Here is a 42,522-nt window from a genome sequence, read left to right on the forward strand (position 1 = left end):
CTCGGGGCCGGTGATGTAGGGCAGGGCGGGCGTCGGCGGCGTTCGCGCCACCTCGCGCAGGCGGGCCGCGAAATCGTCATGCGCGCACATCATCTGCCAGCTCAGGACATCGAGCGCCGCGAGGTCCGCCTGTCCCGCCGCCACGGCCCGGGCCGAGCCGCGATGGCTACCGCAGCGCACCGGCTGTCCCAACAGGACACCCCGCGCGCGCGCATAGGTCTGCGGCGCGGCCCAACCGCTTTGCGAAAGCGGCTCGTTGTAGGCGAACCTGGCCTCGGCGAAGTCCTGCAGGCCGCGCGGATCGTCGCGCCGGCAGACAAGGACACTGCAATAATGACCGGGCGGGCAGCCGGCGATCCCGTGGTCGGGCGTCGCGACAAGCTGCATGCGGCCATGAAGGCAGGCGCGGTACGGATAGCCGCAGGTCTGCGACAGCAGAAGATCGGGGCTGCGCCAGTGCGCCCACGGGTCGGTGCCGCGGGCCAGGCTGGCCGGCCCGTGCCCCAGCACGGCCCGTATCCCCTGCCACAACCTGTCGTTTGCCGCGGCCGTCTCGGGACGGTCGTACATCGGCAGGCTGGCGATCATGCGTCGCCCGCGACCCTCTGGCGTGCCCGCGCGCTGTCGCGGTCGTTCACCCCAAGGAAACTGGCGGCCATGCGGATCAGCGAATCCTCGTCGTGGTCCCGCTCGCCATCGGCGAGCGCCACCTGCCACAGCGCCTCGATGACGCCCACGCGCTCGTCATACGGGACGGTTTCCTTGATCGCGTTGGTGAACCGCACCGTGTCGGGCGCCTCGGCCTCCACGCGCTCGGCCTCCGCCCGCAGCTCGGCCGCGCGGTCGTGCGACACGGCGAACCGCGCCATCGCGATCTTCTCGATATGGATGATTTCACCGGCGGCATAGTAGCCGTCGGACTTGGCCAGCCGCACCAGCAGCGACATGAGCGCCAATTGCGCGTCGAGCGCATCAAGCGCGTCGGGCTCGGGCTGGACCAGTTTCTTGAGCAGATCAGAGAGCATGCGAGGAGATATAAACGTGTTCCCGCGCGGGGCCAATCATTAATCGCCGTTTTCCGCCATCGCGCGCGCCGCGTCGCTGTCGGCATGGCTCAGGCCCATTGCCTCGCGCGCCATGTCGATCACGCCCAGCTCCTCGGCATGGGCCTCGGCATCGGCAAGCAGCACTTCCCAAAGCGCCTCCAGGGCACTCACCCGCGATTCGAAACTGACGGTTTCGCGGATGATGTGGCCGAACCGGTCGGTCTCGGGGGCTTGGCGCTCCAGCTTCTCGCAGGTCGCGCGCATCTTCGCGGCCTCGACCGGGCCGACCCCGTTGAGCCGCGCAAGCAACCTGTCGATCCGGCTGATCTCGCTGAAACGGTAGTCGCGATCCGATTTCGCCACCCGCACCATCAGCGCGCCAAGCGCGAGGGCATCGTCAGGCTCGGGCAGGGGCGCGGGCGCCGGTGTTCGGAATGCGTCGAGTATCCGGGTCAGCATGGCACGACCCTAACGGCGGACGTTCGCGCACGCCACGGGTATTTGCCCCGGTCGCCGCGGTCCACGCAAACGTGATCCATGTCGTCACAGGGCCACAATCGTTCCCAATATTCAGCGCTTTTCGCGTGCAGGTTGCGGACCTGTCCCACGCAGACAAACCGGAGCGAAAAGTGACCAGACCCAATTTCGGAACATGCCCGTCCAACGAGCAGGAGGTATCGTTACAGATGCGCCTGCGCGCGCAGGCCCGCCGTTACGACTGGCGCGATGACCCCGAAGCCGATCTCGGCGATATCGTGGCCCGGAAATGCCTCGACCTCGAAACGGCGCTGGCCGTTTTCTTCAACGGTCGGCCCGAACGGTTCAACTACCTGCGCAAGCACGAGGTGCCCGCCGGGGCGCAAGGGGCCGCCCGCGTCCTCGACAACATCTGCCTGCGGGCCAATTCCGGCTTCTACCTCGCGACCGGCGGGGATGCGGAGATCCGGCGATGCCCGCGGCTTGCCGCATGGCTCAATCAACAGGAAAAGGACCGCCGCGACGGGCGCAGCGGGCGCTACATTCTCGATGCGCGCATGATCGCCTTTCTGGCCGCGCAGCCCGCCGGTGCTGACGCGCCGGCCCATGACAGCGTGCCCGATGGCGCCCCGTCTTGGCCGCGCAAGGGAATGCGGGCGGGGATGCGCGCCGGGGACGGCCGGCATTCCGCCGCCGCCCTGCGGGACCGGATGCTGGCGCTGCTGCCCAGCCGCGGCTGACCCCCGCACCGCGCTATCGCGTCAGGATCAGCTTGCCGCCCGAAATCTCGACGCTGCGGAACCGTTGCAGGTAGGTCATGCCCAGAAGCGACCGGTCCAGTTCGCCCGAGTTGACCACCGCGCGCACGTCCTCGTGGGCGATCGGGCCGATCGCGATCCGGTCCAGCCGTACCGGCGCGGTGCGGACCAAGCCGTTGGCGGTGTTGGCGCGGCCCACGTAGCTCAGGGCCGACGTGTCAATACCGGCCCGCTCGGCGTCGCGCTTGTTCAGCACGATCTGGCTGGCCCCCGTATCTACAACGAAGTTTACCGGCGTGCCGTTGACGTCGGCCGACATGTAATAATGCCCGTCCGGCGCACGCGGCAGGACGATGCGCCCCTCCTGTACGCTCAGCGCCTGCCCGGGCGTCACCGTCCGCCGGATGTCGCCCCACAGGCCGACTGCCGCGATGACTCCGACAAATATCAGGGCCCAGACGACCGCCTGTTGCGTGACCTTCCCCCACGACTCCCGGTTCTGCGCGAAGAACCACAGGGCAATCGCGCCGCCAAGCAGCACGAGGTAAAGAAGGCGCGCGGTATCATCTCCGGTCATGGGGCCGATATAGGCGCGGCGGGACGGCTTGGAAAGATCATGACGCCAGCCCGAACCCGCGCAACCCGTCCAGCACGAATTGTACCGCCAGCGCCGCCAGCAACATGCCCAGAAGGCGTGTCACCACCAGAATGCCGGTCCGGCCAAGCGCGCGCTCCAGCAGGCCGGCGGTCAGGAACAGCAGGAAAACCAGAAGCACGACGCTCAGCATCACCGCGATGACCCATGCCAGCCCCTCCAGCCCGGGTTTCTGCCCGGCCAGCAGGATGACCGTGGTGATGGCGCCGGGGCCGCCGATCAGCGGGATGGCCAAGGGGAATATCGACGGATCGTCGCTTTCGTCCTCCTCTTCCTCCTCCACGCGGGTCTCGCGCCGCTTGGTGCGCCGTTCGAACAGCATGTCCAGCGCGGTGATGAACAACAGGATCCCCCCGGCGATGCGAAAGGCCGGCATGGATATGCCGACGAATTCCAATACCGCCTCGCCGAAGGCGGCAAAGACGATCAGGATCAGCGCGGCCGTCACGCAGGCGCGCAGCGCGATTACCCGGCGCCGGGCGGTGCCCATGCCCTGTGTCATCGTCACGAAAAGCGGTGTCATGCCGACGGGGTCGATGATCACGAACAGCGTGACGAAGGCGGTGATCAGGAAAGACGGCTCCATGCGGGCTCCTCGGAGGGCATCACGTGACAGCCCTAGGCGGTCCGCCCGCGCCGCGCAAGCCGCGCGTGAGGCCACCGACGCGACCCCGACGCGATACGCCCGCTTCGCCGCATGCCGCGTCAGGCGGCGCGGCGGAAGGCGGCGCGGCGGACATCATCCCCCGGCCTCTTCAAGCCGTTCGAGCGCGGCCATCCACAGCGTTTCGGCGCGTTCCAGGCCGTCCTCGATCTCGGCGTATTTCTTTTGCCACTCGGCCAGGTCGCCGGGCGCGTCATACAGCGCGGGATCAGCCAGTTTTCCCGCAACGCGATCCCGCATTTCATTCAGTTTTTCAACGCGTTGTTCGCATTTCCTCACGTCCTGCCGCAAGGCCAGAACCGTGTCGCGCGCCGGGCGTTTCGGCTTGGGCTTGGGGGCCGCCGCGGCATCGGGCGCGGCCGTCTTGCGCGCCGGCCTGTCGGCCAGCAGCTTTGCGCGATAGCTCTCCAGATCGCCTTCGTAGGGCGCGACCCGGCCCGCCGTCACCAGCCACAGCCGATCCGCCACCAGCTCCAGCAGGTGCATGTCGTGGCTGACCAGGATTACCGCGCCGGAATAAGCTGTTAGCGCCTCCACCAGTGCCTCGCGGCTCTCGATGTCGAGGTGGTTGGTCGGCTCGTCGAGGATCAGCATGTGCGGCGCGTCCAGCGTGGCCAGCATCAGGCTCAGCCGCGCCTTCTGACCGCCCGACAGGCCGCCGACCGTGGTGTCGGCCTGCTCCGCCCCGATGCCGAAGCCCCCCAGCCGGGCCCGCAGCTTCGCCGGCGCCTCGTCGGGGCGCAGCCGGCGGATGTGGTCCAGCGGTGTCTCGTCCACGCGCAACTCCTCGACCTGGTGCTGCGCGAAATACCCCACGCGCAGCTTCGAGGCGGCGTGAACCCGCCCTTCCATCGCGCCAAGTTTGCCCGCCAATAGCTTGGACAGGGTGGATTTTCCCTCACCATTTCGCCCCAGAAGGGCGATCCGGTCGTCCTGGTCGATCCGCAGGTCCAGCCGGCTCAGAACTGGCATCCCGTCATATCCCACGGCCGCCCCTTCGAGCCGCAGGATGGGCGGCGACAGGGCCTCGGGTTCGGGGAAGCTGAACTTGCGCAACGCGGCTTCCTGCGGGCGGGTCACGGGCTGCATCCGCGCCAGCGCCTTCAGCCGCGCCTGTGCTTGCTTGGCCTTGTCCGCCTTGTAACGGAAGCGGTCCACGTAGGATTGCAGATGCGCCCGCCGCGCTTCCTGTTTCTGCGCTTCCGATTCCGCGGCGGCGACACGCGCCGCGCGGGTTTCGGCGAAGCTGTCATAGCCGCCCTGGTACAAGTGCAGCTTCCTGTCCTCCAGATGAAGGATCGCGCCGACGGCGCGGTTCAGCAAGCCGCGGTCGTGGCTGATGATCAGGACGGTGTGCGGATACCGCGCTAGGTAGCTTTCCAGCCAGAGCGCGCCTTCGAGGTCGAGGTAGTTCGTGGGTTCGTCCAGCAACAGCAGGTCCGGCTGGGCAAAGAGCACGCCCGCCAGCGCCACGCGCATCCGCCAGCCCCCCGAAAAGGCCGAGCAGGGCTGCGCCTGTTCGCTGTCCGAAAAGCCCAGCCCCTTGAGGATACTGGCCGCCCGCGCCTCGGCGCCCCACGCGTCGATATCGGCGAGCCGGGTCTGGATCTCGGCAATCCGGTCGCCATCGGTGGCGGTCGCGGATTCCTCAAGCAATTCAGCGCGTTCCCTATCGGACTTCAATACGGTATCGAGCAGCGACACCTCGTTTCCCGGCACTTCCTGCGCCACGCCGCCGATGCGTGCGCGGGGCGGCAGGATGATCTGACCGGATTCCAGCGCCAGCTCCCCCCGGATCAACCGGAACAGCGTGGTCTTGCCCGTCCCGTTGCGCCCGACGACGCCGACCTTGTGCCCGGTGGGAATGGTGGCCGAGGCATGGTCCAGCAACGGGCGGCCGGCCACGGAATAGGATATGTTGTCAAGGCGTAGCATGGGGCGGGTTTGGCGCAATGCCGCGCCCGGGTCAATCGCGGCTTTTCAAAGCCCGACCCCCGTGCTATCGGAGCCGCGACACAAGGGGCGCGGGCCGGGGCCCGCGTGATTATTCAAGAGGATCAGACCGACATGGCAACCGAACGCACGCTGAGCATCATCAAGCCCGATGCGACGAACCGCAACCTGACCGGCAAGATCAATGCCAAGTTCGAGGAGGCGGGGCTGCGCATCATCGCGCAGAAGCGCATCAAGCTGACCAAGGAACAGGCCGGCGTCTTCTACGAGGTGCACAAGGAACGCCCGTTCTATGACGAACTGTGCGAATTCATGGCAAGCGCCCCGGTCGTTGTGCAGGTGCTCGAAGGCGAGGGCGCCATCGCGAAGAACCGCGAAGTGATGGGCGCGACGAACCCGGCCGACGCGGCGCCCGGCACCATCCGGGCCGAATATGCCGACTCGGTGGGCGAAAACTCGGTCCACGGCTCGGACGCGCCCGAAACGGCCGCGGTCGAGATCGCGTATTTCTTCTCGGGTCTCGAACTGGTCGGCTGACCGCCAGCCGCGTCTCGATGCAGGGTCGGGGCCGTGTCGGGCCGGGCGCGGCCGTTTGCGGTCCGGCCGGGCTCAGATGGCTGCGAAATCGCTGAAGACGCGGCTTGAAACCGTCTTGGGGCCGCTCGGCTTCGGATCGGGTTTGGGTTTGCCCTTCGACGTGTCGGGCGGGTGCTGGGGCTTCGATGGCATCGGTCTGCTCCTCTTGCCAAGGCAGCGCTGCCGGTCAGCGCCCGACAAGCGCCTGTTAACAATTCTTACAGCACCGCATCGAAATGCGGCGAAAATGTGGCGAAAGCCGGCAGCAATCCGACTTTGTCGTGCTGATTTCAACAGTGTAGCTGATTGACCACGGTTACCCCTTGACCCTGGAAACAATCCATCTGGTGCAAGGCATCCGATAGTTGGCTCAGGGCGATTCGGCGGGTGATGAGCCGCGCGGGATCAAGGCGCCCCGCGGCGATCATGTCGAACAGCGCGCCGAACCGGTGCGCCCCGATGCCGCGCGTGCCGTGCAGCGTGATCTGGCGTGCATAGACGAGGTCGAGCAGCGGCAGGGGCGGTGCCGCATGGGCGCCCACGGGCATCCCGATCTGCACGTGCCGGCCCATCTTGCGGAGGCCGCGCAGGGAGTTTTCGAACGTCGTCGTCACGCCCAGACCCTCGACCGACACGTGCGCGCCGCCCGCGGTGATGTCGCGCACGGCCGCGCCCGCATCCGCCACGTCGGCCGCATTCAGCACGGCATCGGCGCCCAGTTGCCGGGCCATGGCCAGCGCCTCGGGGGTGATGTCCACGGCCAGCACCCGCGCGCCGACGGCCGCGCCGATCATGACCGCCGAGAGGCCCACGCCGCCGCAGCCATGCACGGCCAGCCACTCCCCGGGGCGCAGGGCGGCCCTGTCCACCACGCCGCGAAAGGCGGTCGTCAGCCGGCAGCCCATGCTGGCGGCGGTCTCGAAACCGACCGTGTCGGGCAGGGGCACGAGGTTGAAATCGGCGCGCGGCACCGCGACGCGCTCGGCAAAGGCGCCCCAGCCGGTGAAGCCGATCACCTGCTGGCGGTCGCAGATCGTGGGTTCCCCGCCGCGGCAATCGGGGCAATGCCCGCAGCCCAGTATGAACGGCGCCGTCACCCGGTCCGCGGCGCGGAAGCCGTGGCATTCGGGCCCTGTCTCGGCCACCACGCCCGCGAATTCGTGGCCCATCACGTGCGGCAGCGCCACGTCCGGATCGGCGCCCTTCCACGCGTGATGATCCGACCGGCAGACACCGCAGGCGCGGATCTCGATCACCGCGCCGTCGCGCGGGCAGGCCGGGTCGGGCACCGTTTCGACGGGCAGGTTCCCGCCGAACTCGGTCATCAGGGCTGCTTTCATGGTCGGCGTCTCCTTTCGCGCCGTTCTAGCCCGGTCCACGGCGCGCGGATTGCGGGTTCACGACATGTGCGGCCCCTTTGCGACTGCCGTCACCTTGCAATTCCCGGGCCGTTTGCCCAAGGTAGCGGCCCGTTCTCCAGTAACCGGGGTTACCGTCATGACCGATGTGAAACTGAGTCAGGATCCGCACAAGGTTCGCGAAATCCGCGAGAAGAACCTTGAAACGGCGATCGGTCGCGAGGTGCGGGAATTCCGCAAATCGCGCGGCATGACCGTGGCCGACCTTGCCGAGATGACGGGCCTGTCGGTGGGGATGCTCTCGAAGATCGAGAACGGCGTCACCTCCGCGTCCCTGACCACGCTGCAGGCGCTCTCGGCGGCGCTGAGCGTGCCGGTGACCGCGTTCTTCCGCCGCTTCGAGGAACGGCGCGAGGCCGTGCACGTCAAGGCCGGCGAGGCGCTCGAGATCGAGCGCGCCGGCACACGGGCGGGCCATCAGTACAACCTGCTGGGTCATCTTGGCGCCAACAACAGCGGCGTTGTCGTCGAACCCTACCTGATCACCCTCAGCGAGGAATCGGATATCTTTCCGACCTTCCAGCACGAGGGGATCGAGCTGCTCTACATCCTCGAGGGCGAGGTGGGCTATCGCCACGGGGATCAACGCTTCACCCTGCGGCCCGGGGACAGCCTGTTTTTCGATGCCGACGCCCCGCACGGCCCGGATGAACTGATCCGGCTACCGGTTCGGTATCTTTCCGTCATTTCCTATCCGCAGGGCGGCGGATAAACCCCGCCGCCCGCGTCATCGGCCCGTCAGCGCGCGAACGGCACGACCGACGGCGCCATGTCCTCGGCGGGCGCGGCAAGCCGCAGGTATGGCTTGACCCGCGTCGAGGCGGTACCGAAATGCGCCACCACGTCGGATTCCGGGATGTGGTCGGGGATGATCGCGACGTCGCCGTCATACCAGTCCGACGGGGTGCCGGCCCCGGTCCTTGCGCGCAGTTGCAGCGCCTGCGTGACGCGAAGGATCTCCTCGCTGTTGCGACCGATGTAGATGGGATATTCTGTCACGACCTGTACGTGCAGTCCGGGGTCGATGATGAAGCTCTTGCGAATGGGCCAGTCCGTCGCTTCCTTTTCATGGACCATCCCGAAAAGCCGCGACAATTGCAGGCCCGGATCATGCGCCGACGGAAAAGATACCGTTACATCGAAAAAATCCTCGATGTCGGCATGCCAGTCCATCAGTTCCGGAACGCTCGATCCGGTCAGGCCGAGCAGCTTGATGTCGTTGGCGGCCCATTCATCGCGCTGTGCGGCCATCGACGCGATCTCGGTGGTGCAGACGGGCGTGAAGGCGGCCGGGTGGCTGAAAAGATGCACCCAGCTCCCCGCGGCCCATTCCCAGAATCGCACCTCGCCCTCGGTCGTGTTCACGGTGAAGTCGGGAAAGATGTCTCCGATCTGGGGCAGCCACTTGACCTTGCGCCGATAGGCTGTTGGCAGCTTTACAAGCTCGTTACTGGAACCACGCGGAGTGAAGAACTGGACAGACATTCCATACCTCCTTGGATTTGTCTCTTTCCCGACAATAATGTCGGTACACCAAAGCGGTAGAAAGCAAACTTGGCGCAAATGCGGCGAGATTGTAAGAAGATGTATCATTATGGTAAAGGTTGTATGCGGGGCAGGATCTTCGGGTCGCCCGCTGCTCCGTGGATCATGGTGCGGTGCAATGCGCGACCCGGCCCGAGCGCATTTCACGACCGTCGCTGCGGTGACGGGCATGAACACATGTTGTACCGGCCATGCAAAACGCAGTTGTTGCATGTATCTTTTCTCGTCATAACTCGGACTGTGCGATGCTATCGCCGACTAACGGTGCGAGCGTTGTCGGCTCAAAAAGGAGTGACCGATGCACAAGACGACGGCACTCATACTCGAGGATGATCCAGACACCCATGGCCAGATCGCCGGCAAGCTGGCTGACGAAGGCGTGACGACGGTGTCCTGCGTGGAACCTCATCGCGTGCTTACAGATGTTTCGGATCACGCCGTTGATATCTGTTTCATCGGGTCCGAATTAGCAGCGCGCGATTCGCTTGATGTCGTCAGGGATCTGCGGCAGAACACGGCGGCCGGCGTGCTGGTGCTGGGGCACAGCAATGACGAGGTCGATATCGTTCTTGCCCTCGAAATGGGCGCCGACGATTACGTGGCTAAACCGCTCCGCTTGCGGGAAACCTGCGCGCGGGCCCGGGCGGTCTTGCGGCGGACGCTCGCCCTGCGGGCCGACCACGGCGTGCTGCGGCCTTTGCCCGACTCCTACCTGCGCCGCGTCGGGAACCTCGAAATCTGCGGCGTGATGCGCAGTGTTTCGCGCGACGGGGAAGAGGTCGAACTCACGGCGATGGAATTCGATGTTTTGTCGGCGCTTGCCGCGCGGACGAACGCGGTTCTGTCGCGCGAAAAGATACTTGAAACCGTGCGCGGCAAGGACTGGGCGGCGAGCGACCGGGCGATCGACGGCGTGATCAGCCGACTGCGCCGCAAGCTCTTCGCCGACGGGGCGGGGCCGCTCGCGATCAAGACGGTCCACGGACGTGGCTACATGCTTGTCGATCTGTCGGATGACGGCCCCGCGGGCGGTGATGGCGGCGGCATTCACTGACCCTTTTTCGGATACCCGATATTTCCTCACAGGAAATATAAATTCTTCCTGTTGAAATTCGACGCGCATGACGCTAGATTTTCCGTGACAGGATCATGGAGGCGTCGATGTGCGGAATCGTCGGGTTGTTTCTCAAGGACAAATCGCTCGAGCCCAAGCTCGGGCAAATGCTGACCGAAATGCTGGTCACGATGACGGATCGCGGCCCGGACAGTGCCGGGATCGCGGTGTATGGCGATGGCCATGACGGCCGGGCGCGGCTCACCCTGCAGGCGGCGGACCCGTCCGCCTTCGCGGGGTTGGAGGCCGAGCTGGGCGCGGCGCTGGGCTCGGACGTGTCGGTCACCGTGAAGGATACGCACGCGGTCATCGATCTGCCGGCCGACGGCGTGGAAAAAGCGCGCGCGGCGATCGCCGAGCGTCATCCGGACATGCGCGTCATGAGCGCCGGGGAAACCATCGAGATCTACAAGGAGGTGGGCCTGCCCGAGGACGTGGCGCAACGGTTCGACATTCCCGGGCTGGCGGGGACGCATGGCATCGGCCACACGCGCATGGCTACCGAAAGCGCGGTGACAACGCTGGGCGCGCACCCGTTCTCAACCGGGGCGGACCAGTGCCTCGTGCATAACGGGTCGCTGTCAAACCACAACTCGCTGCGCCGCAAGCTGGCGCGCGAAGGGGTGAATGTCGAAACCCAGAACGACACCGAGGTTGCCGCCGCCTATCTCACGTGGCGGATGAACCAGGGGCATTCGCTGGGCGAGGCGCTGGAAAGCGGTCTCGACGATCTCGACGGGTTCTACACCTTCGTCGTGGGCACCAAGGACGGTTTCGGCGTCGTGCGCGACCCGATCGCCTGCAAGCCCGCGGTGATGGCCGAGACCGACCAGTACGTCGCGTTCGGCAGCGAATACCGCGCGCTGGTCAACCTGCCGGGCATCGACACCGCCCGCGTCTGGGAGCCCGAACCCGCAACCGTCTATTTCTGGAAGCACTGACATGCAGACATTCGATCTCGGCGCCGAGGGGCTGCGCGCCCTCAACGCAACCCTGCAGTCGCAGGACCCGCAGACCAACGAAACCGCGTGGGAAGTCGTCAATCCGCGCGGCAGCCACGCCATCGCGGTCGGGCTCGAGTCCCCGCTCGACGTCACGGTGCGCGGCTCCACCGGGTATTACTGCGCGGGCATGAACAAGCAAGCCACGATCCGCGTGGACGGCAGCGCCGGCCCCGGCGTGGCCGAGAACATGGTCAGCGGCACCGTCATCGTCGACGGCGATGCCAGCCAGTATGCCGGCGCCACCGGGCATGGCGGCCTGCTGGTGATCCGGGGCAATGCCTCGTCGCGCTGCGGCATTTCCATGAAGGGCATCGACATCGTGGTGCAGGGGGATGTCGGGCACATGTCCGCCTTCATGGCGCAGTCGGGCAACCTCGTGGTGTGCGGCGACGCCGGCGACGCGTTGGGCGATTCCATCTACGAGGCGCGGCTCTTCGTGCGCGGCTCGGTCAAGAGCCTCGGGGCCGATTGCGTCGAGAAGGAAATGCGCCCCGAGCATCTGGAAATCCTGCGCGACCTGCTGGACCGCTCCGGCGTCGACGCGAAACCCGAGGAGTTCCGCCGCTACGGCTCGGCCCGCAAGCTCTACAATTTCGACATCGACAACGCGTACTGAGGAGACCCGCCATGGCCAAGGACGACACACACGCGCCGCGTACCATGCCGGTGCACTCGGCCACCTTCACCCCCGAAATCAATGCCGAGATCCGCCGCGCCGCGGCCACCGGCATCTACGACATCCGCGGCGGCGGCGCCAAGCGGCGGGTGCCGCATTTCGACGACCTGCTGTTTCTCGGGGCGTCCATGTCGCGCTACCCGCTCGAAGGATACCGCGAACGCTGCGACACCGACGTGATCCTCGGCACGCGCCACGCCAAGAAACCCCTCCATCTTGACATCCCCATCACCATCGCCGGCATGAGCTTCGGCGCCCTGTCGGCGCAGGCCAAGGAGGCGCTCGGCCGGGGGGCCTCGGCCGCCGGCACGTCGACCACCACCGGCGATGGCGGCATGACGACCGAGGAACGCGGCGAATCCAAGACGCTGGTCTACCAGTACCTGCCGTCGCGCTACGGGATGAACCCCGACGACCTGCGCAAGGCCGACGCGATCGAGGTGGTCGTGGGGCAGGGCGCCAAGCCCGGCGGCGGCGGCATGCTGCTGGGGCAGAAGATCTCCGACCGGGTGGCCGAGATGCGCAACCTGCCCAAGGGCATCGACCAGCGCAGCGCGTGCCGCCACCCCGACTGGACGGGGCCGGACGACCTTGAAATCAAGATCCTCGAACTGCGCGAGATCACGGGCTGGGAAAAGCCCATCTACGTCAAGGTGGGCGGCGCACGGCCCTATTTCGACACGACGCTCGCCGTCAAGGCGGGGGCCGACGTGGTGGTGCTCGACGGGATGCAGGGTGGCACGGCCGCCACGCAGGACGTATTCATCGAGCACGTGGGCCAGCCCACGCTCGCCTGCATCCGCGAGGCGGTGCGCGCGCTGCAGGATCAGAACATGCATCGCGAGGTGCAGCTCATCGTGTCGGGGGGCATCCGTACCGGCGCCGATGTCGCCAAGGCGGTGGCACTGGGCGCCGACGCCGTCAGCATCGGCACCGCCGCGATGATCGCCCTAGGCGACAACGATCCGAAATGGGAAGCCGAGTACCAGAAGATGGGCACCACCGCCGGCGCCTACGACGACTGGCACGAGGGGCAGGATCCGGCCGGCATCTCCACGCAGGATCCCGAGCTTGCCGCGCGTCTCGACCCGGTCGAGGCCGGCCGCCGGCTGCGCAATTACCTCAAGGTCATGACGCTCGAGGCACAGACGCTGGCACGCGCCTGCGGCAAGAACCATGTCTGCCACCTCGAACCCGAGGATCTCTGCGCGCTGACGCTTGAAGCCTCGGCGATGGCGCAGGTACCCTTGGCCGGCACGCAGTGGTACCCGGGCATGCCCGGCAGCAATTTCTGAAAACCTCGGAGGGCGGCGATGGCCGCCCTTCCGCATAAGAACCAACAGGGAAAGGACACGACCCCATGACGACAGATCTGGCCGCTTTCGCCGCGGATAACGGCGTGAAGTATTTCATGATTTCCTTCACCGACCTGTTCGGCGGGCAACGGGCGAAGCTGGTGCCGGCGCAGGCCATCGCCGACATGCAGCACGAGGGCGCAGGCTTTGCCGGCTTTGCCACGTGGCTCGATCTTACCCCGGCGCATCCCGACATGCTGGCCGTGCCCGACCCCAACTCGGTGATCCAGCTCCCGTGGAAGCCCGAGGTGGCATGGGTCGCCGCCAACCCGGTGATGGAGGACGCCGATGTGGCGCAGGCGCCGCGCAACGTCCTGCGCCGCGTGATCGCGGAGGCCGCGCAGGAGGGGCTACACGTCAAGACCGGGATCGAGGCGGAATTCTTCCTGCTGACCCCTGACGGCAGCCAGCTTTCGGATGAATTCGATACCGCCGAGAAACCCTGCTACGACCAGCAGGCCGTGATGCGCCGCTACGAGGTGGTGCGCGAGATCTGCGACTACATGCTCGACCTCGGCTGGGGACCCTACCAGAACGACCACGAGGATGCGAACGGCCAGTTCGAGATGAACTGGGAATTCGACGACGTTCTGAAAACCGCTGACAAGCATTCCTTCTTCAAGTTCATGACCAAGTCGGTCGCCGAGAAACACGGATTCCGCGCGACCTTCATGCCCAAGCCGGTCGAGGGGCTGACGGGCAATGGCTGCCACGCGCATATCTCGGTCTGGGACGCGCCGGGCGCGGAGGGCCGCACCAACGTCTTCGCCACCGAGGCCACGAAAGGCAGCCCGACGGGGGAGCTGGGCCTGTCCGAACAGGGCGCGCATTTCCTCGGCGGGATCATGAAACACGCCTCGGCGCTGGCCGCGATCACCAACCCGACGGTCAACAGCTACAAGCGTATCAACGCGCCGCGCACGACATCGGGGGCCACCTGGGCGCCGAACACCGTGACATGGACGGGCAACAACCGCACGCACATGGTGCGGGTGCCGGGGCCGGGCCGGTTCGAATTGCGCCTGCCCGACGGCGCGGCGAACCCCTATCTCATGCAGGCGGTCATCATCGCCGCGGGGCTTTCGGGCATCCGGCACAAGGCCGATCCGGGCAAGCGGCACGACATCGACATGTATGCCGACGGGCACAAGGTGCGCGGCGCGCCGAAGCTGCCGCTCAACCTGCTCGATGCGCTGCGGCTCTATGACAAGGACAAGGAACTCAAGTCCATGATGGGCGATGAGTTCTCGGCGGCCTTCCTCAAGATGAAGCATCAGGAATGGACGTCCTTCGTGACCCATTTCAGCCAGTGGGAAAAAGACCACACCCTGGATATCTGAGTACCGCGCGGCCGCACGGTGCCCCCGGAAGTCGCATGGTCTCCGGGGCGCTCAGCTCCAGCGGGCTTCCAGCTTCTCGATGGCGGCGATCCGCGCGGTCGTCTTGGGGTGGCTCATCAGCCATGCCGGCGCCGCGCCGCCGCGCGAATTGGTCAGCTCCTCAAGCTTGCGAAAGAGCGATTTCTGCGCCTCGGTCCCGATCCCGGCCTTGGTCAGCAGCGCGGCCGCGTATTCGTCGGCCTCGTACTCGTCCCCGCGCGACATGCGCGCCGCAAGCAGCGAGGTCAGCCCGTTGGCGATCCAGACGCCGATCCCCGGCAGGAAACGGCTCAGGATCATGGCCAGCGCCGTGCGCAACGCGTTCTGCCCCGAGAAATCGATCATCCGGCGCCGCGCATGGCCAAGCGCCACGTGCCCCAGCTCGTGCGCGATCACGCTGGCCATTTCCTCGGCGCTCACCTCGCCCTGTTGGAACTTGCGGAAGAACCCGCGCGTGATGAAGATTCGCCCGTCCGGCGCGGCCAGCCCGTTCACCGGGTCGATCTCGTAGATGTGCACTTTGATGCGCGGCAGGTCGAGCGCGGTCGCCAGCTTGTCGGTCATCGCCTTCAGGCGCGGGTCGGCAAGTTCGGTCGATTGCGCGTCCAGCTCCCGCTGGGTGCGCCAGACCGAAAAGCGGTACATCGCGTACCCGTAAAGAATGACCAGGAGGATGGGCAGAATTCGGAGCATACCCTTTTATATGGGCTGGGGATCGCGCTTGCCAAGCGGCGCCCTGCCGGGGACGGTCCGATTCCCGTGCTGTGTGACGCACGGGCGCGACGGGCGGGACGGGGCAGGGGATGCGCGCCCGGATCGCGTGCCTCGATCCCCGCCGCCGCACGTGCCCCGCGGTTTTTCCGGTCATCGCGCCACGTTAACCCCCGTCCGGCATGGCGCGTGTGGCACTGACGCGATACCGACGCGACGCCGCCGCGATGCCGAGCAGGATTTTCCGTGGTTAATCAACCGGCTAGAGGCGGTCCGCACCCGCCTAGCGGACAAGCTCCCGCATGCCCCGGTCCAGCCCGTCGAGGGTCATGGGAACCATCCTGTCCTCGAAGATTTCGCGGATCATGCGGATGGAATGCGTATAGCCCCAGTGCTGCTCGGGGACCGGGTTGATCCAAAGGTTGTCGGGCCATTGGGCCCGCGCGCGCTCCAGCCAGACCTGCCCGGCCTCGGGGTTCCAATGCTCGTTCGCCCCGCCCGGATAAGCGATCTCGTAAGGGCTCATGCTGGCGTCGCCCACGAAAATGCATTTGTAATCAGGGCCATAGGTGCGCAGTACTTCCTCGGTCGGTGTCTGCCTGTCCCACCGGCGGCGATTGTCGCGCCAGACGCCCTCGTACAGACAATTGTGGAAATAGTAGTATTCCAGATGCTTGAACTCGGTCCGGGCGGCGCTGAAAAGCTCTTCGACGACCTTGATATGCGGGTCCATCGAGCCCCCGACATCCAGGAAAAGCAATACTTTCACGGCGTTGCGGCGCTCGGGCCGCGTCTTGACATCTAGGTAGCCGTGCTCGGCCGTGGCCCGGATCGTCCCGTCAAGATCCAGCTCGTCCTCCGCCCCGTCGCGCACCCATTGGCGCAACCGCTTCAAGGCGACCTTGATGTTACGGGTTCCCAGTTCCACGCTGTCATCGAGGTTCCGAAATTCTCTTTTGTCCCAGACTTTTACGGCACGACGATGCCGTGATTCCCTCTGCCCGATACGCACGCCCTCGGGGTTGTAGCCATAGGCGCCGAAAGGGCTGGTACCGGCGGTCCCGATCCACTTGTTGCCGCCTTGGTGGCGTCCTTCCTGCTCTTTCAGCCGCTCCCGCAGCGTTTCCATCAGCTTCTCGAAACCGCCGAGCGACTCGATCCCGGCTTTTTCCTCCTCGCTGAGGTGCTTCTCGGCGAGTTTCTCCAACCACTCCGCCGGCAGGTCCACGGCGTTGAGCACTTCGGCCGCCGAAATTTCCTCAAGCCCCTTGAAGCTGGCGCCAAAAGCGCGGTCGAAGCGGTCGATGAGCCGCTCGTCCTTCACCATCGCGCTTCGCGCGAGATAGTAGAAACCGTCGATGTCATAGGTAACGAGACCGCTGGCCATGGCCTCGAGAAAAGTCAGGTATTCCCGCAGGCTAACGGGCAGGCCCGCCTTTCGAAGGTTCTCGAAGAAGGGCAGAAACATGGTGCGTCCTAGACGGTGGACCGATGAATTATCAGGGTTATGAATAGCGCGGCCAGTGCAAACACGACACAATAGACAAAGGCGTATTGAAGGATGTCGGCCGTGTCACCCTTGCGTCGCCTTGCCACCATGGCCCCGGTTGCCGCACCAAGGATTGCTCCCACTAAAACGATCATGATTTTCTACCCGTTCGGTCCGCGCCTCGGGTTGAGCATCGCGATCTCGCGCAGTTTTGCGCGAACAGCCCAATCCGCGCCAAAGCCGTAGCGCGCCCAGCCAAGACTGTCCAGCCTGACCGTGCGCGCGGCCGCGACCCGGCCATCCAGTTCAAGCGCCTCGGCCTTGAGCATCATCAGCGTTGCCAGCAATGCCGCGTTTTCATGACGTTTTGCCGTTGCCAGATGGGGCTCGAGCAAGGTCAGGGCGTGCTTGCCGCGGCCTTCGCGTATGGCATGCGCGGCAAGTTGCGATGCCGCGTGGGCCTGATGGAGTTCGGTTCCCGGACTGTTCTTGTAAAGTTTTTGGGCCACGACAAACTGATCGCGCGCAAGATCGGGATCGGTCGATTGTGTGAGCCTGCCGAGCGCGAAGTGACTGAAGGCGAGTCGATGGTCCTGCCAACCGCTTGCGCGCGCGATGCGGAGCGCGTCGAGCGCCGCGAGCAGACGTTCGGCCTGCCGTGCACCGGGGCCGAGTGCCTTCTGGATCGCGTCTATCCAGTCGCGCGATGTCGATCTGGGCGCAGAAGCCGCTTTACGCTCACCGGCCGGGTTCAAGCGCGCCAGTATCGCCGGGAGCCGTCGGGCCACCTGCGCGCGGGTCATGCCGTTGCGGAGTTCGGGGGCGTAGAAGGCCCTGAGGACCAACATGTCAAAGCCGGTCAGCACCGTGTGAACGTTGTCGTCGTTGAACACGCTGTCGGGCAACCGATAGAGATCGTTGAGCGGTCCGAGCGCCTGCGCGAGTTCCTCGTGGAGGCAGTCGCGCACCTCTTGCGGGCTCGTGTCGTTCGGGATGAAAATTGCCAGCCTGCGTCGTTGCGAAAGTTTGCTCCAGCTCGTGTGGCGGCTGTGGCGCAACCTGCGGTACTCGGACAGGCTTGATATGTTCGGAACGACGAAACAGGCGGCTTTTGGCAAGTGCTGCCGGATCCGTGCCCTCGATACCGCCTCCACGGTGATGTTCGCGGGTTCCTGTGCCGTGCGACGAATGTCGATCTGTGCCTCTTTGCGAAGACGCTTCAGAAGTCGCTCGAGGTCCGGGATGAGCGTCGGAGGCGGCGCGCCGGTAACACGGATCGAGATCGGCTCCTCGAAGCGGGTGAAGCGTTCCAGCACGCGGCCGGACTCGAGCTTGAAAGTGAGATCGAGAAAGTCGCGCGCGATATCTTGGTTGGCGCGTTGCGGTTTCGCCGGCCGTGTTGGCGGAAACGCCTTCATCTCCGGCATCGCGCTTGCCCGCGGCGTGGCTGCGCGGGAAGGAACGTCACCGCTATTGCTGGGCGCGCAGGCGCCCAACAGAATGCAGAAAGGCAGGATGGCATGCCGCATGAACGTTCCGAGACCGATGTTTGCTTCGCGCGCGGGGGTGGGCTGGCCGCGACACGTCCTGCACCGGCCTCGATTGTGGGAGCGTACGACGTGGGCACATGTCACGTCGGCGCCCGTGCGCTCGCGGCCGGGTTCGGACATGACCGACTGTCCCCGAGGATAGTGACCTGTATTGGGAACCTCCGCGGCAAAACGGTGTTCTTGTGCGGTGCCCGTCGATCGCCATCTGGGGATGCGCAGTTTGGCGGGCGACGGCATTCGTTTCTCCCCGGGACCCGGCAATCAGCGTGGCCGTCGTGCCATGAAGGCGAGACGTTCGAACATGTGGACATCCTGTTCGTTCTTGAGCAGCGCGCCGTGAAGTTTGGGCAGCGCGGCGGCCCCGTCGCGCTTGAGGTCCTCGGCATCCAAGTCCTCCGCGAGGATAAGCTTGAGCCAGTCAAGAACCTCGGACGTCGATGGTTTCTTCTTGAGGCCTGCCTGCTCGCGGAGTTCGTAGAACTGGGTGAGTGCGGTGGTCAGCAGCGCGTCCTTGAGGCCGGGGTGGTGGACCTCGACAATCCGTTTCATCGTTTCCATGTCGGGAAACCGGATGTAGTGGAAGAAACAGCGCCGCAGGAAGGCGTCCGGTAATTCCTTCTCGTTGTTGGACGTTATGATGACGATCGGGCGTTGTTGTGCACGGACGGTTTCGCCGGTTTCGTAGACGTGAAACTCCATGCGGTCGAGCTCCTGAAGCAAGTCATTCGGGAACTCGATGTCCGCCTTGTCGATTTCGTCGATGAGCAGCACGACTTTCATGTCAGCCGTGAACGCTTCCCAGAGTTTGCCGCGCCGGATGTAATTGCGAACGTCGTGAACCTTTTCGTCGCCCAACTGACTATCGCGAAGGCGGCTCACGGCGTCGTACTCGTAGAGGCCCTGTTGCGCCTTGGTCGTGGATTTGATGTTCCACTCGATCATCGGCAGCCCGAGTCCGCTGGCCACTTGACGCGCCAGTTCGGTCTTGCCGGTGCCGGGCTCCCCCTTGACGAGCAATGGACGTTCCAGCGTGACCGCGGCGTTCACCGCCACGTTCAGGTCATCGGTCGCCACGTACGCGTCCGTTCCCTCGAATTTCATTGTTTTTCAACCCTCTCCACTGCAAGCCTGCATCGCGCTCGGCGTACATTAGTCGCAAAGGGAAAACACATCAATGCGGCGTGATTGTGTAGTGACATTCCTGATCTGCGGGTGTAAGTGCACCGCCAAGGCGTGCCACATGTCTGAGGAGACGACCATGCCAGACGTTGGCCTTGATGAAGGAGCTGACATGAAAGCCGAAGTCTTTCTACCCGAGGATTACCGCCCGGCCGAAGACGAACCATTCATGAACGAGCGGCAGACGGAGTACTTCCGCAGGAAACTTTTGGCCTGGAAGAACGAGCTTCTCGAGGGCAGCCGGGACACGATCGAGGGGCTTCAGGACGGTACACGTGCGATTCCCGACGTGGCGGACCGCGCCAGCGAAGAGACGGACAGGGCGCTCGAACTTCGCACCCGGGATCGGCAGCGCAAGCTGGTCGCCAAGATCGACGCGGCCCTGCGCCGTATCGAGGAAGGTGAATACGGCTATTGCGAGGTGACGGGCGAACCGATCAGCCTCAAGCGGCTGGACGCCAGACCGATCGCGACGATGAGCCTAGAAGCGCAGGAGCGTCACGAACGCCGCGAAAAAGTTCATCGCGACGAGTGAGCCCGCGCCGGAAAGCAAACGAGGCTGACGCCGGGGCGTAGGCTCCGGCGTTTTTCATGTGACGCGAAAATGACACTGAGCGGTTTGAAAGTTGTGGTGATTGGCGCGGGTATCGGCGGGTTGGCCGCTGCCCGGACCTTGGCGATGCGCGGCGCCGATGTCACGGTCCTTGAACAGGCTGACGCGATCCGAGAAGTCGGCGCGGGCTTGCAGATCAGTCCCAACGGGTTCCGGGTGATGGATGCGCTCGGTCTGGGCCGGCGCCTCGAGGCCATATCGGTTCGCGGGAGCGCGGTAAGGTTGAGGGATTATCGAGGCGGCGAGGTCATACGCCTGGATCTCGGGCTTCTTGACAGCGACCATTACCACTTCGTCCATCGCGCGGACCTCATAGAACTGCTTGCCACGGGGGCGCGGGCTGCCGGGGTTCGCATCCGTTTCTTGCAAAGGGTCGATCATGTCGCGCCGGGCGCGCCCCCGACCATCAAGTTGACGAACGGCGCGGTCATGACGGCTGACCTTGTCATCGGGGCAGACGGGCTGCATTCGGTCGTGCGCACCGCCCTCAATGGTGCCGGTACGCCGTTTTTCACGGGTCAGGTCGCCTGGCGTGCCGTCATCCCGGCTTACACGTCACGGCAAGACGGTGAGGTTCAGGTTTACATGGGCCCGCATCGGCATGTGGTGACATACCCGTTACGGGGTGGGCAGGAATTGAACCTCGTCGCCGTTCAAGAGCGCGCAGCCTGGACACCCGAGAGCTGGAGCCAGCGGGATGATCCCGTTGCGCTCAGGGCCGCTTTCGGGGATTTCAGCAAGGAAATTCAGGAACTCTTGGCGCGCGTGGATAGCGTTAACCTCTGGGGGCTTTTCCGGCACCCGGTCGCGTCCAGATGGCATGACGAGGGGCTCGCCATTCTGGGTGATGCCGCGCATCCGACCCTGCCGTTCATGGCACAGGGCGCCTGCATGGCGCTCGAGGATGCGTGGATCGTGGCGGATAGTCTCGAGCGCGAAACGGAGCTCGGCCGGGCTTTATCGGTATATCAGGGGCGGCGCGAACACCGCGCGCGCAAGATCGTTGCAACCGCCAACAAGAACGGGTGGCGCTACCATGTCGCGTTTCGGCCTCTCAGAGGCGTGCTTCACACCGGCATGAGGCTGGCTGGAATGATGGCGCCGCGGCAAGTTCTGAAACAATTCCGGTGGATTTACGACTACGACGCGGTGAAGAACTGAAAGACTTGCCTCAGTCGGTTCAGCCGAAACCGTTGGCCGCTAACAGTTGCAGCGCCACCATGTCGGCGCAGGTGCCTCAAACGTCGAGATCGACCCAGACCGGCACATGGTCCGATGGCTTTTCGCGGCCTCGAACCGATCGATCTATGCCGCAATCTGTCATCGAGTCCGCAGCTTGCGGGGTCAAAAGTAAATGATCAATGCGGATGCCGTGATCGCGGTTCCACGCGCCTGCCTGATAATCCCAGAAGGTGTAATGCCCATCTCCGCTGTGACGGGCGCGGAAGGCATCGGTGAAACCTAGGTTCACAATGCGGCGAAAGGCGGCACGGCTTTGGGGCAGCGCAAGCGCGTCCTCACGCCACGCGTCCGGGTTCTTGGCGTCCTCGTCCTGCGGGATGATGTTGTAGTCGCCGGCCATCAGGGCGGGTTCTTCGGCTGACAACAAATCCGACGCCCGCTGACGCAGCCGTTCCATCCATGAAAGTTTGTAATCGTACTTTGGACCCGGGGCAGGATTGCCGTTGGGCAAATAGAGGCCGCAAACGCGTATCGCCGTCCTGTCACCTGTCACAGTGGCCTCGATCCACCGTGCCTGCTCGTCGCTGTCATCGCCGGGCAGGCCACGTGTCACGTCCTCCAGCGGGTGTCGGGACAGGATCGCGACGCCGTTGAAACTCTTCTGCCCGTGGGTTTCAACGGCATACCCCATGTCCTCGAAGTGTTCGGTGGGAAACCCCGCATCGGTGGATTTGATTTCCTGCAACAACACGATATCGGGTTGCGCTTCGTCCAGCCAGTCGCTGAGTGCGCGGATCCGGGCCTTGATGCCGTTGATGTTGAACGAAGCGATTTTCATGCTGGCCCCTTTGCGCCCGTGACGGCTCTATCGCTTAGGCGCTCTTCCAAGGCAAGGGAGCGCGGAAATTTTCGCGCGATCACCAACGCCACGATGTGCAAGGCCCGGCTACATGGCGAATGACGTACCGCACCCGCAGGAGCTGCTGGCGTTCGGATTGTCGATTGTGAACCGCGCGCCGATCAGTTCCTCGGTGAAGTCTATGGTCGCTCCGGCGAGGAACGGGAGAGATACCGAATCCACGACGACTTTCTGCCCACGCCCCTCGAGCACGAGATCATCCTCGGCGGGAACGTCCAGCTTTATGTCATACTGGAAACCCGAACATCCGCCCCCTTCTACCGCGACGCGCAGGGCCTGTCCCTGGTCGCTGGCGCCGATTTCGGAAAGGCGTGAGAATGCGCGCTCTGTTACGTTGGGTGGCAGTTGCATCGTGACCCCCGGTGGTTTTCTAACCTTACATACCCCAATATATGTCAGCTTGGAATAGTCTACAAGGACAGGTCACATGCAGATGCCCTACGCATCCGATCCAGCCCGTGCGCGGGGCAGGCTGGTCGAAGAAGGGGAGAGCGCGTTTCGATCCTGCTATCAGCGGGATCGCGATCGGATCATTCATTCGAGCGCGTTTCGCCGCCTGAAGCACAAGACGCAGGTTTTCGTCGAACATGAAGGTGATTATTTTCGCACGCGCCTCACGCATTCGATCGAAGTTGCGCAAGTCGCGCGCACGATTGCCGGCGCGCTCGGCCTGAATCAGGAACTGACCGAGGCGGTGGCGCTCGCCCATGACCTCGGCCACACGCCTTTCGGACATACGGGGGAGGAGGCGCTGAACGCCCGCATGGCGCCTTTCGGCGGCTTCGATCACAACGCCCAGACCATCCGTATCGTCACGTCGCTCGAACGTCATTACGCGGCTTTTGACGGCCTGAACCTGACATGGGACACGCTGGAAGGCATCGCCAAGCACAACGGCCCCGTGACGGGCGTGTTGCCATATGCCCTGGCCGAGTATGATGCCGCGCATTGTCTTGAGCTTGACAGCCATGCAAGCGCCGAAGCGCAGGTCGCGGCCCTGTCGGACGATATTGCCTATAACAATCACGATCTGCATGATGGCCTGCGCGCCGGTCTTTTCTCGGAGGCCGAGATCGCGCAATTGCCGATCGTTGGCGCCTGTTTTGCCGAGGTGGATTCGCTTTACCCGGGCCTTGATCCGTATCGGCGGAGGCACGAGGCGTTGCGGCGCGTTTTCGGCATGATGGTCGCGGATGTCATCGAAACGTCCCGGACGCTGCTTGATGACCTCGCGCCGAACTCGGTCGACCAGGTCCGCGCGTTGCGCGAGCCCGTCATCCGGTTTTCGGACTCGCTTGCAGAGGATCTGGGTGTCATAAGCTCGTTTCTTTTCCGGCGCATGTACCGTGCCCCCTCCATCTTGGAAATGCGGGAGCGTGTTACTGCCGTGGTCGAAGAGCTTTTCGGCTTTTATCTGGGATCGCCGGAGTTCCTGCCGGTTCGGTGGCGCGGAGATGTGGAAGCGGCCGGGAACGAAACCGCCCTGGCGCGGCTTGTCTGCGATTACATCGCCGGCATGACTGACCGTTTCGCACTCGAAAGCCACGCGCGCCTTCTTGGCGGCGCGGACAGTACGCGTGCGCGGGGCGGCGTGTGACGGGTACCGCCTGTCTGGTGATTGACGCGGGGTATGGCGGTGTTAAACCCGCTGCGACGAGATAAGGATTTCCCAATGAACCTCTTCACCGACATCAGGGTGTTGGTCATCGATTCGCTGAAGGCGATGCAGGATGCGGGCGAGCTGCCTGCCGGTCTGGATTTCGGACATGTCGCGGTCGAGCCCCCGCGCGATCCGGCGCATGGCGATATGGCCACCAACGCCGCCATGGTGCTGGCCAAGCCGGCGGGCCGCAAACCGCGTGACATCGCCGAGGCGCTCTCAACCCGTCTTTCCGGCGACGCCCGTGTGTCCGAGGCATCGGTTGCCGGTCCGGGTTTTCTCAACCTGCGTCTGGCGGATGCCGAATGGCACCGTGTCCTGCGTGCGGCCCTGCACCAGCGGGCCGATTTCGGCCGCTCCGATTTGGGCGGCGGGCGCGGGGTCAACGTGGAATACGTGAGCGCCAACCCGACGGGTCCGCTTCATGTGGGGCACACGCGCGGCGCCGTTTTCGGCGACGCTCTGGCAAGTCTGCTGGACTTTGTCGGGTACGACGTCACCCGGGAATACTACATCAATGATGGCGGGGTGCAGGTGGATGTGCTCGCGCGTTCCGTCTACCTCAGGTATCTCGAGGCCCACGGACAGGCTGTCGCCTTCGAGGACGGCACATATCCCGGCGATTACCTCGTGCCCGTCGGCCAAGCCCTCAAGGAGGAGGTCGGCGACGCTTATGTGGGTCAGCCCGAAGCCGTCTGGCTCGCCGAGGTGCGGGATTTCGCGACGGATCGCATGATGCGGCTGATCCGCGAAGACCTCGCCGCTCTCGGGGTCACGATGGACTATTTCTATTCCGAGAAATCGCTTTACGGGACAGGCCTGATCGAGGAGGCGATCCGCGCGCTCGATGAAAAGGGGCTGATTTACAAGGGTGTCCTTGAGCCGCCCAAGGGCAAGAAACCCGAAGACTGGGAACCGCGCGAACAAACCTTGTTTCGATCCACCGAGCATGGTGATGACGTGGACCGTCCCATCCGGAAATCCGACGGAAGCTGGACATATTTCGCGCCGGATATCGCGTACCACTACAACAAGATTTCAAGGGGCTTCGATGAACTCATCGACGTGTTCGGCGCGGATCACGGCGGGTATGTGAAGCGCATGAAGGCGGCAGTCAGCGCCCTGTCGGATGATCGGGTCCCCCTGGACATCAAGCTGACCCAGCTGGTCAAGCTCTACAAGGACGGCAAGCCTTTCAAGATGTCCAAGCGGGCGGGTACCTTTGTCACGATGCGCGACGTCGTCGATCAGGTGGGCGCCGACGTGACGCGCTTCGTGATGCTGACACGCAAGAACGATGCGCCGCTGGATTTCGATTTCGACAAGGTGCTGGAACAGTCCAAGGAAAACCCGGTGTTCTATGTGCAATACGCCAATGCGCGGGTGCACTCGGTGCTTCGCAAGGCGCGGGAGGCCGGCATCGAGGTCGATGATGCGGTGCTGGGGGCGGCAGAGCTGTCGCGCCTGACACATGACATGCAGATCACCGTGGCGAAAAAGGTTGCCGAGTGGCCGCGCCTTGTCGAAATCGCGGGCCGAACCCATGAGCCGCACCGGATCGCCTTTTATCTTTACGATCTGGCCAGCGAGCTGCATGCCCTCTGGAACCGTGGCAACGACGAGCCGGCCCTGCGTTTCCTGCAGGAGGACGATGCGGCCGCGTCACAGGCGAAAATTGCTCTTGCCCGAGCTGTAACCGTTGTTATTTCCGCCGGTCTTGGTATTCTTGGCGTGACCCCGGTGGAAGAGATGCGCTGAAGAACGCCGGAAGCGCCGGGGATGTGAGGCAGCAGTCAATGACCCCGGCGGCCTTGTATCGCCGGTGGCAGAGAGGCGAGACATGGCAGAGCATCAGCAATCAGCCCTCCCGGCCGACTCCGGGCGCACAAGGCGCATTTCTACCGCGGCGAATCTCGTGGGCGGGGCGGTATCCCTTGCCCTGATAATCGGGATGGGTGTCTGGGGCTACAAGTTGATCGTCCGGGATGTCAGCGGCGTTCCCGTTGTCAGGGCCGTAGAAGGGCCGTTACGGGTCCAGCCCGATGATCCCGGGGGGCGACCCGCGCTGAATCAGGGTCTGGCCGTGAACGACGTGGCCGCCGAAGGCACGGCCGCCGACCCGGCCGACAGGTTGATCCTGGCCCCCGAACCGCTGGACTTGTCGATTGAGGATGCCGCGTCATTGACCGTTCTGGCCAAGGGGGAAAGCGGGGTTTCAGACGAAGACGGAAGCGGCGACGGCGGGGCAGGTCAGGTGCAGTTCGTATCGCTCGGCGCAGCCGATCAGCGTGTTTCCGAAGAAGTGGAGGTCGACGCCGCGCATGCCGCCCGGTCCGGAGCGGAGGCACCGTCGGCCGACAGCGAGAAACAGCAAGCCGGACTTGCGATGTCTCTCAGGCCGCAGGTGCGTCCGGAGGTCTTGAAAAAAACAGCGGCGTCCGGACCGGTTACATCGCCTGATGTCATGGATGCCGAAAGCGTCCCCGTCGGGACCCGTCTTGCGCAGTTGGGCGCTTTCGAAAGCGCCGAGATCGCCGAAAAGGAATGGGGCCGGCTCAAGGACGAGTTCGGCGAGTTCCTCACCAACAAGCAACGGGTCGTGCAAAGGGCCGAAAGCGGTGGGCGCATTTTTTACCGGCTCCGGGCCATGGGTTTTGCGGATCTCGGCGATGCACGGCGGTTTTGCTCCGCACTGGTTGCCGAAGATGCTGAATGCATCCCCGTGGTTTCGCGGTGACCACGCAAGGCGCTTGCATATTCGACCCGCTGGGGCCACGGCTGACCCGTCAGGAGCAAAAATTCTTCGGCCGTGTGACGCCTTTTGGATTCATCCTGTTCGCGCGTAATATCAAGTCAGTCGGGCAAGTGAAGGCGCTTTGCCGCGAGTTGCGGGATGCTGCCGGCCATGACGCGCCCGTCCTGATCGATCAGGAAGGCGGGCGCGTCCAACGCCTGAAAGCGCCCACGTGGCGGGAATGGCCAACGCCGCTCGAACATGTCCGCGCATCCGGCGGCCGCGCCTGGGACGTCATGTATCTGCGCTATCGCATCATCGCCGCCGAATTGCGTGATCTGGGAATAGACAGCAATTGCGCCCCTTTGGTGGACGTTGCCACGCCTGAAACCCACTCTTTCCTGACCGATCGGTGCTATGGCTTCGATGCCCGGGATGTTGCCGATATCGGCAGGGCCGTATCGGACGGGCTGCTGCACGGTGGCGTGTTGCCCGTGCTCAAGCACATGCCCGGCCACGGGCGGGCGACCGAGGACAGTCACAAGGGGCTGCCTGTTGTTACGGCGGCGCATGACGCGCTCGGGGCGGAGGACTTCTTGCCGTTCTCGGAACTGGCTGATCTGCCGATGGGCATGACGGCGCATGTCGTTTACACGGCAATGGATTCGCGCCCGGCGACCCTGTCACCTGTGGTCATGGCAGCGATCCGGGACGAGATCGGTTTCGACGGGTTGGTAATGACCGATGACCTGTCGATGAACGCCCTTGAAGGCACCTTGGCCGACCGCGCGATCCGGGCGCGCGCGGCGGGTTGCGATGTGGTTCTGCACTGCAACGGCGATCTGGCACAGAAAGAGCAAGTGGCCGACGCGGCGGGCAGGCTCACGGGTGTCGGCGCGCAGCGCGCCGCCCGCGCGCTGTCATGGCGACGCGATCCCGACACGGTTGACATTTCACAGCTCGAGGAAAAACTGGATTCCGCAATGCGCGGGCTGAGCAATGGCTGTTGACGACGTCGAGGAAACAGGCGGAATCGTAAGCGTCGCGGACAGGATGGCCGCGGAGACGCTTGTCGTGGATGTCGACGGCTTCGAGGGGCCGCTGGACCTGTTGCTGACGCTCAGTCGTACACAGAAGGTCGATCTGCGAAAGATCTCGGTTTTCGAACTCGCACAGCAATACCTTGCTTTCGTTGAAAAGGCCAAGGCGCTGCGGATCGAACTGGCGGCCGATTATCTTGTCATGGCCGCGTGGCTGGCGTTCTTGAAGTCCCGCCTCCTGTTGCCGCCGGACCCGGAAGAGGAAGGGCCCACGGGCGACGAACTCGCCGCGCATCTCGCATTCCAGCTCGAACGCTTGCAAGCCATGCGCGATGCCGCTGCAAAACTCATGGCGCGTGACAGGTTGGGCAGGGATTTCTTCCCGCGTGGTCTTCCGGAGGATGTGACCCGGGTCAAACGCGTCACCTACACCGCGACTTTGCTGGATTTGATGCAGGGATATGCGCGTATCCGGACAAGGGACGAATTCCGACCTTACGTGATGGACCGCGAGTCAGTTCTGACCCTCGAGCAGGCATTGGAACGGATGCGCGGGCTCATAGGTTTTGCCGGCACGTGGACGGACATCTCGGTCTATCTGCCCGAAGATTTCAAGGGCGACCCTGCGCGCCTTCGCTCCGCGACCGCGTCGACGTTCGCGGCCTCCCTCGAACTGGTCAAGGAGGGCAGGGCAGAACTCAGGCAGAAGGAGGCATACGCCCCGATCGAAGTGCGGCGCAAGGATAGACCACATGGATGACGACGCACCGCAAGAGGACAGCTTGTTCCAGGCGCCGACCATAGCCGAACAGGAGCGGATGTGCGAGGCGATCCTGTTCGCGACGTCCGAGCCGGTGACCACGCAGGAAATGGAAGCGAGGATGCCGCATGGATGCGACGCGGCCGATGCTATGGCGCATTTGCGTGAACGGTACGAGGGCCGGGGCGTGAATGTCGTGAAAGTCGGGGATGCGTGGGCCATCAGGACAGCCGCGGATCTCGGGTTCCTGATGCACAAGGAAACCGTCGAAACGCGCAAGCTGTCGCGCGCCGCGATCGAGACGCTGGCGATCGTCGCCTATCACCAGCCCGTAACACGCGCTGAAATCGAGGAAATAAGGGGCGTTTCGGTAAGCCGAGGCACGGTCGATCAATTGCTCGAAATGGACTGGATACGTATCGGGCGCCGCAAGATGACGCCGGGGCGACCGGTGACCTTCGTCGTGACGCAGGCATTTCTGGATAATTTCGGGCTTGAATCCGCACGGGACTTGCCGGGATTGAAAGAATTGCGGTCGGCCGGTCTTCTGGAAAGCCGCCCGCCCCCCGGTGCCGTTCCACAATTCGGCGAAGGCGATGCCGACGCAGATGAGGCGCCCGATGCGGGGCAGAGCGAACTTTTCGAGGATTGAAGGCCTTGGAAAAAACATTTTCTGATCGTGGACTTGCCAAGAAAAACGCACGGTTCAGAATTAGTAAGATAAAGGCAGGAAAGGGAGAAGCGCCATGAATGCCAATCAGGTGATAAACATGGTTGTGCGCGTTGTGATGCGTCGCGTGGTCGGGAAGGGCATCAATGCCGGCATCAATGCTGTCGGTAACAAGATGGGCAAAGGCCGTCCGGCTGCCGAAGATGACGCGCAGAGCCAGGATACGGCGAAGCGGGCCAAGAAGTCGCTCAAGGTGGCGCGCCGGGTCGGCCGCATGTAACCGCGCGCCCCGCGGTCAAGTCTTGAAATGCTTGCCCAGCTTGAGGCCCTGACCTTGATAATTCGACGCGACGTCGGCACCGTACAGGTGATCCGGGGTTTGATCCATCCGTTCAAAGACCAGCCGCCCAACAACCTGTCCATGCTCCAGAACGAAAGGCGCCTCGTGACAGCGCACTTCGAGCACGCCACGTGATCCCGCACCGCCTGCGGGGTCGTGGCCGAACCCGGGGTCGAAGAACCCGGCATAGTGAACCCGGAACTCGCCGACCATTGCCAGATACGGCGCCATTTCGGCCGCGTAGTCGGGGGGGATGTGTACGGCCTCTCGGCTGACAAGAATGTAGAACGCGCCCGGGTCAAGTACGATGCGCCCGGTATCGGAGTGCACCTCTTCCCAGAAATCCGAGATGGTGTAGTGATTGGTCCTGTCCAGATCAATGAGTCCGGTATGCGGTTTGGCGCGATACCCCACAAGCGACGAGCCCGTCGGTTTCAAATCAACCGAGAAACCCAAGCCGTTGTCGATTATCGCCTTTTCGTCGACAAGCGGCGTTTCGCCATGGAGCTTGCGAAGTGTTTCGTCCGAAAGCAACGATTGGCCATTCCTGAACCTGATCTGGTTCAGTTTCATTCCCGGGCGGACCAGTACCGAGAAGGAGCGCGGGCAGATCTCCGCGTACAAGGCCCCGTCATGCCCCGCCGGGATGCGGTCGAACTCTGTTCCGCCATCGATGATGGTTCGTGTCAGAAGGTCGAGACGCCCGGTTGACGATTTCGCATTGGCAACGGCATGCACCTGTTCGGGCAACCGGAGCCGTTCCATCAACGGGACAACGTAAACGCAGCCTTTTTCAAGTACGGCACCATCCGTCAGGTCGATCCGGTGCATTTCCAGTTCGTCCAGCCGGTCCAGCACGGTATGCCCTTGCCCGGCAAGAAAGGAGGCACGCACGCGATACGCGATGTGTCCCAGTCTCAGGTCTAGGCTGGCGGGCTGTATCTGGTCGGACGATATGGGATTTGACGCCGAAATACTGCCATCCCCGATGAGGGCGGCGATCTGCTGACTGGCCAAAACCCCTGTCATGTCGCCTCCATTTCGGACCAAGCGCGCTTGTGCTGCGCAACGCGGACAATGTTCGGGTCGGCGGTAAGGATTTTAGTGGTCGGGCTAGCAGGACTCGAACCTGCGACCTTCCGTCCCCCAGACGGACGCGCTACCAGGCTGCGCCATAGCCCGCCGATGCACGCTTCATACCTTTTTTGAGAATGGGGACAAGGGGTAAATCCCAATTTTCAACCATTGTCACGTGTGTTCGGGCCGTCACCTTGCGCGATACGCTGGAGACGCTTCAGCAGGTTCTGCGCATCACCGAAAACCGCCGGCGTCAGGTTGCCTTGGAGCTTGTGCAACTTCGTCAGGATGCCTTCAGGGCCGGTAACATCGTCTGAAGGGTCAGGTGGCAAATCCGGCAATTTGAACTTCTTGGCGCTGCCAGTTTCGTTGCCGACCGGCAAGGTTTGCTCATCCGCGGTCTGCTCCGCGTCTGTTTCGGCGGAACCCGCGTCGGCTTCGTCTGTCGTCCGTGCCTGGGAAACGGTCGTTGGATCGTCGGTCGGCGGCGTTTCCTCCGCGCGCACGGAAAGCGGGTCCTGTGGAGCGGCCTCTGCCTGCATGTTTTCCTCCGAAGAGACAGCAGGGTCGGATGGCTGAGCGTCGTCGCCCGGTTCCAGGGTGGGTGTCTCGTCCGAAGGCTGGGCAGCAACCGAGAAGAGGTCAGGCGCCGAGGCCGAGGTCGTGTCGGGATCTTCACCCAAGCCAGCTGCCGGCACGACGGAGTCTTCGGGTGCATCCGCGCGGTCGTCAGCGTCGTCGAAGGACGACGATTGCGAACCGGGCGCGCTTTCTTCATCGGCAGCCGCGTTTGCGCGTGTTTGCATGTCGACCACGTTCATTGACGTATCTTCCGGCGCGTCCGTACCGATCGGATCAGTATCAATGGTGATTGTCCCGTCAAGCGGTTGGGAAAACGCCGCCACATGCTTGACGCCCTGTTCGCGCAGCACTTTCTGGACGCCTTTTATGGTCATGCCATCGTCGTGCAGCAGTTTCTTGATCCCGCCGAGAAGCTGCATGTCAGAAGGTCGATAGTACCGTCGACCGCCGGCGCGTTTGACCGGTTTGATCTGGCTGAACTTGCTTTCCCAGAACCGCAGCACGTGCGCCGGCGTTTCCAGCCAATCGGCTACTTCGCTTATCGTACGAAAGGCATCGGCGGATTTTGCCATTGTCTGCTCGGCTAGCGCTTGTTCCCCGCCGCGACCCGGTCTTTCATCAGGTGTGACGGGCGGAATGTCAGTACGCGTCTCGGATTGATCGGCACCTCCTCGCCTGTCTTGGGGTTGCGGCCGATACGCGCTGACTTGTCGCGAACCGAGAAAGTCCCGAAAGAGGAAATTTTCACCTGTTCACCCTGAACGAGCGCGTCGGACATGTGCTCGAGAACACTCTCGACAAGTTGCGCGGAGTCGTTCCTCGAAAGACCCACTTCACGAAACACGGCTTCGCTCAGGTCCATCCGGGTCAAGGTCTTGTCGCTCATCACGTCCCCCTGCGTTTCCCGAACTCTAGGTTGGAAGAAAACGACCTGTCAACGCCAACCACCTGAAGAACACTATTTAAGAGAATGATTTCGGCCTTTTAGGCGGGCGCTTACCAGCGAAGGACGACCGCCCCCCAGGCAAGCCCGCCGCCAATCGCTTCGGACAGGACGATGTCACCGCGCCTGATCTTGCCGTCGGCAACGCCCACCGAAAGGGCCAGCGGAATGGATGCCGCCGAGGTATTGCCATGGTCCTGCACCGTCACGATGACGTGATCCATGGGGATGCCCATCTTCTTGGCCGTCCCCTGAATTATACGAATGTTTGCCTGGTGCGGGACGATCCAGTCAATGTCCCGAGCGGAAAGCCCCGCCTTTTCAAGCGCTGCATCCGCGGTGCTCGTCAACTTCGCCACGGCCTGTCTGAACAGAGGATTGCCCTGCATGCGCAACTTGCCCGATGTTCCCGTCGTGGAAACGCCGCCATCGACGTACAGCATGTCCCGGTAACGGCCGTCGGAATTGAGATCGGTTGACAGGAGCCCGCGATCGGCACTCGTTCCGTCGCCCTCTGCCGCGTCCAGCACGATGGCCCCGGCGCCGTCGCCGAACAGCACGCACGTGGATCGATCCGACCAGTCCATGATGCGGCTGAACGTTTCAGCACCTATGACAAGAAGACGCCGGGCCTGCCCGGAAACGATCATGGCGTTCGCAGCGGCGAGCGCGTAAACGAATCCCGCACAAACGGCTTGGACGTCGAAGCCGAAACCGTGGTTCATCTGCAGTTTCTGCTGAACGATCGTCGCGACGGCGGGGAAGGTGAGGTCGGGCGTCGACGTGGCGACGATAACACCGTCAACCGAGTCCACGTCGATCTCGGCATTTGCCAGTGCGGACCGCGCGGCATTGACCGCCAGGTCCGAGGTGCTTTCGTCATCGGCTGCGAAGTGACGTCTTTCGATACCCGAGCGCGTGCGGATCCACTCGTCCGAGGTTTCGAGTGTTTCCTCGAATTCCGAATTGGGCACGACACGTTCCGGCAAGTAGTGCCCGACACCCTTCACAACGGCGCGCATCATAGTTTCATTCCAGTGTCGGCTGATCCCTCGATCGCGGCATCTTGGTCCAGCAGCGACGCAGATGCAACCCGAGCCGCCAGTTTGTCCGAAAAGCCCGACTGCGCAAGCTGGAATGCCAGCTTAACCGCCGCCGAAACGCCGGTTGCATCGGCAGCGCCGTGTGATTTGACGACAGTTCCGTTTAGGCCGAGGAACACCCCCCCGTTGGCTCTGCGCGGATCCACGCGTTTCTTGAGACGCCTAAGCGATGTGTACGCCAGGATCGAGGCGAGACGCGAAAGCGGGGTGTAGCGGAACGCTTCGCGAAGAAGGTCCGTGATGAGTTTCGCAATTCCCTCACCGGTTTTCAGTGCGACGTTCCCGGTGAACCCGTCGGTGACGATCACGTCGCACACCGTGCCGGGCAGATCCCGGCCCTCGACGAAACCCACGAACTCGAAGTCGGCGTGCTTGGCATTGGCGGCGATCAAGTCATGGGCTTCCTTCAGTTCGGCACGGCCCTTGTGTTCCTCCGTGCCGACGTTCAACAGGCCGATGCGGGGTCGTGACAAGCCAAAGCCGTTGCGCGCGTATGATGCGCCCATGAGCGCATATTGCATCAGGTCCTTGGCATCCGCGCGAATGTCGGCGCCGCCATCCAGCATGATATTGAAGTTCTGAGGATTCTGCGACGGCCACATAACCGCGATGGCCGGTCGGTAAATGCCGGGAAGTTTCCGCAGCCGCATCACCGACAGGAGCATCAAAGCGCCGGTGTTGCCGCAGGAAACGCACACCGTCGCCTCGCCATTCCGCACGGATTCCAGTGCGGACCACATCGACGTGTTTCGACCCTGCCGCAGCACGTTGCTCGGCTTGTCCTCCATCGCGACAACGTCCTGCGCATCGCGGATCTCGCACCGTCCCGCCAGATGCCTGCGGCGGGCAACCAGCCGCGTCAGCTGGTCTTCGGGGCCGTGCAGGATGAAACCGATATCCGGGTTTTTCCGGGCTGAACTGGCAATGCCGGCGACAACGGCCGAGGGGCCCATATCACCCCCCATGGCATCTACCGAGATGATAGTGCGCCCCACACCGGCCTGCGTTTGATCCTGACTTGCGGCCATGCGCGCGGCAGTCCTCGGTCGTTAAGCCGCGTCGTCGTCCAGATCGACCTCGTCAACCATGCTCACCACCTCGCGATCCGCATAGTGACCGCACGCGGCACACACGTGGTGCGGACGCTTCAGTTCGCCGCAGTTGGGGCATTCGTTCGGATTGTCGGCGACAAGCGCGTCATGGGCGCGGCGGTTGTTCCGGCGGGATTTCGATACCTTGTTCTGTTGGACAGCCATGTCTCAACCTCAATCTGCTAAAGGCCGCTCGGGCCAAGTTTCGCGGGTTCCTAGCGGCCTTTAATCGGTGAAAAGCCGCCGGTTCAACCCCAAATTCCGGTGAAGCCGCGAGAATACAGCGAAACAAGGCGACGGCAAGCGGTTTTTCGCGGTCAATCGTTGCGGTTCAGTTTGTGCTTGAGTTCCTCGAGCGCGGCGAAGGGTTTCGTGTCGGCGTCCGTGATAGGGGCGGCGCCGGGTGGTGTCGCCGTCACCGTTATTGGCTCGGCGTCGTCCCGGCGCGGATAGTCTGGCGCCTCTAGCGCGAGTGTTTCGATCATGATCTTCTGCAGGTCGACGAGGCCGGGCAAAGGATCGATTGTGTCGTCCTCGGGCATTTCGGTTTCGGTGCCCGGGCCCGGCTCCACCATGTCGTCCACGAAACGCCGTATGACACTCGTGTCTATCCGGGTGGTGACAGGATCAAGCGTTGCGACGCATTTCTGCGTGACTGTCGCCCCGAGCTTGGCCTCCAGCACGACGTCGTCATTGCCTGTCACCCCGAGCGTTCCGCTGAAAGACAGTTTGCGAATCTTTTCAAAGCCCAGTGTCCGGGAAATTTCGGCGCGCTCCGCGTCATCGGGGCGCAGTTCGAACGATAGACTGCCCGAGCGCGATATATCACGAATGCTGACGCTTTTGGCGTCTTGTCGGTGTTTGGCCATGCGTGTGGACACGCTTCCTTTCTTGAACCCATGGGTCACATTGCTATAAGCCAATAAAAGGCCGGCGGCCGCCGTATCAAGAGGATATGCATGTTTGTTAGCAGAATTCGCGCGCGGTTGATCGCGGCTTTCGTCTGTGTCGCTGTTGTCGCGGCGTGCAGCGCGACCTTTCGCAAACATGGGTATACGCCGAGCGACGAGCAACTTTCCGCGCTTGTCGTCGGCGTCGACACACGCTCCACCGTCGATGATGTCATCGGCGCGCCATCGGCCTCCGGCATGCTGAGTGACGGCGATTACTATTACGTGAGCAGCCGCTTCCGTCATTATGGCGCATTCGCACCCGAAGTAGTGGAGCGGCAGGTCGTGGCCATCAGTTTCGACGATGCGGACACGATCGCGAATATCGAACGCTTCGGGCTGGAGGAAGGGCGCGTCGTGCCTTTGACCCGTCGGGTCACCGATTCTTCTGTTGTCGGACGAGGTTTCCTCCGGCAACTCTTCAAGAACCTCGGAAACTTCAACCCGGGCGAACTGTTCGACTGAGCCGCGTCACAAGGGTGTCATGAATTGTGTGCGACCTGTGACGGCGGTAGCGTTGCAGCAAGCGATCCGGGGTGACCCATGACGCCATTGCAGAAGGGCCGATACAGGGCGCGTGCCGCCCGGGACCTTGACGACAGGCAGGCCGCACAGCGGTTGCGCCAATCCGCGTTCGTCGGCAGCGACCGGCCCGGCGAGCTTGATCAGGACAAATTCGATGATCTGTGCATCCACGTCCTCGTCGAGAATATCGATACCGACGAACTCGTGTGCTGCTACAGGCTGGTGCCACTTGCGCACGGCAAGCAGATTGATCGTACCTATTCAGCTCAGTTCTATGACCTTTCGGCGTTAACCGAATTCACCGAGCCGATGGTCGAGATGGGACGTTTCTGCATATGCCCCGGCATGCGCGACCCGGACATCCTGCGCGTCGCGTGGGGAGCAATGACGCGGTATGTCGACGATCAAGGGATCGGGATGCTGTTCGGCTGTTCGTCGTTCACCGGCATCAACGCCGAAGATTACCTCGACGTGTTCGCATTGTTGAAGCAGAAGCATATCGCGCCACGCTGCTGGCGGCCCAAGATCAAGGCCCCTACGATATTCCGATTCGCACAGGCGCCCGAACGCGCTGACGAGGACCGGCGCAAAGCCATGCGGCGCATGCCGCCGCTGCTGCGGACGTACCTTTTGATGGGGGGGTGGGTCAGCGATCACGCGGTCGTCGACAGGGACCTCGGCACGCTTCACGTTTTCACCGGGCTCGAAATCGGGGCGATACCAAAGATGCGCCAGCAGCTGTTGCGGGCTGTCGCGCAGTAACTTGACGGCGTCGGGGCGTCGGGATAGCCCGCTGCCATGGCTCGAGCACCTCTTTTGCAGTTATCCGACATCTCGCTGACATTCGGCGGCGCCCCCTTGTTTGACGATCTCTCACTCGTGATCCAGCCGGGTGACAGGGTAGCTCTTGTCGGCCGTAACGGATCCGGCAAGTCGACCTTGATGAAGGTGATGGCTGGGCTTGTCGAGCAGGATACCGGAACGCGTGTCACAGCCCCGGGGACAAGCGTGGGCTACATGGAACAAGACCCTGACATGGGTGAGTTTTCAACCTTGGGCGCCTTCGCGGGCAGCGAGCTGGATGAAAGCGAGCGTTACCGCGTCGAAATGGCGGCCGAGGGGCTGAAGTTCGATCCGGAATGTCCCGTCAACACGGCGTCGGGCGGCGAGCGGCGCCGGGCGGCCTTGGCCAAGCTCATGGCCGAGGCGCCGGACCTGATGCTTCTGGACGAGCCGACGAACCACCTCGATATCGAGGCGATCGCATGGCTTGAAACGCAGTTGAAGGAAACACGAACCGCCTTTGTGCTCATCAGCCATGACCGCGCCTTTCTGCGTGAACTAACACGTGCAACTCTCTGGATAGACAGGGGAATGGTTCGGCGCCAAGAAAAGGGTTTCGAACACTTCGAGGCATGGCGCGACAAGGTCTGGGAAGAAGAGGATGCCGCGCGGCACAAGCTCGACCGCAAGATCAAGTCCGAGGCCCGGTGGGCCGTGGAGGGAATCAGCGCTCGGCGCAAACGGAACCAGGGCCGTGTCCGTGCGCTGCAATCGCTGCGCGCCGAACGCGCCGCGCAGATCAAGCGGCAGGGTACGGCGGCACTGGCGCTTGATTCGGGGCCCAAATCCGGCAAGAAGGTGATCGAGGCCCGCGATATCGCGAAGAGCTACGATGACAAACCCATCCTGACGAGCTTTGACCTGCGGGTTCTGCGCGGCGACCGCGTCGCGTTTGTCGGGCCGAACGGGGTCGGCAAGACGACGCTTCTGAAACTCCTGCTCAAGGAGATCGAGCCGGACACGGGCAGCGTGACCCATGGCACCAATCTGGAGCCGGCGGTGTTCGATCAGGCGCGCGCGCGCCTCGACCCTGAAATGACCCTCTGGGACAGCCTGACCGGTGATCGCGACATGCGGGTGTCCGGGCAGGCCGACCAGGTCATGGTACGTGGCCAGCCGCGCCACGTGGTCGGATACCTCAAGGATTTCCTGTTCGATGAGAGGCAGGCAAGAGCGCCGGTCAAGTCCTTGTCGGGCGGGGAAAAAGCGCGTCTTTTACTTGCGAAGCTGATGGCACGGGAAAGCAATCTCCTCGTACTGGACGAGCCGACCAACGACTTTGATATCGAGACGTTGGACTTGTTGCAGGAGCTGCTGGACGATTACGAGGGGACCGTGCTGCTGGTCAGTCACGACAGGGACTTCCTTGATCGGGTGGCCACCACGACAATCGCCATGGAGGGGGACGGGCGTGCCACGGTTTACGCGGGGGGCTGGTCCGACTACCAGTCGCAGCGTCGCGAGCGCGGGCAGGTGGAAAGTCGCCCCGCCGAGGGGAAAAAGCGCAGCAAACCCGAGAAAGAAAAGGAAAAACAATCGAGTGACAGCATTTCCTTTACCGAGAAGCACCGGTTGGACGAGCTGCCGCAGGTGATCGAGCGGCTGGAGTCCGAGATCGCCAAGCTGGAGCAACTGCTGGCCGATCCCGACCTTTTCACGCGCGAACCGGTGAAGTTCCGCAAGGCGACCGAGGCACTGAGCGCGCGGCAGGAGACGCTGCGGGCGGCGGAAGAGGAATGGTTGACGCTGGCTGAAAAGGCCGAAAACTGAGGTCTGCCTTGCGTCGGTATCACGGCGGTATCGCGTGGGTGTCGATCAACGCGGGAGAACGGGTGATGTCGGGCAAAGAAACAACGCCGCTGCGGGACAGCGTGCGGCTGCTTTACGAAGGCCGAAGCAAGCGGGCGACCCGCTTCCGCTATGGCCTGCTGATCTTCGACGCGGTAAGCATCATTTTCTTCCTCGCGACGGCGGCGATGGTGCCGGGGCGGCTGGTTCTGGTGGCGGACGCGGTGATCGGGGCGGTGATCCTCGCCGACCTGCTGGCACGGTTCTGGATTGCCGAAAACCGGACGCGATTGCTGCGCAGGTTCTACGTGATCGTGGATATCGCGGTGCTGGCCTCGCTGGCGGCGGCGCCGTTCATCGGGCAGGGGCTGGCGGTGATGCGGGTCCTGAGGGCGTTGCGGCTGGTGCATTCGTATCACCTGCTGAAAGACCTGCGGCGGGATTCGAAGGTCTTCCGGCAACGCGAAGACGCCATCCTTGCCACGGTCAACCTCGTGGTGTTCGTCTTCGCGATGACGGCGCTCGTCCATACGCTGCGGGGCAGCCAAGAGCCCGGGCTGACAAGCTATTTCGACGCGCTCTACTACACGGTGACGGCGCTGACCACGACGGGTTTTGGCGACATTACCCTGACAACACCGCTCGGGCGCCTCTTGTCGGTCGGGATCATGGTGGTCGGTGTCGGGCTGTTCCTGACGCTGGTCAAGGCGATCTTCTCGCCGGCGAAGGTGCGGTACAAGTGCCCCGAATGCGGTCTCACCCGGCATGACCTGGACGCCATCCATTGCAAGCATTGCGGGCTGGAGCTGAAGATCGAGACCGAGGGCGCGGCCTGAGCCGTCACTGCATCCGCAACGCGCCGTCGAGGCGGATGACCTCGCCGTTGAGATAATCGCATTCCACGATGAACCGGGCCAGCGCGGCGTATTCCGCCGGGTCGCCCAGCCGTTTCGGAAAGGTGACATCGTTCGCCAGCGATTCGGTCACGTCATCGGGCAGGCCCTTGAGCATCGGCGTGAGAAAGGTCCCGGGCGCGATGGCCATCACGCGGATACCGTCGCGCGCAAGGTCGCGCGCCATCGGCAGTGTCAGCCCCGCGATGCCGGCCTTGGAGGCGGCATAGGCGGCCTGGCCCTTCTGGCCGTCAAAGGCCGCGATGGAGGCGGTATGCACGATCGCCCCGCGCGTGCCATCGGGGCCGGGGGCGTTCCGCGCGATTTCCGCCGCGGCAAGCCGGGCGACGTTGAAGCTGCCCACCAGGTTGATGTCGATGGTCCGCTGGAAGGACGCGAGGCCGTGTGGCCCGTCGCGCCCGAGCGTCTTTTCGCCGGTGGCGATCCCGGCGCAATTGATCGCCGCGGTGATCCGCCCCATGCGCGCCATGGCGGTCGCGATGGCCGCACTGGCCGACTCTTCGCACGTGACGTCGGTTTCCACGAAGGCCGCGCCGATTTCCTCGGCCACCCGCGGGCCGCGGGTAATGTCACGGTCAAAAATGGTGACGTCGGCGCCCATGTCGCGGAAATGGCGCGCCGTGGCCTCGCCCAGCCCGGAGGCGCCCCCGGTGATGATCGCGGCTGTGTCGGTGATCTGCATGGGGCCTCCGGCAAAGAAATGAACACCTGTTCAGATACCGTGGTCGGGCGGGGGTGTCAAAGCCCGTCGCGCACCCACCGCGCCGAGAGGGCGAGCCCGACAACGGTAACGAGGATGCGCCAGACGTGATGCAGCGTCACGAGGGCCGGGCTGGCTTCGAGGCTGAGCGCGACGAGCGCCATTTCCGTCACGCCGCCGGGCGCGAAACTGATGAAAAGAACATCGAAGGGCTGATGCGTCAGCGGCAGCAGAACCGCCGCGCAGCCGCCCGCCATCGTCAGCATGCCGGCCACCGATACCAGCGACAGGCCGACGCCACGCAGGATGAGCGTGCGCGACAACCCGGCGAAGCGCATGCCGAGCGCGGTGCCCACCACCACCTGCGCCACGTTCACCAGCCATTGCGGGATATCGAGCGTGAAGATCCCGCTGAGCGAGATGAGCGCGGCAACCAGCATCGGGCCGGTCAATTGCCGCGCGGGCAGGCGCAGAAGCCGCCCCGCGGCGATCCCGACCAGCCCTGCCACGGCAACCGCGGACAGCGATGACATGGACACGCTGCCCTGTGCGAGGCTCATGCCGCCGGCGCTGCCGACAGGCTGGCCCAGCCAGATCGACAGTCCGAGCGGCAGAAGGGTGACGACCGTGATCACGCGCAGGAACTGTTGCAAGGTCAGGCGCGCGACATCGGCGCCGGCCGCCTCGCCCATGGCGAGCGATTCGAAGAGCCCGCCGGGCGTGGCTGAATAGAAGGCGGTGGCACGGTCATAGCGCCCCAGCCGGCGAAACACGGCATAGTTGAACCCGTGTGCCAGCCCCACGAACAGGACGAGGGCGGCGAAACCGAGGGCAAGATCGGGGGCGCGTCGGACAAGCGCCGGTGTCACCTGCGCCCCGATCATCAGCCCGATAATCGCGATGAAACCGATCCGCAGCCACGGGGGGAAGCGGTAGCCGGTCGGCAGCTTGTGGGGCAGGCCCGTCGCCACCGCGCCGGCACTGACGAGCGGCCCGATAAGGAAGGGCAGGGGTGTCCCCAGCCATGCCGCCACCAGCCCCGCGACAGTTGAAAGGGCCAGCAGGGCCGCGGTTGTGCTTGTCGTGGGCATGATGTCTTGAACCACCCCGGGGCGGCGCGGGCAAGGGGCGGTCCCGTCAGGCGAAATCGACAAACCCGTCGAAGGGCATTTCGCGCAGCCGCGTGCCGGTCGCCGCAAAGATGGCGTTGGCAAGGGCCGGGGCGGCGGGGGGCACGGGCGGCTCGCCGATCCCGCGGATCGCGTCGCCGTTCTCGAGGCCGCGCACATGTATCTCGGGACATTGGGCAAGCCGCAGGCCCGGATGGTCATGGTAATTCGCCTGCCGGGCCATCCCGTCGGCATAGGTGATCTGGCAGTTCATGGCGTGGCCCAGCCCCCAGATCACGCTGCCCTGCACGTTGTTCTCGAAATTGACCGGGTCCACGACGCGCCCGACATCGGCGGCGACCCAGACCTTGTCGAGCCGGATGCCCGCGGGGGTTTGCGTGACCTCGACCACCTCGGCGCAGGGCACGCCGAAACTTTCCACGAAGGCCACGCCGCGCCCGGTGCCGGGCGGCACCGGCGCGCCCCAGTCCGACATGTCGGCCACGGCTTCCAGCACCTTGCGCGCGGTGGCGTTGCTCACCAGGCGCAGGCGTTCGGCCATCGGATTGGCCCCGGCGGCGTGGATCAGCTCGTCGAGAAAGCTGTCGAAGACGAAGCCCGCGCCGGGGGCGCCGACGGCCCGCCACGAGGACACAGGGGCAAGCGCGGGCGCGCGGTAGGCGCGCATCCGGTAATGGGGCAGGGCATACGGGGCATTCCACGCGCCGGCGGCGATCTGGATGTCCGGGCCGGGCGCGGGCAGGCCGGCCCGGCCCATCTGCGAGGCCGTGACGGAGGGCGCGGCGATGGACAGGTCGATGGCGTGGACCTGTCCGTCGCGCACCGCGCCGCGCGCCCGGCCCATGGCGATGTGGCGCGGGAAGTCCTGGGCGAAATCCTCTTCCCGGCGGTAGGTCAGTTTCACGGGGGTGCCGCGCATCCGGTTGGCGATCTCGGCGGCCTGCGTGACGTAAGCGAATTCCAGCCTGTGGCCGAAGCTGCCGCCGGTGACCTGGTTGTGAAAGCGGACCTGCCGGGGCGCGTGGCCGGTAATGCCGGCGACCTGTCGTTGCAGCATCCGCGGAAGCTGGGCGCCGGACCAGATATCGACGGCCGCGTCGGTGACGAGCGCCGTGGCGTTGAGTGGCTCCAGCGGCTGGTGGGCGGCGTAGGGCACCCGGTACTCGGCCCGCCGCGTCTGGGTGGCCGCGTCGAGCGTCCCGGCGGCGTCACCATCGTCGCGCCACGTGGCGTCGTGCCGGTCACCGGTGAACGAATCGGCGAGCGTGGCCCAGTGATCGGCCTGTTCGGCCGGGTAAGGGGCCGGCCCCCAGTCGAAGCGGTCTCGAACAGCAGGCCGTCGGGTAAGTCCTCGCGGCCCCTGGGGGACAGGTTCTGTTGGCGCAGGCTGTCGCTCCATCCCAGTGCTT

Annotated in this window: 45 protein-coding genes and 1 tRNA gene; 21 read left to right on the forward strand and 25 right to left on the reverse strand. The window is 64.1% G+C overall.

What is annotated here, in order from left to right:
* The 3 genes from ACH107_RS08425 to ACH107_RS08435 form a co-directional block, all read right to left on the reverse strand.
* On the reverse strand, positions 1 to 588 hold a 588-nt coding region (locus ACH107_RS08425), incomplete at its 3' end, for a phosphate/phosphite/phosphonate ABC transporter substrate-binding protein (protein WP_412505447.1).
* On the reverse strand, positions 585 to 1,025 hold the full coding sequence (locus ACH107_RS08430) for a TerB family tellurite resistance protein (protein ID WP_412505448.1): 441 nt from the start codon (positions 1,023 to 1,025) through the stop codon (positions 585 to 587). The genes ACH107_RS08425 and ACH107_RS08430, both read right to left, overlap by 4 nt.
* Positions 1,026 to 1,064: 39 nt before the next feature.
* Complete coding sequence (locus tag ACH107_RS08435; protein ID WP_412505449.1) at positions 1,065 to 1,505, reverse strand: TerB family tellurite resistance protein; 441 nt, start codon at positions 1,503 to 1,505, stop codon at positions 1,065 to 1,067.
* A 170-nt stretch (positions 1,506 to 1,675) separates the two neighbouring features.
* Between ACH107_RS08435 and ACH107_RS08440 the strand changes: the two genes are divergently transcribed.
* Positions 1,676 to 2,263: a hypothetical protein gene (locus tag ACH107_RS08440; RefSeq protein WP_412505450.1), complete on the forward strand. Its 588-nt coding sequence runs from the start codon at positions 1,676 to 1,678 to the stop codon at positions 2,261 to 2,263.
* 13 nt (positions 2,264 to 2,276) lie between these two features.
* Here ACH107_RS08440 and ACH107_RS08445 read toward each other — a convergent pair whose 3' ends face one another.
* The 3 genes from ACH107_RS08445 to ACH107_RS08455 all read right to left on the reverse strand — a co-directional run bounded on the left by ACH107_RS08445 (position 2,277) and on the right by ACH107_RS08455 (position 5,535).
* Positions 2,277 to 2,858 (reverse strand): TIGR02281 family clan AA aspartic protease, encoded by a 582-nt coding sequence (locus ACH107_RS08445; RefSeq protein WP_412505451.1) that lies wholly within the window; start codon positions 2,856 to 2,858, stop codon positions 2,277 to 2,279.
* Positions 2,859 to 2,895: 37 nt separating this feature from the next.
* The gene (locus tag ACH107_RS08450) at positions 2,896 to 3,522 is read right to left on the reverse strand and encodes a MarC family protein (RefSeq protein ID WP_412505452.1); all 627 of its coding nucleotides are present in this window, start codon (positions 3,520 to 3,522) and stop codon (positions 2,896 to 2,898) included.
* Between the two features lie 153 nt (positions 3,523 to 3,675).
* Positions 3,676 to 5,535 carry an ABC-F family ATP-binding cassette domain-containing protein gene (locus ACH107_RS08455; protein WP_412505453.1) on the reverse strand — a complete coding sequence of 620 codons (1,860 nt, stop codon included), beginning with the start codon at positions 5,533 to 5,535 and terminating at the stop codon, positions 3,676 to 3,678.
* Positions 5,536 to 5,667: 132 nt separating this feature from the next.
* Between ACH107_RS08455 and ndk the strand changes: the two genes are divergently transcribed.
* Positions 5,668 to 6,090 (forward strand): nucleoside-diphosphate kinase, encoded by a 423-nt coding sequence (gene ndk, locus ACH107_RS08460; RefSeq protein ID WP_412505454.1) that lies wholly within the window; start codon positions 5,668 to 5,670, stop codon positions 6,088 to 6,090.
* Between the two features lie 329 nt (positions 6,091 to 6,419).
* On the opposite strand, the gene ACH107_RS08465 is transcribed toward ndk, so the two are convergent.
* Complete coding sequence (locus ACH107_RS08465) at positions 6,420 to 7,469, reverse strand: zinc-dependent alcohol dehydrogenase family protein (RefSeq protein ID WP_412505455.1); 1,050 nt, start codon at positions 7,467 to 7,469, stop codon at positions 6,420 to 6,422.
* A 157-nt stretch (positions 7,470 to 7,626) separates the two neighbouring features.
* Between ACH107_RS08465 and ACH107_RS08470 the strand changes: the two genes are divergently transcribed.
* The gene (locus ACH107_RS08470; protein WP_412505456.1) at positions 7,627 to 8,259 is read left to right on the forward strand and encodes a helix-turn-helix domain-containing protein; all 633 of its coding nucleotides are present in this window, start codon (positions 7,627 to 7,629) and stop codon (positions 8,257 to 8,259) included.
* Positions 8,260 to 8,285: 26 nt separating this feature from the next.
* On the opposite strand, the gene ACH107_RS08475 is transcribed toward ACH107_RS08470, so the two are convergent.
* Positions 8,286 to 9,032 carry a redoxin domain-containing protein gene (locus tag ACH107_RS08475; protein WP_412505457.1) on the reverse strand — a complete coding sequence of 249 codons (747 nt, stop codon included), beginning with the start codon at positions 9,030 to 9,032 and terminating at the stop codon, positions 8,286 to 8,288.
* Between the two features lie 358 nt (positions 9,033 to 9,390).
* On the opposite strand from ACH107_RS08475, the gene ACH107_RS08480 reads away from it, so the two are divergent.
* From ACH107_RS08480 to glnT, 5 genes are all read left to right on the forward strand, one after another.
* Entirely contained in the window at positions 9,391 to 10,146 is a 756-nt protein-coding gene (locus tag ACH107_RS08480) for a response regulator transcription factor (protein ID WP_412505458.1), read from the forward strand.
* A 107-nt stretch (positions 10,147 to 10,253) separates the two neighbouring features.
* Positions 10,254 to 11,147 (forward strand): class II glutamine amidotransferase, encoded by an 894-nt coding sequence (locus ACH107_RS08485; protein WP_412505459.1) that lies wholly within the window; start codon positions 10,254 to 10,256, stop codon positions 11,145 to 11,147.
* Between the two features lies 1 nt (position 11,148).
* Positions 11,149 to 11,826 (forward strand): protein GlxC, encoded by a 678-nt coding sequence (locus ACH107_RS08490; RefSeq protein WP_412505460.1) that lies wholly within the window; start codon positions 11,149 to 11,151, stop codon positions 11,824 to 11,826.
* Between the two features lie 11 nt (positions 11,827 to 11,837).
* Positions 11,838 to 13,181: an FMN-binding glutamate synthase family protein gene (locus ACH107_RS08495; RefSeq protein ID WP_412505461.1), complete on the forward strand. Its 1,344-nt coding sequence runs from the start codon at positions 11,838 to 11,840 to the stop codon at positions 13,179 to 13,181.
* 65 nt (positions 13,182 to 13,246) lie between these two features.
* Positions 13,247 to 14,581, forward strand: a complete 1,335-nt coding sequence (glnT, locus tag ACH107_RS08500) for a type III glutamate--ammonia ligase (RefSeq protein WP_412505462.1) — start codon at positions 13,247 to 13,249, stop codon at positions 14,579 to 14,581.
* Positions 14,582 to 14,632: 51 nt separating this feature from the next.
* On the opposite strand, the gene ACH107_RS08505 is transcribed toward glnT, so the two are convergent.
* The 4 genes from ACH107_RS08505 to ACH107_RS08520 form a co-directional block, all read right to left on the reverse strand.
* The gene (locus ACH107_RS08505) at positions 14,633 to 15,313 is read right to left on the reverse strand and encodes a M48 family metallopeptidase (RefSeq protein ID WP_412505463.1); all 681 of its coding nucleotides are present in this window, start codon (positions 15,311 to 15,313) and stop codon (positions 14,633 to 14,635) included.
* Positions 15,314 to 15,614: 301 nt separating this feature from the next.
* The gene (locus ACH107_RS08510; RefSeq protein WP_412505464.1) at positions 15,615 to 16,799 is read right to left on the reverse strand and encodes a vWA domain-containing protein; all 1,185 of its coding nucleotides are present in this window, start codon (positions 16,797 to 16,799) and stop codon (positions 15,615 to 15,617) included.
* 182 nt (positions 16,800 to 16,981) lie between these two features.
* Positions 16,982 to 18,349, reverse strand: a complete 1,368-nt coding sequence (locus ACH107_RS08515) for a DUF2927 domain-containing protein (RefSeq protein ID WP_412505465.1) — start codon at positions 18,347 to 18,349, stop codon at positions 16,982 to 16,984.
* 282 nt (positions 18,350 to 18,631) lie between these two features.
* The gene (locus tag ACH107_RS08520) at positions 18,632 to 19,471 is read right to left on the reverse strand and encodes an AAA family ATPase (RefSeq protein ID WP_412505466.1); all 840 of its coding nucleotides are present in this window, start codon (positions 19,469 to 19,471) and stop codon (positions 18,632 to 18,634) included.
* Between the two features lie 157 nt (positions 19,472 to 19,628).
* Between ACH107_RS08520 and dksA the strand changes: the two genes are divergently transcribed.
* Both dksA and ACH107_RS08530 read left to right on the forward strand, forming a co-directional pair.
* Positions 19,629 to 20,084 (forward strand): RNA polymerase-binding protein DksA, encoded by a 456-nt coding sequence (gene dksA / locus ACH107_RS08525; protein ID WP_412505467.1) that lies wholly within the window; start codon positions 19,629 to 19,631, stop codon positions 20,082 to 20,084.
* A gap of 69 nt (positions 20,085 to 20,153) precedes the next feature.
* Positions 20,154 to 21,323, forward strand: a complete 1,170-nt coding sequence (locus ACH107_RS08530) for an FAD-dependent monooxygenase (RefSeq protein WP_412505468.1) — start codon at positions 20,154 to 20,156, stop codon at positions 21,321 to 21,323.
* Between the two features lie 76 nt (positions 21,324 to 21,399).
* Here ACH107_RS08530 and xth read toward each other — a convergent pair whose 3' ends face one another.
* Together xth and ACH107_RS08540 are read right to left on the reverse strand one after the other, a co-directional pair.
* Entirely contained in the window at positions 21,400 to 22,182 is a 783-nt protein-coding gene (xth, locus tag ACH107_RS08535; RefSeq protein WP_412505469.1) for an exodeoxyribonuclease III, read from the reverse strand.
* Positions 22,183 to 22,290: 108 nt separating this feature from the next.
* The gene (locus tag ACH107_RS08540) at positions 22,291 to 22,614 is read right to left on the reverse strand and encodes a HesB/IscA family protein (RefSeq protein ID WP_412505470.1); all 324 of its coding nucleotides are present in this window, start codon (positions 22,612 to 22,614) and stop codon (positions 22,291 to 22,293) included.
* A 76-nt stretch (positions 22,615 to 22,690) separates the two neighbouring features.
* On the opposite strand from ACH107_RS08540, the gene ACH107_RS08545 reads away from it, so the two are divergent.
* The 7 genes from ACH107_RS08545 to ACH107_RS08575 all read left to right on the forward strand — a co-directional run bounded on the left by ACH107_RS08545 (position 22,691) and on the right by ACH107_RS08575 (position 29,407).
* Positions 22,691 to 23,860, forward strand: coding sequence for a deoxyguanosinetriphosphate triphosphohydrolase (locus ACH107_RS08545; RefSeq protein ID WP_412505471.1), 1,170 nt, complete (start codon positions 22,691 to 22,693; stop codon positions 23,858 to 23,860).
* Positions 23,861 to 23,935: 75 nt separating this feature from the next.
* On the forward strand, positions 23,936 to 25,681 hold the full coding sequence (gene argS, locus ACH107_RS08550; protein WP_412505472.1) for an arginine--tRNA ligase: 1,746 nt from the start codon (positions 23,936 to 23,938) through the stop codon (positions 25,679 to 25,681).
* Positions 25,682 to 25,763: 82 nt separating this feature from the next.
* Positions 25,764 to 26,660 (forward strand): SPOR domain-containing protein, encoded by an 897-nt coding sequence (locus tag ACH107_RS08555; protein ID WP_412505473.1) that lies wholly within the window; start codon positions 25,764 to 25,766, stop codon positions 26,658 to 26,660.
* Positions 26,636 to 27,667 (forward strand): glycoside hydrolase family 3 N-terminal domain-containing protein, encoded by a 1,032-nt coding sequence (locus ACH107_RS08560; RefSeq protein WP_412505474.1) that lies wholly within the window; start codon positions 26,636 to 26,638, stop codon positions 27,665 to 27,667. Before ACH107_RS08555 ends, ACH107_RS08560 begins: the two co-directional genes overlap by 25 nt.
* Complete coding sequence (locus ACH107_RS08565) at positions 27,657 to 28,457, forward strand: segregation and condensation protein A (RefSeq protein ID WP_412505475.1); 801 nt, start codon at positions 27,657 to 27,659, stop codon at positions 28,455 to 28,457. Before ACH107_RS08560 ends, ACH107_RS08565 begins: the two co-directional genes overlap by 11 nt.
* Positions 28,450 to 29,109 carry an SMC-Scp complex subunit ScpB gene (gene scpB, locus ACH107_RS08570; RefSeq protein ID WP_412505476.1) on the forward strand — a complete coding sequence of 220 codons (660 nt, stop codon included), beginning with the start codon at positions 28,450 to 28,452 and terminating at the stop codon, positions 29,107 to 29,109. Before ACH107_RS08565 ends, scpB begins: the two co-directional genes overlap by 8 nt.
* 94 nt (positions 29,110 to 29,203) lie before the next feature.
* Positions 29,204 to 29,407 carry a hypothetical protein gene (locus ACH107_RS08575; protein ID WP_412505477.1) on the forward strand — a complete coding sequence of 68 codons (204 nt, stop codon included), beginning with the start codon at positions 29,204 to 29,206 and terminating at the stop codon, positions 29,405 to 29,407.
* Positions 29,408 to 29,422: 15 nt separating this feature from the next.
* Here ACH107_RS08575 and ACH107_RS08580 read toward each other — a convergent pair whose 3' ends face one another.
* The 8 genes from ACH107_RS08580 to ACH107_RS08615 form a co-directional block, all read right to left on the reverse strand.
* The gene (locus ACH107_RS08580; RefSeq protein ID WP_412505478.1) at positions 29,423 to 30,496 is read right to left on the reverse strand and encodes a 2'-deoxycytidine 5'-triphosphate deaminase; all 1,074 of its coding nucleotides are present in this window, start codon (positions 30,494 to 30,496) and stop codon (positions 29,423 to 29,425) included.
* A 76-nt stretch (positions 30,497 to 30,572) separates the two neighbouring features.
* Positions 30,573 to 30,649, reverse strand: a tRNA-Pro gene (locus tag ACH107_RS08585).
* A gap of 56 nt (positions 30,650 to 30,705) precedes the next feature.
* Positions 30,706 to 31,698 carry a MerR family transcriptional regulator gene (locus ACH107_RS08590; RefSeq protein ID WP_412505479.1) on the reverse strand — a complete coding sequence of 331 codons (993 nt, stop codon included), beginning with the start codon at positions 31,696 to 31,698 and terminating at the stop codon, positions 30,706 to 30,708.
* An 11-nt stretch (positions 31,699 to 31,709) separates the two neighbouring features.
* Complete coding sequence (ihfA, locus tag ACH107_RS08595; RefSeq protein WP_412505480.1) at positions 31,710 to 32,012, reverse strand: integration host factor subunit alpha; 303 nt, start codon at positions 32,010 to 32,012, stop codon at positions 31,710 to 31,712.
* A gap of 110 nt (positions 32,013 to 32,122) precedes the next feature.
* A complete protein-coding gene (locus tag ACH107_RS08600; protein WP_412505481.1) occupies positions 32,123 to 33,091 on the reverse strand; it encodes a beta-ketoacyl-ACP synthase III in 969 nt (322 codons plus the stop codon).
* Positions 33,091 to 34,200 (reverse strand): phosphate acyltransferase PlsX, encoded by a 1,110-nt coding sequence (gene plsX / locus ACH107_RS08605; protein ID WP_412505482.1) that lies wholly within the window; start codon positions 34,198 to 34,200, stop codon positions 33,091 to 33,093. Before plsX ends, ACH107_RS08600 begins: the two co-directional genes overlap by 1 nt.
* 21 nt (positions 34,201 to 34,221) lie before the next feature.
* Positions 34,222 to 34,428, reverse strand: coding sequence for a 50S ribosomal protein L32 (gene rpmF, locus ACH107_RS08610; protein ID WP_412505483.1), 207 nt, complete (start codon positions 34,426 to 34,428; stop codon positions 34,222 to 34,224).
* Between the two features lie 152 nt (positions 34,429 to 34,580).
* Entirely contained in the window at positions 34,581 to 35,144 is a 564-nt protein-coding gene (locus ACH107_RS08615; protein ID WP_412505484.1) for a YceD family protein, read from the reverse strand.
* Between the two features lie 78 nt (positions 35,145 to 35,222).
* Here ACH107_RS08615 and ACH107_RS08620 point away from each other — a divergent pair, with 78 nt between their 5' ends.
* The 4 genes from ACH107_RS08620 (at position 35,223) to ACH107_RS08635 (ending at position 39,205) form a co-directional block, all read left to right on the forward strand.
* On the forward strand, positions 35,223 to 35,678 hold the full coding sequence (locus ACH107_RS08620) for an outer membrane protein assembly factor BamE (RefSeq protein ID WP_412505485.1): 456 nt from the start codon (positions 35,223 to 35,225) through the stop codon (positions 35,676 to 35,678).
* 78 nt (positions 35,679 to 35,756) lie between these two features.
* Positions 35,757 to 36,500, forward strand: a complete 744-nt coding sequence (locus ACH107_RS08625) for a GNAT family N-acetyltransferase (RefSeq protein ID WP_412505486.1) — start codon at positions 35,757 to 35,759, stop codon at positions 36,498 to 36,500.
* Between the two features lie 36 nt (positions 36,501 to 36,536).
* Complete coding sequence (locus tag ACH107_RS08630; RefSeq protein WP_412505487.1) at positions 36,537 to 38,351, forward strand: ABC-F family ATP-binding cassette domain-containing protein; 1,815 nt, start codon at positions 36,537 to 36,539, stop codon at positions 38,349 to 38,351.
* A 65-nt stretch (positions 38,352 to 38,416) separates the two neighbouring features.
* A complete protein-coding gene (locus ACH107_RS08635) occupies positions 38,417 to 39,205 on the forward strand; it encodes a potassium channel family protein (RefSeq protein ID WP_412505488.1) in 789 nt (262 codons plus the stop codon).
* 4 nt (positions 39,206 to 39,209) lie between these two features.
* Here ACH107_RS08635 and ACH107_RS08640 read toward each other — a convergent pair whose 3' ends face one another.
* The 3 genes from ACH107_RS08640 to ACH107_RS08650 form a co-directional block, all read right to left on the reverse strand.
* Entirely contained in the window at positions 39,210 to 39,965 is a 756-nt protein-coding gene (locus ACH107_RS08640; protein WP_412505489.1) for an SDR family NAD(P)-dependent oxidoreductase, read from the reverse strand.
* A gap of 56 nt (positions 39,966 to 40,021) precedes the next feature.
* A complete protein-coding gene (locus tag ACH107_RS08645; protein ID WP_412505490.1) occupies positions 40,022 to 41,074 on the reverse strand; it encodes an AbrB family transcriptional regulator in 1,053 nt (350 codons plus the stop codon).
* Positions 41,075 to 41,120: 46 nt separating this feature from the next.
* Positions 41,121 to 42,522, reverse strand: a 1,402-nt coding sequence (locus tag ACH107_RS08650) for a molybdopterin cofactor-binding domain-containing protein (RefSeq protein ID WP_412505492.1), incomplete at its 5' end; no start/stop codon positions are given.

The organism is Roseovarius halophilus (ex Wu et al. 2025) (assembly GCF_047086965.1).

Coding starts and splice junctions, on each gene's coding strand:
- ACH107_RS08430 (WP_412505448.1), bottom strand. CDS start 1,025: ATGCTCTCTGATCTGCTCAAGAAACTGGTCCAGCCCGAGCCCGACGCG.
- ACH107_RS08435 (WP_412505449.1), bottom strand. CDS start 1,505: ATGCTGACCCGGATACTCGACGCATTCCGAACACCGGCGCCCGCGCCC.
- ACH107_RS08445 (WP_412505451.1), bottom strand. CDS start 2,858: ATGACCGGAGATGATACCGCGCGCCTTCTTTACCTCGTGCTGCTTGGC.
- ACH107_RS08450 (WP_412505452.1), bottom strand. CDS start 3,522: ATGGAGCCGTCTTTCCTGATCACCGCCTTCGTCACGCTGTTCGTGATC.
- ACH107_RS08455 (WP_412505453.1), bottom strand. CDS start 5,535: ATGCTACGCCTTGACAACATATCCTATTCCGTGGCCGGCCGCCCGTTG.
- ndk (WP_412505454.1), top strand. CDS start 5,668: ATGGCAACCGAACGCACGCTGAGCATCATCAAGCCCGATGCGACGAAC.
- ACH107_RS08465 (WP_412505455.1), bottom strand. CDS start 7,469: ATGAAAGCAGCCCTGATGACCGAGTTCGGCGGGAACCTGCCCGTCGAA.
- ACH107_RS08470 (WP_412505456.1), top strand. CDS start 7,627: ATGACCGATGTGAAACTGAGTCAGGATCCGCACAAGGTTCGCGAAATC.
- ACH107_RS08475 (WP_412505457.1), bottom strand. CDS start 9,032: ATGTCTGTCCAGTTCTTCACTCCGCGTGGTTCCAGTAACGAGCTTGTA.
- ACH107_RS08480 (WP_412505458.1), top strand. CDS start 9,391: ATGCACAAGACGACGGCACTCATACTCGAGGATGATCCAGACACCCAT.
- ACH107_RS08485 (WP_412505459.1), top strand. CDS start 10,254: ATGTGCGGAATCGTCGGGTTGTTTCTCAAGGACAAATCGCTCGAGCCC.
- ACH107_RS08490 (WP_412505460.1), top strand. CDS start 11,149: ATGCAGACATTCGATCTCGGCGCCGAGGGGCTGCGCGCCCTCAACGCA.
- ACH107_RS08495 (WP_412505461.1), top strand. CDS start 11,838: ATGGCCAAGGACGACACACACGCGCCGCGTACCATGCCGGTGCACTCG.
- glnT (WP_412505462.1), top strand. CDS start 13,247: ATGACGACAGATCTGGCCGCTTTCGCCGCGGATAACGGCGTGAAGTAT.
- ACH107_RS08505 (WP_412505463.1), bottom strand. CDS start 15,313: ATGCTCCGAATTCTGCCCATCCTCCTGGTCATTCTTTACGGGTACGCG.
- ACH107_RS08510 (WP_412505464.1), bottom strand. CDS start 16,799: ATGTTTCTGCCCTTCTTCGAGAACCTTCGAAAGGCGGGCCTGCCCGTT.
- ACH107_RS08515 (WP_412505465.1), bottom strand. CDS start 18,349: ATGCGGCATGCCATCCTGCCTTTCTGCATTCTGTTGGGCGCCTGCGCG.
- ACH107_RS08520 (WP_412505466.1), bottom strand. CDS start 19,471: ATGAAATTCGAGGGAACGGACGCGTACGTGGCGACCGATGACCTGAAC.
- dksA (WP_412505467.1), top strand. CDS start 19,629: ATGCCAGACGTTGGCCTTGATGAAGGAGCTGACATGAAAGCCGAAGTC.
- ACH107_RS08530 (WP_412505468.1), top strand. CDS start 20,154: ATGACACTGAGCGGTTTGAAAGTTGTGGTGATTGGCGCGGGTATCGGC.
- xth (WP_412505469.1), bottom strand. CDS start 22,182: ATGAAAATCGCTTCGTTCAACATCAACGGCATCAAGGCCCGGATCCGC.
- ACH107_RS08540 (WP_412505470.1), bottom strand. CDS start 22,614: ATGCAACTGCCACCCAACGTAACAGAGCGCGCATTCTCACGCCTTTCC.
- ACH107_RS08545 (WP_412505471.1), top strand. CDS start 22,691: ATGCAGATGCCCTACGCATCCGATCCAGCCCGTGCGCGGGGCAGGCTG.
- argS (WP_412505472.1), top strand. CDS start 23,936: ATGAACCTCTTCACCGACATCAGGGTGTTGGTCATCGATTCGCTGAAG.
- ACH107_RS08555 (WP_412505473.1), top strand. CDS start 25,764: ATGGCAGAGCATCAGCAATCAGCCCTCCCGGCCGACTCCGGGCGCACA.
- ACH107_RS08560 (WP_412505474.1), top strand. CDS start 26,636: ATGCATCCCCGTGGTTTCGCGGTGACCACGCAAGGCGCTTGCATATTC.
- ACH107_RS08565 (WP_412505475.1), top strand. CDS start 27,657: ATGGCTGTTGACGACGTCGAGGAAACAGGCGGAATCGTAAGCGTCGCG.
- scpB (WP_412505476.1), top strand. CDS start 28,450: ATGGATGACGACGCACCGCAAGAGGACAGCTTGTTCCAGGCGCCGACC.
- ACH107_RS08575 (WP_412505477.1), top strand. CDS start 29,204: ATGAATGCCAATCAGGTGATAAACATGGTTGTGCGCGTTGTGATGCGT.
- ACH107_RS08580 (WP_412505478.1), bottom strand. CDS start 30,496: ATGACAGGGGTTTTGGCCAGTCAGCAGATCGCCGCCCTCATCGGGGAT.
- ACH107_RS08590 (WP_412505479.1), bottom strand. CDS start 31,698: ATGGCAAAATCCGCCGATGCCTTTCGTACGATAAGCGAAGTAGCCGAT.
- ihfA (WP_412505480.1), bottom strand. CDS start 32,012: ATGAGCGACAAGACCTTGACCCGGATGGACCTGAGCGAAGCCGTGTTT.
- ACH107_RS08600 (WP_412505481.1), bottom strand. CDS start 33,091: ATGCGCGCCGTTGTGAAGGGTGTCGGGCACTACTTGCCGGAACGTGTC.
- plsX (WP_412505482.1), bottom strand. CDS start 34,200: ATGGCCGCAAGTCAGGATCAAACGCAGGCCGGTGTGGGGCGCACTATC.
- rpmF (WP_412505483.1), bottom strand. CDS start 34,428: ATGGCTGTCCAACAGAACAAGGTATCGAAATCCCGCCGGAACAACCGC.
- ACH107_RS08620 (WP_412505485.1), top strand. CDS start 35,223: ATGTTTGTTAGCAGAATTCGCGCGCGGTTGATCGCGGCTTTCGTCTGT.
- ACH107_RS08625 (WP_412505486.1), top strand. CDS start 35,757: ATGACGCCATTGCAGAAGGGCCGATACAGGGCGCGTGCCGCCCGGGAC.
- ACH107_RS08630 (WP_412505487.1), top strand. CDS start 36,537: ATGGCTCGAGCACCTCTTTTGCAGTTATCCGACATCTCGCTGACATTC.
- ACH107_RS08635 (WP_412505488.1), top strand. CDS start 38,417: ATGTCGGGCAAAGAAACAACGCCGCTGCGGGACAGCGTGCGGCTGCTT.
- ACH107_RS08640 (WP_412505489.1), bottom strand. CDS start 39,965: ATGCAGATCACCGACACAGCCGCGATCATCACCGGGGGCGCCTCCGGG.
- ACH107_RS08645 (WP_412505490.1), bottom strand. CDS start 41,074: ATGCCCACGACAAGCACAACCGCGGCCCTGCTGGCCCTTTCAACTGTC.